Annotated in this window: 51 protein-coding genes, 3 tRNA genes and 1 pseudogene (2 of these 55 cut by a window edge); 30 read left to right on the forward strand and 25 right to left on the reverse strand. The window is 35.2% G+C overall.

What is annotated here, in order from left to right:
- Nucleotides 1–1,299: the 5' portion of a GH92 family glycosyl hydrolase gene (locus OXQ85_RS08790; protein WP_267403672.1), read on the reverse strand. It extends 990 nt beyond the left edge of the window; only the first 1,299 of its 2,289 coding nucleotides appear in the window; its start codon is at nt 1,297–1,299; its stop codon lies off the left edge, out of view.
- Nucleotides 1,300–1,621: 322 nt separating this feature from the next.
- On the opposite strand from OXQ85_RS08790, the gene lepA reads away from it, so the two are divergent.
- From lepA to OXQ85_RS08860, 14 genes and pseudogenes are all read left to right on the forward strand, one after another.
- Nucleotides 1,622–3,418 (forward strand): translation elongation factor 4, encoded by a 1,797-nt coding sequence (lepA, locus tag OXQ85_RS08795; protein WP_267403674.1) that lies wholly within the window; start codon nt 1,622–1,624, stop codon nt 3,416–3,418.
- 138 nt (nt 3,419–3,556) lie between these two features.
- Nucleotides 3,557–4,252 (forward strand): NUDIX domain-containing protein, encoded by a 696-nt coding sequence (locus tag OXQ85_RS08800; RefSeq protein ID WP_267403676.1) that lies wholly within the window; start codon nt 3,557–3,559, stop codon nt 4,250–4,252.
- Nucleotides 4,253–4,471: 219 nt separating this feature from the next.
- Entirely contained in the window at nt 4,472–5,014 is a 543-nt protein-coding gene (locus OXQ85_RS08805) for an NADAR family protein (protein WP_267403677.1), read from the forward strand.
- 124 nt (nt 5,015–5,138) lie between these two features.
- Nucleotides 5,139–5,474, forward strand: coding sequence for a hypothetical protein (locus OXQ85_RS08810; protein WP_267403680.1), 336 nt, complete (start codon nt 5,139–5,141; stop codon nt 5,472–5,474).
- 3 nt (nt 5,475–5,477) lie between these two features.
- The gene (locus OXQ85_RS08815; RefSeq protein WP_267403682.1) at nt 5,478–6,332 is read left to right on the forward strand and encodes a hypothetical protein; all 855 of its coding nucleotides are present in this window, start codon (nt 5,478–5,480) and stop codon (nt 6,330–6,332) included.
- Between the two features lie 2 nt (nt 6,333–6,334).
- Entirely contained in the window at nt 6,335–7,414 is a 1,080-nt protein-coding gene (locus tag OXQ85_RS08820; RefSeq protein ID WP_267403684.1) for an adenylosuccinate synthetase, read from the forward strand.
- A 196-nt stretch (nt 7,415–7,610) separates the two neighbouring features.
- Nucleotides 7,611–8,084 (forward strand): macro domain-containing protein, encoded by a 474-nt coding sequence (locus OXQ85_RS08825; protein ID WP_267403686.1) that lies wholly within the window; start codon nt 7,611–7,613, stop codon nt 8,082–8,084.
- Nucleotides 8,085–8,239: 155 nt separating this feature from the next.
- Nucleotides 8,240–8,653, forward strand: coding sequence for an ADP-ribosylation/crystallin J1 (locus OXQ85_RS08830; protein ID WP_267403688.1), 414 nt, complete (start codon nt 8,240–8,242; stop codon nt 8,651–8,653).
- 2 nt (nt 8,654–8,655) lie between these two features.
- Nucleotides 8,656–9,468: a TIGR02452 family protein gene (locus tag OXQ85_RS08835; RefSeq protein WP_267403690.1), complete on the forward strand. Its 813-nt coding sequence runs from the start codon at nt 8,656–8,658 to the stop codon at nt 9,466–9,468.
- Nucleotides 9,468–10,379 carry an ADP-ribosylglycohydrolase family protein gene (locus OXQ85_RS08840; RefSeq protein WP_267403691.1) on the forward strand — a complete coding sequence of 304 codons (912 nt, stop codon included), beginning with the start codon at nt 9,468–9,470 and terminating at the stop codon, nt 10,377–10,379. The genes OXQ85_RS08835 and OXQ85_RS08840 overlap by 1 nt, the downstream gene beginning before the upstream one ends.
- A gap of 116 nt (nt 10,380–10,495) precedes the next feature.
- The gene (locus OXQ85_RS08845) at nt 10,496–11,182 is read left to right on the forward strand and encodes an NAD-dependent deacylase (RefSeq protein ID WP_267403693.1); all 687 of its coding nucleotides are present in this window, start codon (nt 10,496–10,498) and stop codon (nt 11,180–11,182) included.
- The gene (locus OXQ85_RS08850; RefSeq protein WP_267403695.1) at nt 11,182–12,123 is read left to right on the forward strand and encodes an ADP-ribosylglycohydrolase family protein; all 942 of its coding nucleotides are present in this window, start codon (nt 11,182–11,184) and stop codon (nt 12,121–12,123) included. Before OXQ85_RS08845 ends, OXQ85_RS08850 begins: the two co-directional genes overlap by 1 nt.
- A gap of 14 nt (nt 12,124–12,137) precedes the next feature.
- Nucleotides 12,138–12,683, forward strand: a complete 546-nt coding sequence (locus tag OXQ85_RS08855; RefSeq protein WP_267403697.1) for an RNA 2'-phosphotransferase — start codon at nt 12,138–12,140, stop codon at nt 12,681–12,683.
- Nucleotides 12,684–13,439: pseudogene (locus OXQ85_RS08860) on the forward strand (metallophosphoesterase).
- Between the two features lie 290 nt (nt 13,440–13,729).
- Here OXQ85_RS08860 and OXQ85_RS08865 read toward each other — a convergent pair.
- From OXQ85_RS08865 to OXQ85_RS08875, 3 genes are all read right to left on the reverse strand, one after another.
- A tRNA-Leu gene (locus OXQ85_RS08865) sits at nt 13,730–13,811 on the reverse strand.
- Nucleotides 13,812–13,817: 6 nt separating this feature from the next.
- Nucleotides 13,818–13,893 (reverse strand) — tRNA-Gly (locus tag OXQ85_RS08870).
- Between the two features lie 6 nt (nt 13,894–13,899).
- Nucleotides 13,900–13,981 (reverse strand) — tRNA-Leu (locus OXQ85_RS08875).
- A gap of 189 nt (nt 13,982–14,170) precedes the next feature.
- Between OXQ85_RS08875 and OXQ85_RS08880 the strand changes: the two genes are divergently transcribed.
- The 4 genes from OXQ85_RS08880 to OXQ85_RS08895 are packed head-to-tail and all read left to right on the forward strand — an operon-like array spanning nt 14,171 to nt 17,052.
- A complete protein-coding gene (locus OXQ85_RS08880; RefSeq protein WP_267403698.1) occupies nt 14,171–14,548 on the forward strand; it encodes a DUF3127 domain-containing protein in 378 nt (125 codons plus the stop codon).
- A 60-nt stretch (nt 14,549–14,608) separates the two neighbouring features.
- A complete protein-coding gene (aat, locus tag OXQ85_RS08885) occupies nt 14,609–15,262 on the forward strand; it encodes a leucyl/phenylalanyl-tRNA--protein transferase (RefSeq protein ID WP_267403700.1) in 654 nt (217 codons plus the stop codon).
- Nucleotides 15,249–16,133, forward strand: a complete 885-nt coding sequence (locus OXQ85_RS08890) for a DMT family transporter (protein ID WP_267403702.1) — start codon at nt 15,249–15,251, stop codon at nt 16,131–16,133. Before aat ends, OXQ85_RS08890 begins: the two co-directional genes overlap by 14 nt.
- A 49-nt stretch (nt 16,134–16,182) precedes the next feature.
- Nucleotides 16,183–17,052, forward strand: a complete 870-nt coding sequence (locus tag OXQ85_RS08895; protein WP_267403704.1) for a hypothetical protein — start codon at nt 16,183–16,185, stop codon at nt 17,050–17,052.
- 45 nt (nt 17,053–17,097) lie between these two features.
- Here OXQ85_RS08895 and OXQ85_RS08900 read toward each other — a convergent pair whose 3' ends face one another.
- From OXQ85_RS08900 to OXQ85_RS08925, 6 genes are all read right to left on the reverse strand, one after another.
- The gene (locus tag OXQ85_RS08900; RefSeq protein WP_267403706.1) at nt 17,098–18,477 is read right to left on the reverse strand and encodes a tetratricopeptide repeat protein; all 1,380 of its coding nucleotides are present in this window, start codon (nt 18,475–18,477) and stop codon (nt 17,098–17,100) included.
- Nucleotides 18,478–18,602: 125 nt separating this feature from the next.
- Nucleotides 18,603–19,985, reverse strand: a complete 1,383-nt coding sequence (glmM, locus tag OXQ85_RS08905) for a phosphoglucosamine mutase (RefSeq protein ID WP_267403708.1) — start codon at nt 19,983–19,985, stop codon at nt 18,603–18,605.
- Nucleotides 19,986–20,225: 240 nt separating this feature from the next.
- A complete protein-coding gene (gene feoB / locus OXQ85_RS08910) occupies nt 20,226–22,259 on the reverse strand; it encodes a ferrous iron transport protein B (protein ID WP_267403710.1) in 2,034 nt (677 codons plus the stop codon).
- Nucleotides 22,259–22,513: a FeoA family protein gene (locus OXQ85_RS08915; RefSeq protein ID WP_267403712.1), complete on the reverse strand. Its 255-nt coding sequence runs from the start codon at nt 22,511–22,513 to the stop codon at nt 22,259–22,261. Before OXQ85_RS08915 ends, feoB begins: the two co-directional genes overlap by 1 nt.
- 140 nt (nt 22,514–22,653) lie before the next feature.
- A complete protein-coding gene (locus OXQ85_RS08920; protein ID WP_267403714.1) occupies nt 22,654–23,580 on the reverse strand; it encodes a GLPGLI family protein in 927 nt (308 codons plus the stop codon).
- Nucleotides 23,581–23,786: 206 nt separating this feature from the next.
- Nucleotides 23,787–26,564: a hypothetical protein gene (locus OXQ85_RS08925; protein ID WP_267403716.1), complete on the reverse strand. Its 2,778-nt coding sequence runs from the start codon at nt 26,562–26,564 to the stop codon at nt 23,787–23,789.
- A gap of 156 nt (nt 26,565–26,720) precedes the next feature.
- Here OXQ85_RS08925 and OXQ85_RS08930 point away from each other — a divergent pair, with 156 nt between their 5' ends.
- Entirely contained in the window at nt 26,721–26,966 is a 246-nt protein-coding gene (locus OXQ85_RS08930; protein ID WP_267403718.1) for a hypothetical protein, read from the forward strand.
- 181 nt (nt 26,967–27,147) lie between these two features.
- Entirely contained in the window at nt 27,148–28,032 is an 885-nt protein-coding gene (locus OXQ85_RS08935; protein WP_267403720.1) for a cupin-like domain-containing protein, read from the forward strand.
- 38 nt (nt 28,033–28,070) lie between these two features.
- On the opposite strand, the gene OXQ85_RS08940 is transcribed toward OXQ85_RS08935, so the two are convergent.
- Entirely contained in the window at nt 28,071–29,795 is a 1,725-nt protein-coding gene (locus tag OXQ85_RS08940) for a hypothetical protein (protein WP_267403722.1), read from the reverse strand.
- A gap of 185 nt (nt 29,796–29,980) precedes the next feature.
- Between OXQ85_RS08940 and OXQ85_RS08945 the strand changes: the two genes are divergently transcribed.
- From OXQ85_RS08945 to OXQ85_RS08990, 10 genes are all read left to right on the forward strand, one after another.
- Nucleotides 29,981–30,691 carry a response regulator transcription factor gene (locus OXQ85_RS08945; protein ID WP_267403723.1) on the forward strand — a complete coding sequence of 237 codons (711 nt, stop codon included), beginning with the start codon at nt 29,981–29,983 and terminating at the stop codon, nt 30,689–30,691.
- Nucleotides 30,692–30,694: 3 nt separating this feature from the next.
- Nucleotides 30,695–32,104 (forward strand): HAMP domain-containing sensor histidine kinase, encoded by a 1,410-nt coding sequence (locus OXQ85_RS08950; protein WP_267403724.1) that lies wholly within the window; start codon nt 30,695–30,697, stop codon nt 32,102–32,104.
- Nucleotides 32,105–32,310: 206 nt separating this feature from the next.
- Nucleotides 32,311–32,805 (forward strand): hypothetical protein, encoded by a 495-nt coding sequence (locus OXQ85_RS08955; protein WP_267403725.1) that lies wholly within the window; start codon nt 32,311–32,313, stop codon nt 32,803–32,805.
- Between the two features lie 30 nt (nt 32,806–32,835).
- Nucleotides 32,836–33,675, forward strand: a complete 840-nt coding sequence (locus OXQ85_RS08960; RefSeq protein ID WP_267403726.1) for a YoaK family protein — start codon at nt 32,836–32,838, stop codon at nt 33,673–33,675.
- Nucleotides 33,676–33,955: 280 nt separating this feature from the next.
- Nucleotides 33,956–35,743 (forward strand): DNA mismatch repair endonuclease MutL, encoded by a 1,788-nt coding sequence (mutL, locus tag OXQ85_RS08965; protein WP_267403728.1) that lies wholly within the window; start codon nt 33,956–33,958, stop codon nt 35,741–35,743.
- A gap of 4 nt (nt 35,744–35,747) precedes the next feature.
- Nucleotides 35,748–36,479: a rhomboid family intramembrane serine protease gene (locus tag OXQ85_RS08970; RefSeq protein ID WP_267403730.1), complete on the forward strand. Its 732-nt coding sequence runs from the start codon at nt 35,748–35,750 to the stop codon at nt 36,477–36,479.
- Between the two features lie 8 nt (nt 36,480–36,487).
- Nucleotides 36,488–37,486, forward strand: coding sequence for an endonuclease/exonuclease/phosphatase family protein (locus OXQ85_RS08975; RefSeq protein ID WP_267403732.1), 999 nt, complete (start codon nt 36,488–36,490; stop codon nt 37,484–37,486).
- A gap of 225 nt (nt 37,487–37,711) precedes the next feature.
- Nucleotides 37,712–38,545: an endonuclease/exonuclease/phosphatase family protein gene (locus tag OXQ85_RS08980; protein ID WP_267403734.1), complete on the forward strand. Its 834-nt coding sequence runs from the start codon at nt 37,712–37,714 to the stop codon at nt 38,543–38,545.
- Nucleotides 38,546–38,549: 4 nt separating this feature from the next.
- Nucleotides 38,550–38,912: a hypothetical protein gene (locus OXQ85_RS08985; protein WP_267403736.1), complete on the forward strand. Its 363-nt coding sequence runs from the start codon at nt 38,550–38,552 to the stop codon at nt 38,910–38,912.
- A 27-nt stretch (nt 38,913–38,939) separates the two neighbouring features.
- The gene (locus OXQ85_RS08990) at nt 38,940–39,350 is read left to right on the forward strand and encodes a hypothetical protein (RefSeq protein WP_267403738.1); all 411 of its coding nucleotides are present in this window, start codon (nt 38,940–38,942) and stop codon (nt 39,348–39,350) included.
- A gap of 34 nt (nt 39,351–39,384) precedes the next feature.
- On the opposite strand, the gene OXQ85_RS08995 is transcribed toward OXQ85_RS08990, so the two are convergent.
- The 14 genes from OXQ85_RS08995 to OXQ85_RS09060 form a co-directional block, all read right to left on the reverse strand.
- Nucleotides 39,385–40,902: a GH3 auxin-responsive promoter family protein gene (locus tag OXQ85_RS08995; RefSeq protein WP_267403740.1), complete on the reverse strand. Its 1,518-nt coding sequence runs from the start codon at nt 40,900–40,902 to the stop codon at nt 39,385–39,387.
- 102 nt (nt 40,903–41,004) lie between these two features.
- Nucleotides 41,005–41,415, reverse strand: a complete 411-nt coding sequence (locus OXQ85_RS09000; protein ID WP_267403742.1) for a BrxA/BrxB family bacilliredoxin — start codon at nt 41,413–41,415, stop codon at nt 41,005–41,007.
- Between the two features lie 486 nt (nt 41,416–41,901).
- Nucleotides 41,902–42,348, reverse strand: a complete 447-nt coding sequence (locus tag OXQ85_RS09005) for a GatB/YqeY domain-containing protein (protein WP_267403745.1) — start codon at nt 42,346–42,348, stop codon at nt 41,902–41,904.
- Between the two features lie 116 nt (nt 42,349–42,464).
- Nucleotides 42,465–44,354, reverse strand: coding sequence for a cell division protein FtsZ (gene ftsZ / locus OXQ85_RS09010; protein WP_267403747.1), 1,890 nt, complete (start codon nt 44,352–44,354; stop codon nt 42,465–42,467).
- A gap of 85 nt (nt 44,355–44,439) precedes the next feature.
- A complete protein-coding gene (gene ftsA / locus OXQ85_RS09015) occupies nt 44,440–45,828 on the reverse strand; it encodes a cell division protein FtsA (protein WP_267403749.1) in 1,389 nt (462 codons plus the stop codon).
- Between the two features lie 98 nt (nt 45,829–45,926).
- Nucleotides 45,927–46,892, reverse strand: a complete 966-nt coding sequence (locus OXQ85_RS09020; protein ID WP_267403751.1) for an FtsQ-type POTRA domain-containing protein — start codon at nt 46,890–46,892, stop codon at nt 45,927–45,929.
- 128 nt (nt 46,893–47,020) lie between these two features.
- Entirely contained in the window at nt 47,021–47,356 is a 336-nt protein-coding gene (locus OXQ85_RS09025; protein ID WP_267403753.1) for a GxxExxY protein, read from the reverse strand.
- Nucleotides 47,357–47,523: 167 nt separating this feature from the next.
- Nucleotides 47,524–48,885, reverse strand: coding sequence for a UDP-N-acetylmuramate--L-alanine ligase (gene murC, locus OXQ85_RS09030; RefSeq protein ID WP_267403755.1), 1,362 nt, complete (start codon nt 48,883–48,885; stop codon nt 47,524–47,526).
- 129 nt (nt 48,886–49,014) lie between these two features.
- Nucleotides 49,015–50,109 carry an undecaprenyldiphospho-muramoylpentapeptide beta-N-acetylglucosaminyltransferase gene (gene murG, locus OXQ85_RS09035; RefSeq protein ID WP_267403757.1) on the reverse strand — a complete coding sequence of 365 codons (1,095 nt, stop codon included), beginning with the start codon at nt 50,107–50,109 and terminating at the stop codon, nt 49,015–49,017.
- 91 nt (nt 50,110–50,200) lie between these two features.
- Nucleotides 50,201–51,439 (reverse strand): FtsW/RodA/SpoVE family cell cycle protein, encoded by a 1,239-nt coding sequence (locus tag OXQ85_RS09040; RefSeq protein ID WP_267403759.1) that lies wholly within the window; start codon nt 51,437–51,439, stop codon nt 50,201–50,203.
- A 22-nt stretch (nt 51,440–51,461) separates the two neighbouring features.
- Nucleotides 51,462–52,799 (reverse strand): UDP-N-acetylmuramoyl-L-alanine--D-glutamate ligase, encoded by a 1,338-nt coding sequence (gene murD / locus OXQ85_RS09045; protein WP_267403761.1) that lies wholly within the window; start codon nt 52,797–52,799, stop codon nt 51,462–51,464.
- Between the two features lie 72 nt (nt 52,800–52,871).
- A complete protein-coding gene (gene mraY / locus OXQ85_RS09050) occupies nt 52,872–54,113 on the reverse strand; it encodes a phospho-N-acetylmuramoyl-pentapeptide-transferase (RefSeq protein WP_267403763.1) in 1,242 nt (413 codons plus the stop codon).
- A gap of 83 nt (nt 54,114–54,196) precedes the next feature.
- On the reverse strand, nt 54,197–55,657 hold the full coding sequence (locus tag OXQ85_RS09055; protein ID WP_267403765.1) for a UDP-N-acetylmuramoyl-L-alanyl-D-glutamate--2,6-diaminopimelate ligase: 1,461 nt from the start codon (nt 55,655–55,657) through the stop codon (nt 54,197–54,199).
- 161 nt (nt 55,658–55,818) lie between these two features.
- A protein-coding gene (locus OXQ85_RS09060; protein ID WP_267403768.1) for a penicillin-binding transpeptidase domain-containing protein crosses the window boundary here: on the reverse strand, nt 55,819–57,671 show its 3' portion. 139 nt of this gene lie beyond the right edge of the window; 1,853 of the gene's 1,992 nt are visible here — the last part of the coding sequence; its start codon lies off the right edge, out of view; its stop codon occupies nt 55,819–55,821.

The raw sequence follows: 57,671 nt of genomic DNA on the forward strand, positions 1-57,671 counted from the left end.
TCCGTGAAGTAAAGCCTGATACAAAGTTTCGATATCATAACCTCGCAAACCTTTCATATAAGCATCTGCAACCACAGAAGCAGAATTATTTCCGATCATAATATCAGAATACGACGGACTCGACCATTCCGGAAGCCAACCGCCTTCTTTGTAATCGCTAATTAATCCTTTCTGCATTTCAACATTAATGCTAGGATAAACTAAGTTTAAGAAAGGGTAGAGGGCTCGGAAAGTGTCCCAGAAACCTGTTCCTGCAAAACGATATCCAGGCTCAGTTTTCCCTGAATAAGGACTGTAATGAACAACTTCTCCTGCTTTATTGATTTCATACATTTTATGCGGAAAACAAAGCATTCTGTATAAAGAAGAATAGAACGTTCTCATTTGATCGATCGTTCCTCCTGCAACTTCAACTCTTTTTAATTTTTCATTCCAGGCCAATTTTGCTTTTTTGAAAGTATCATCGAATGAATCTTTGCTGAGTTCTCTTTGCAAATTTAATTCTGCCTGTTCTAAACTAATGAATGAAGAAGCTACTCTTAAGTTGACTTTTTCGCCTTTTTTCGTAGCAAAACCAATTACAGCTCCGCAATGATCTCCTGTAATTTCTAAAGCATCTTTTACAAAATCTTGGTCTTTCCAAGTTGAATATTTCGTGAAAGGTTTATCTGCATAAATCACAAAATAGTTTTTGAAATTAGTCAGTTTTCCTCTCGAATATCGTGTTGAATAACCAATAATTTTATTTTGAGAAGGAATAATCGTAATGCTCGAACCTTTATCAAAAGCATCGATCACAAACCACGAATTTTCGGAATCAGGATAGGTTAAACGCATTTGAGCAGCTCTTTCTGTTGGAGTAAGTTCTGCCGTAACATTATGATCAGCCAAATAAACACTGTAATAATAAGGTTTTGAAACTTCTGATTTATGAGAAAACCAGCTTGCTCTTTCCTCTTCATTAAAGCGCATTTTCCCTGTCATCGGCATGATGGAAAACATTCCGTAATCATTCATCCACGGTGAAGGTTGATGGGTCTGTTTAATTCCTCGTATTTTATCGGCATCGTAAGTGTATTGCCATCCGTTTCCGTTTTTTCCGGTTTGTGGTGTCCACAGATTCATTCCGTGAGGAACAGCAACTGCCGGATAGGTATTTCCGTTAGAAAGAGAAGGTTTTGAAAGTGTTCCGATCAACGGATTTACAAATTCTTCAGGATTTTGAGGTGCATTTTCAATCCATTGTGATTGAAATGGTGCAAAAGAAATAATGAAAAGGAGTAAAAGAACTTTTTTCATGAGCTAAAATAAGTTTGGGCTAATTTAAAAACAAATATGACTAATAATTTTACAAATTACACAGATTTTGAAAATAAAGTTTTGAACCATTAAGATCATTTAAGTTATTAAGATTAATTAAGTGCAGCTGCTAAAAACGAAGCCATCTAAAATATCCTAAACTTCTTAACCAAAATCTTAATGGTTTAAATTAAATGAAAGGCTTTCTTATTCGTGTTTTTAGTGTGAAAAATTTGTGCTATTTGTGTTTAAATCAGATTTAAAATTAAGAATGAGGAATTATCCCGCATTTTGCTATCTTTGCAAATTACAAGGTTCTTAAATGAAAAACATACGAAATTTTTGCATAATCGCTCATATTGACCACGGTAAAAGTACTTTGGCGGATCGTCTTTTGGAGTATACCAATACGGTGACTCAAAGAGAATTACAGTCTCAGACACTGGATGATATGGATTTGGAGAAAGAACGTGGGATTACGATTAAGTCTCACGCGATCCAGATGGATTATGAATATAAAGGCGAAAAATTTATATTAAACTTAATTGATACACCAGGACACGTTGATTTCTCTTACGAAGTTTCCCGTTCAATTGCTGCTTGTGAAGGGGCACTTCTTATTGTTGATGCTGCGCAAAGCATTCAGGCACAAACAATTAGTAATTTGTATTTGGCGTTGGAAAATGATTTAACGATCATTCCGATTTTAAATAAAATTGACCTTCCTTCTGCAAATCCTGAAGAAGTAACTGACGAAATCATGAATTTGATTGGTTGTGAATATGAGGATGTCTTGAGAGTTTCAGGAAAAACAGGTGAAGGTGTTCACCATTTGTTAGAGCAAATTGTGGAAAGAATTCCTGCTCCGGTTGGAGATCCGGATGCACCGCTTCAGGCTTTGATTTTTGACTCAGTTTACAATCCTTTCAGAGGAATTGAGGCTTATTTTAAAGTGGTAAACGGAAGCATTACAAAAAACGAAAAAATTAAATTCTTCGCTACAGGTAAAGAATATGGAGCTGATGAGGTAGGTACTTTGAAGTTGAAGCAGGTTCCAAAGAAAACTGTAGGTTGTGGAGATGTAGGATATTTGGTTTCAGGGATTAAAGATGCCCGTGAAGTAAAAGTAGGTGATACCATCACTTCTTTTGATAAGCCTGCTGCAGGACCAATCGAAGGTTTTGAGGAAGTAAAGCCAATGGTATTCGCAGGTATTTATCCAATTGATTCTGAGGATTTTGAAGAGTTAAGATTCTCTCTTGAAAAATTAAGATTAAATGATGCTTCTTTAGTTTTCGAACCGGAAAGTTCTGCAGCTCTTGGTTTTGGTTTCCGTTGCGGATTCTTAGGAATGCTTCACATGGAAATCGTTCAGGAAAGATTGGATAGAGAGTTCAATATGAACGTCATCACGACGGTTCCAAACGTTTCTTATTTTGGTTATACCAAAAAAGAACCGGATGTTCCAATCCTGATCAACAACCCGTCTGAAATGATGGATCCTTCCACAATGGACAGAGTAGAAGAGCCTTATATTAAAGCTTCTATCATTACAAAATCTGATTTCGTTGGATCGGTAATGACGCTTTGTATCGAAAAAAGAGGAGAGATAGTTAACCAGAGTTACTTAACTTCAGAAAGAGTAGAGTTAATTTTTAATATGCCTTTGGCTGAGGTTGTTTTCGACTTCTATGACAGATTAAAATCTATTTCTAAAGGATATGCTTCTTTCGATTATCATCCAATCGGATTTAGAGCTTCTAAATTGGTAAAAATGGATATCCTGATCAACGGAGATATGGTGGATGCATTGTCTTCATTAATTCACGATTCTAACGCATATTACATAGGTAAAAGAATGTGTGAAAAACTTCGTGAACTAATCCCGAGACAGCAGTTTGATATTGCAGTTCAGGCAGCATTAGGAACGAAAGTTATTGCAAGAGAGACGATTAAAGCTTTAAGAAAAGACGTTACCGCAAAATGTTACGGAGGAGATATTTCCAGAAAGCGTAAACTTTTGGAAAAGCAGAAAGAAGGTAAGAAGAAAATGAAGCAGATTGGTAGAGTAGAAGTACCGCAGTCGGCATTTATGGCTGTTTTGAAGCTGAATGATTAATCATCTTTGATGATTTTAAAATATAAATCCGCAGATTTTTCTGCGGATTTTTTTATTTTCTCCAAAATGAAATTCAATAAATTTTCAGAATAAAAAATATTGTTATAGTTTTGTGTATTCACAACGCAAATTAATACAATGGAGTCTCCAAAAAAATTACAAGACATAAAAGTCGCTGTAGACGCAGTTATTTTCGGATATTTTGATAAAAAAGATCTTCAGCTTCTGTTGATTAAAAGAAATATTGAGCCTTTCAAAGGAGGATGGGCGCTTCCGGGTGGTTTGGTTTTGGATGATGAAAATTTGGATGATGCGGTAAAAAGAGAACTTCATGAAGAAGCAGGCATAAAACCTGATTTTTTAGAGCAATTATACAGTTTTGGAAATGTGGGTCGCGATCCGCGAAATAGGGTTGTTTCGATCGCTTATTTGGGCTTGGTGAATCCTTCTTATCATGAACTATTTGCCGATTCTGATGCCGAAGATGCGCAATGGTTTAGCATTAATAAGCTTCCAAAATTGGCTTTTGACCATCAAACGATTATTGATATGGCACTAAAAAGGCTGCGTACAAAACTTCAATTTCAGCCCATTGGTTTTAATCTTCTCAATGAAGAATTTCTTTTTTCAGATCTTGAAAATTTGTATAAAACAATCATCGGAAAAGAAATCGACCGCCGAAACTTCCGCAAAAAAATCATGAGCTACGGATTGTTAAATGATACCAATACCTTAAAAAAAGAAGGCAGCGGCAGACCCGGAAAATTGTTTACTTTCAATCAGGAAAAATATAAAGAATTGGAAGAACAAGGATTTTATTTCGAAATCAAATAATTTTTTTTGCTCCTGATTCACGTTTTTTAGTCTAAAAAAAAGCCAAACAATAGAAAATTTATTCATGCATTCGGGGCTATTCTTTAGCATAACTAATTATCTTTAAAATATTTTTACTATTGAAAATCAATTAATTAAATTTATTAGTGTAAAATTAACGCAAATAAATTTGGTTCATAAAATTATATTTCTTTACATTTGTGTAACAATAACGCAATCGTGAAATACACAGTAGAAAACATCATTGAAAGATTTCAAAAAAAAGAGAAACAAGAATTTCTATTCTTCTGGGGACATACAGTGAAAGATGAAATTACAAAGGCATGTTTTAGTCAATGGTTTCCTTTTGAGTTTAAAGAAGATGGAATGAGCTATAAAACTGCGGAACATTATATGATGGCTGGAAAAGCGAAATTATTTAATGATAATGAAATTTTAGAACGAATTTTAAAAGCAGAAACTCCAAATCAAGCAAAAAGTTTAGGAAGAAAAGTCAAAAACTTTGACCCGAAAATTTGGGATGAACATAAATATGAAATCGTAAAACAAGGAAATTTTCTGAAATTTTCTCAAAATGAAAAGTTTAAGCAATTTTTACTTTCAACAAATGATAAAATTTTGGTTGAAGCGAGCCCATACGATGCAATTTGGGGAATCGGAATGTTGGAAACCGATCCAAGAGCAGAAAACCCATTACAATGGGATGGTGAAAATTTATTGGGATTTGCTTTAATGGAAGTGAGGGATGAATTAAGAGGGTAAAAAACACAATAACCAAACACAAAATATTAATATAAAAAGCTGATTAAAATAATAATTCGAAAAGAATTAAGACAAAACCATGCAGTTTTTAATTAGCGTAAAAACAACACAAAAAAAATGAATTATGAAAGAAGACCTAAAACCCAGATTCATCGAGTCATTACAAAGAAATAATGACCAGATAAGAGATGACCGTGCCCGAATTATCGGAGAAGATGCAGAGCTGATCTACAGGCGAAGAGTAGAAGATATTGAACTAAAGATCAAAAGACTGGAAAGAGAACAGGAAGGCCTGATCGACATCAGTCCATTAGACAAAAACAGTTTGACATTCGCTGATTTTCAGCCGGAAGCATTCGTTCAGAAAGACATAGAATTATCATTAGCAATCAGAAATTTAAATATTCAATTGGAATTAACAAGAGCAAGATTTGAATATTTATTTGGAAAAAAAATTTAAGTTATGGGAGGTACAAGATACGACATGGACGCTCGTTTTGACAGAGCAAAGAAAGCAGGATATGCATCAAAATCTGCAAGTGAAATTTTCACGCAGAATGCAAAGAGAAAAGCACATGAATCGATGAATCCAAACGGTATTTCTTTCAGAGAATCAAGAGATTCTGCGGTTCATCCGAATTCAGTTCCGATTATTTTAGGACTAGACGTAACGGGAAGTATGGGACATATTCCTTATGATTTGATTCAGGAAGGTCTTCCGAAACTGATGGGCGGAATTATCCAGGGCGGTGTTCCGGATCTGGCACTTTTATTCTTGGGAATCGGAGATCATGAATGTGACGGTTATCCTTTACAGGTTGGTCAGTTTGAATCGGGAGATGAAGAGCTTGATATGTGGTTAACAAGAACTTATATCGAGTCTGGAGGTGGAGGAAATGCAGGAGAAAGTTATTTATTAGCTTGGTATTTTGCCGCTTTTCACACAAGAACAGATGCTTTTGAAAAAAGAAATCAAAAAGGATTATTGTTCACCGTGGGTGATGAACCTTGTCTTAAAACACTCCCAGCTTCTGCAATCAGAGAAATCATGGGAACGGGTCAACAAACTTTTAAACATACGGAACTGTTGGCCGAAGCTCAGAAGAAATATGAAGTTTTTCACATCAGCGTTCTGCATTCCGGACAGGCGGTGAATGCGGATAAAGGTTGGAAAGATCTGTTAGGACAAAACTGTTTATCTATCGAAGATTACAGAGATGTTCCGAAGGTGATTAAAGATGTGGTTTGTAGTAAATTTAAAGATAACTTTACGAAAACGACAGAGAATTTAGGATTAGATAATATTCAAATGTATTAAAAATGAAAACAGCACAAATAATTATAGGCTTAGGATTTGGTGACGAAGGCAAAGGCATCACAACCGATTTTCTGGCTCAGCAACATCCTGAGTCTGTAGTTATTCGGTTTTCAGGAGGTCAACAGGCGGCGCATACGGTGATGATTGATGATAAAAAACACATTCATTCCAGCTTTGCGAGTGGAGCGCTGCGTGGTTTGCCTTCGTATTTTACAGAACATTGCACAATTCATCCGACATTTTTATTCAATGAAAGGGAAGAATTAGTTCAGAAAAATGGAAATATTGAATTGACAATCCATCCTTTAGCAAAAGTAACGACACCTTTTGATGTTTTATACAACAGAAAGAATGCTAAAAACTTAGAGCACGGAACTTGCGGAAAAGGAGTCGGCGCAACAATGAAAAGAAATGAAAGTCCGTTTAAATTATTTGCCATCGATTTAATTGCTCCAAGAACAATGTTGATTGAAAAATTAAAAGGAATCGCCAATTATTACGGTTTTGAAGAAGGAGAAGAAATTGCAAATGCTTTGCAGGATTTTTTAGAAGTAATCGATAAAATTGATTGGAAAATAGAAGGTTATGATTATTTAAAATCATTTAATCATCTTATTTTTGAAGGTAGCCAAGGAGTTTTGTTGGACATGGATCATGGCGTTTTTCCGAATGTAACTTTTGCAAATACGACTTCAAAAAATGCTTATGAAATCTGTCAATTATTAAAAATTGAGGATATAGAAATGTTTTACGTGACAAGAAGTTATTCAACCCGTCACGGAAGCGGATGGATGAGCAATGAAAAATCATTAAATCTGAAAAATAATGAAGAAGAAACCTGTACTTTTAATGAATTTCAAAAGGATTTGCGTTTTGGAGATTTAAATTATGATTTATTAAATTATGCCTTGAAATTGGATGAAGCCTACGTTGTTGCCCAAAAGAAAAATCTGGTGGTGACTTGTTTGGACCAGTTGGATGAAGCATTTAAAACAGAAAATCTTAAGGTGAAATTTGATCAAATTTTTGGATCTTATTCTCCTTATTCAAAGGATTTTAAAAGAATTGATAAAACATTGTGATCTTTGTTAAGTGAAACGCCTTTGCGAACCTAAAAATATACATCAAGTTTTAAAAAGAAAATCTTTGCGGACTTTGCGTTAAAAAATAAAATTAAGAATAAAAAACAATCATAACATCAATAGGAATGGGCTTTAGCCCATTTTCATCATGAAAAAAATCCAACGGCTTTAGCCAAAATTTAAATAAATAATAACCATGAAAACTATAAAATATTTAAAAGGAGACGTAACAAATCCGCAGACAGAAGGAAATAAGATCATTACTCATATTTGCAACGATATTGGAGGTTGGGGAAAAGGTTTTGTGTTAGCAATTTCTAATCGATGGAAAAAGCCTGAAAAAGAATACAGAAAGTGGTTTCAAAACGGTGAAAGTTTTACACTTGGAGAAATCCAAATCGTTCAAGTCGAAAATGATCTTTGGGTTTGCAATATGATCGGTCAGCATAAAACTGTGACCAATTCAAAAGGAATTCCGCCGATTCGTTATGAAGCTGTTGAAAAGTGTCTTGAAAAATTGGCAGATGAAGCCTTAAAATTAAATGCAAGTATTCATATGCCGAGAATTGGTTGTGGTTTAGCAGGCGGAAAATGGGACGAAATCGAACCAATTATCGAAAAAACTTTGCTAAAAAATAATGTAGAGGTATATGTCTATGATTTTGAATAAATTAATCACTTGAAATTTGATATCATAAAAACTCTTTGAGAGCTTAGTTAAGTGAAACGCCTTTGCGAACTTAAAAATACACATCAAGTTTTAAAAAGAAAAGCTTAGTGGACTTTGCGTTAAAAAACAAATTAAAAACATAAAAAAGCACAACTATGAAAACAAAAACACTATACAGACCCGTCGGAGAAAAAGAAATGATTTTAATTATCGAAAATAATTTCAAAATATTTCCTCCAAGATTAGAATGGCAACCCATTTTCTATCCTGTTTTAGATGAAGATTACGCTTCCGAAATCGCAGAAAAATGGAACACAAGAGACGAGGCTGGAAATTATTTAGGTTTTGTAACGAAGTTTGAAGTGTTGGAAGAAGTTGTCAATCAATATCCTTCACAAAATGTCGGAGCAAGAAATCATAATGAACTTTGGGTTCCTTCAGAAGAATTAGAGACATTCAATCAGGCAATTGTTGGAAATATTGAAGTGACCAAAGTTTTCATGGGAAAAGATTTCAAAAAAGCGGCAAATGAAGCGATAGAAAATTTACTATTAAACATAAAAAACTAACGATGACCAATAAAGGAATGGCAAAAGATACATTGGATATCCTGGCCAAGAAATATTATATAAACGAACACAACGAAAAAATAAATATAGAAAACGAACTTGAATTTTCCAAAAAAGGAACAGTTCTGTTTTATCCTGAAGAACTTTCGGAAATCGCAAACAACGAACTTCCCAAAACCCATTTTGAAACGCAATTTGAAGTTTGGAGATGCAGTTCTTTAAAAGCGATTTTACAATTAGCCGAAGAAGAAAATCAGGAAAAAATCATGTGTCTGAATTTCGCATCAGCAAAAAATCCGGGCGGCGGTTTCATCAACGGAGCCGAAGCTCAGGAAGAAAGTCTGGCGAGAACTTCAGGATTGCATGAAAGCCTGCTTCAAGGTTGGGATTATTACAAAATTCATCGTGCAATGGAATCTTGTTTTTACACCGATATGATGATTTACAGTCCGAAAGTTCCGGTTTTCAGAAAGGATAAAGGCGAATTATTGCCGAAACCTGTTTTGTGTAATTTCATCACGTCTCCGGCGGTGAATGCAGGAGTTGTAAAACGTCAGGAACCGGAAAGAGCTCACGAAATTTTCGGAGCAATGGATGTAAGAACAGATAAAATGCTGGCTTTGGCTTTAAGTCATGGGAATGAAACATTAATTTTAGGAGCTTGGGGCTGCGGTGTTTTTAAAAATGATCCGAAAGAAATCGCGGAATTATTTAAAAAATACCTTCACGGAAAGTATAAAAATAAATTTAAAAAAGTGGTTTTCGCGATTCTCACGAAGAAGGAAGAGATGATAAAGCCATTTGAAGAAGTATAATGGAAACAAATAAACTCTTACTCGCTTCAAAATCACTGACAGGAATTTCCATAGGCGATGCTTTTGGAGAAAGTTTTTTCGGAGAAGAAAGTTTGATGAAAAGTTATATTCATCAGAGAACTATTCCAGAAAGTTCTTTGGATTTTACCGATGATACGATTATGGCAATTGCTATTTTCAAATCTTTGGAAAAATTTGAAGAGATTAATCAGGATTTTTTAGCAGAAGAGTTTACCAAAAATTACCATTTAGATATCAACAGAGGTTACGGACCTTCAATGCATCAATATTTTAGAGCAGTAAAAAGTGGAGACAATTGGAAAAAAATTTCATATTCAAAGTTTGAAGGACAAGGCTCGATGGGAAATGGCGGAGCGATGAGAGCTTCGGTGATTGGTGCTTATTTTTATGATGATTTTGATAAACTTAAATTGAACGCTGAACTTTCCTGTGGAGTAACTCATGCAAACAAAGAGGCGATTGAAGGAACGAAAGCAATTGCGTTGGCGGCGGCTTTTGCAGTTCAAGAAAAATTAGGCTTAATAAAATTTAATCAACAGGATTTTATTCAAAAAGTTCAGGATGAATTAGATGATTCCGATATGAAAAGTAAATTGAACAAAGCCTTATATTTAGATGGAAATCCAAGTATTGAATTATTAGTCAGAACTTTAGGGAATGGAACCAAAATGACCGCTCAGGATACCGTTCCGATTGTTATCTGGATGCTTTCAAGATACAGAAACAACTTTGAAGAATGTCTTTGGAATACCGTTTCAGCTTTGGGCGACAGAGATACAACTTGTGCAATGGCTGGAGGAGTAAGTATTTTATGTTGCGATGAAAACAGAATTCCAACTTGGGTTAAAAATGTTGAAAACTGGAAAAACAACAAATTTTATGAAAATTGAAGATTAATTTCATAATCTTTTACTGAGTGAAACGCCTTTGCGAACGAAAATACACGGTGTATTTTTTAAATAAAATCTTTGCGAGCTTTGCGTTTAAAAACTAAAACAAAAAACAAATGAAAAAACTAACCATATTAACTGGCGCCGGAATCAGTGCCGAAAGCGGAATAAAAACCTTCAGAGACGGAGATGGTCTTTGGGAAAATCATAGTATAACGGATGTTGCAAGTCCGGAAGGGTGGAGAAAAGACAGAGCTTTGGTTTTGGAATTTTACAATCAGAGACGTCGCCAGCTTCATGAAGTGGAACCGAATGATGCACACAAATTAATTGCTGATTTGGAGAAACATTTCGATGTTCAGATTATCACACAAAATATTGATGATTTGCACGAAAGAGCAGGTTCTACAAATATCATCCACATTCACGGAGAATTATTCAAGTCATGTTCTTGCAATAATAAAGGTTTGATTTACGAACAAAAAAGCGACATCAATATCGGAGATAAAGCCGAAGATGGGGCTCAATTGCGACCTTTCATTGTTTGGTTCGGAGAAGATGTTCCATTGATGTATAAAGCCTCAAAAAAAGCAAAAGAAGCAGATATTTTCTTGGTAATCGGAACATCTCTGCAGGTTTATCCTGCTGCAGGATTGATTCATGATATCAAAGACGATTGTCTTTTAATTGTCATCAACCCCAACGAAACAGGTTTCGGATACGGACAAAGAGCCGTTGTCATGAAAGAAACCGCAACCAAAGGAATGAAATTATTGTACGATAAATTGTTAAATCTTGCCTAATGGAAAACATTGTAAAAGCAGGAATTTTTGGAGTTTGTATTGGCGATGCTTTGGGTGTTCCGGTGGAATTTAAAAGTAGAGAAACGTTAAAAATGTTTCCTGTTACAGAAATGCAGGAATTCGGATCTTGGAACCAGCCGAAAGGAACTTGGAGCGACGATAGTTCATTAACGCTTTGTATTGCAGAGGAATTGACGAAAGGTTATGATTTAGAAAAAATCGGACAAAGTTTTGTTAAATGGAATAAGTATGGACATTGGACGGCTCACGGAAGGCTTTTCGATATTGGCGGAACAACACGACATTCTATCGCAAGATTGATTAAAGGTGAAAGTGCCAGATTTTCAGGAAATATTTTTGAAGAAGATAATGGAAATGGTTCTTTAATGAGAACGCTTCCCTTGGCATTTTATCTTAAAGATGAAGAAAATATTGAAAAATTATATCAAATAGTAAAAGAAGTTTCTTCAATTACTCACGGACATTTCCGTTCTGTTTTTGCCTGTTTTGTCTATGTGATTTTTGCGATTGAATTGATTAAAGGAAAAGATAAAAGAGAGGCTTTTCATCATATACAAAAGTTAGCTTTGGAATTTGCAGAAAATCAAAACTTTAACCCAAAGGAGATTCAGCTTTTTGATAAAGTTTTAAGGAATGATATTTCAACATATTCAGAAGATGAGATTAGAGGAAGCGGCTACGTTCTTCACAGTTTAGAAGCCTCATTATGGTGTTTTCTAAATTCTGAAAGTTATTCAGAAGCTGTTTTGAAAGCAGTCAATTTAGGAGAAGATACGGACACAACGGGAGCAATCACGGGTGGAATTGTAGGAATTTATTATGGTTTTGAAAATATTCCTGAGGAATGGGTTTCCGTGCTTGCTAGAAAAGAAGATATAGAAGAACTCTGTATTAAATTAGATAAAAAATTAATGAAATAAAAAAAACATAAACCATGAACGAACAACAAAAGAAAAAAATAAGCAAATTTATCAGCTTAGTTCTAAGACATAAACCCGAAATCATCAATTTAAATTTAGATGAAAACGGTTGGACAAGTGTTGATGAATTAATAACAAAATCAAAAAGAGAGTCTCATCAAGGTCTTACCTTTGAACAACTCGAAGAAATTGTGGAAACCAATGATAAAAAACGTTTTATTTTTAATGAAGATAAAACTAAAATTAGAGCAAACCAAGGGCATTCGATTGATATTGATTTGGCTTTGAAACCGCAACAACCGCCCGAATTTCTGTATCACGGAACGGCAGAAGCAAATATCGATTCTATTTTTGAAAATGGAATTGAAAAAAGAAACCGGCAACATGTTCATCTCAGTCAGGACAAAGAAACCGCAACAAAAGTCGGAATGCGCCACGGAAAACCGATTATTTTAATTATCAAAACAAAAGAAATGTTTGATAACGGAATAGACTTCTATCTTTCCGAAAATAATGTTTGGCTGACGGATTTTGTTGATGCAAAATATATTTCAAATTAAATGAAAAGAATATTAGCAATCGGTTATATTCACGGAGGATTCAAAGCGTTGAAACAGGTTTTGGAAAAAGCCAACGTAACTGAAAACGATAAATTAATTTTCCTCGGAGATTATGTTGATGGTTGGAGCGAATCTTCTCAAATCATTCAATTTTTAATGGAGCTTTCCGAAAAACAGGAATGTATTTTCATCAAAGGAAATCATGATGCTTGGATAGAAGACTGGCTTTCTTTTGGAACAGCTCCTGATGTGTGGCTTTTCAACGGTGGACAAAGTACAGTCGACAGTTACTCTAAGTATTCTCTGGAAGATTTGAAAACTCATCTTGAATTTTTTTAACGAATGAAAAATTACTACATCGACGAAGAAAACCGGTTGTTTATTCATGCCGGTTATTCGTCTATGCATGGTCCTGAAAAAGAAGTTTATTCCAGCAATTACCGTTGGGATAGAACCCTTTGGGAAACTGCTGTTGCGATGGATAAAAAGCTGTCTAAAAACTCCGAATTATACCCTAAAAGATTGCTTCTGTATAGTGAAATTTTCATTGGTCATACGCCAACTTTACATTTGGGAATTAAAGAGCCCATAAACAAAGCAAATATATGGAATTTGGATACCGGAGCAGCCTTCACGGGAGCTTTGACGATAATGGATGTTGAAACCAAAGAATTCTGGCAAAGCGATCCGCTTCCGACTTTATATCCTTATGAAAAAGGGAGAAATAACTATAATGTTAGAACTAAAAACCGATAAAGCCTTAAGCATAAACATCTGCGCAATCTGTACAATCCGCGAGAATAGAATAAAAATAGACATCAAGTTTGTCATGCTGATGAATGAAGAATCTTTCGTGAAAATAAATAGCATAGATTATTCATCCCGCTTATTTTCTTTCAGAATAGCAAATCTAAATATTTAAAACGGAAAATATGTGATTATAATGTTCAGAAGAGGGTAAAAATAGATTCCGAGGCTAAGAATATTAAGCAAAACTTTTGAGATAAAAACAAAAAACCCTCCGTAATAAATTACAGAGGGTCTTGTACCCCAGACGGGACTTGAACCCGTACATCCGAAGATACAGGATTTTAAGTCCTGCGTGTCTACCAATTCCACCACCAGGGCATGGAGTGGAGCGAAAAACGGGATTCGAACCCGCGACCCCAACCTTGGCAAGGTTGTGCTCTACCAGCTGAGCTATTTTCGCATACTGTGCGGATGAAGGGACTCGAACCCCCACGCCTCTCGGCACCAGATCCTAAGTCTGGCGTGGCTACCAATTACACCACATCCGCGTTGTTTATACTAAAACTTATTTTTTAAAGAACTTGTTTCGTTTTCTCGTTTTCAGTGGTGCAAAGATAGGATAAATTCTTTTATCTCCAAACTTTTCAGTAAAAAAAAATAAATTTTTTACATTTTTTTTTTCTCGTACCCTTTATTACGATTGATTTTCTTACTTTTACCACGTTAATAATTACGATATGGAATTACAAGGAACGGTAAAGAAAATATTTGACCCTCAAACATTTGCGAGTGGTTTCCAAAAGAGAGAAATGGTTATTTTAACTCAGGAACAGTATCCACAACCGATAAACATAGAATTTTTGTCTGATAAGATCAGTTTATTAGATAATTTGAAAGAAGGAGAAAATGTAAAGGTGGGAATCAACATCAGAGGAAGAGAGTGGGTTTCTCCTCAAGGTGAAACGAAATACTTCAACTCTATTACAGGATGGAGAGTAGAAAAAGTATTTGATAACGCTTCTGAGCCTACTCAGGCGGCACCTTCTCAATCTGCATCTTCTGTTTCCAACGAAAATCCTTTCGCGGGAGATGATGATGACGATTTGCCTTTCTAATTAAAAGAATACAATCAATACAAATCCTACTTTTTATGAAGTGGGATTTTTTTTCTAGCAATGGTTCGATTAGACGAAAACGAAATTTCATTTCCCGATCCGGAACTGTACGACGGGCACGAAGGGGTAATTGCCTTTGGTGGAGATTTGTCCATCGAAAGGCTTTGGTTTGCCTATCAGTTGGGGATTTTTCCGTGGTATAATCCTGACGAGGAAATTCTTTGGTGGTGCCCCGATCCAAGATTTATTCTGGTTCCGAGTGAATTGAAAATCTCAAAATCAATGAAGAAGATTTTGGATCGAAATGTTTTCAATTTTACAGAAAATCAGAACTTTCGGGAAGTTATTCGAAATTGTCAGGAAATCAACCGAAGAGGGCAAACGGGAACCTGGCTTTCTGATGAATTGATGGAATCTTTTATTCAGCTTCATGAATATGGTTTAGCAAAAAGCATAGAAGTCTGGCAAAACGGAGAACTGGTTGGTGGATTTTACGGTTTGCAGGTGGGCGATGTTTTTTGTGGTGAAAGTATGTTTGCCAAGGTAAGCAATGCTTCCAAGGCAGGTTTTATTCATTTTGTTGAAAGTAATAAAAATAACCTTTCACTCATTGATTGTCAGTCTCATACAGAGCATCTGGAAAGTCTCGGTGCGAAAATGATTTCCAAAAGAGAATTTTTAAAAATTTTACACAAAAACAATGAACGCAGATAAAGAAAAATGGATTCTTTTGGTTGTGCTGAGCATTATCTGGGGATCTTCTTTCATTTTAATTAAAAAATCTTTAGAACACTTCAATCCTTATCAGGTAGGTGCATTGCGCGTTTTAATCGCGGGAATCATCTTGATGCCTGTAGCGATTTCAAAATATAAACTATTTCCTAAGAAACATTTAAAATGGTTAATATTAGCTGCTTTTACGGGAAACTTTATTCCAATGTTTTTATTTCCGATTGCTGAAACTCAGGTGAGCAGCAGTATTGCAGGAATTATCAACTCAATGATGCCGATTTTCGTGATTATTGTCGGTTCTTTGATCTGGAAGTTTGAAACGACAAAACAACAGATTATCGGGACTTTAATAAGCTTTACAGGCGTTTGTTTATTGGCTTTTGGAGGTGGTGACGGAGAAGGCGGTTCGTTTAAATTACTTCCGATCTTATTATTACTTTTAGCTACTTTTTGTTACGCATTAAGCACAACAACGGTAAAATCTAAATTAATGGAAGTTTCTTCAACGGTTTTATCTGCTTTTGTCTTTTCTTTCGTTTTATTTTTACCATCAGTGATTGCGTTGGCATTTTCAGGATTTTTTTCAACTTTTAGTTTGGATGAAAATAATTTAACAGGATTATTATTCGTGAGTTTACTCTCCATTTTCGGAACCGGTTTGGCGATGATGATGAATTATCGATTGTTAAAAGTATCAACACCACTTTTTGCTTCAACGGTCACTTTGGTAATGCCGATTGTGGCTATTATTTGGGGCTTTTTGGATGGTGACAGATTAACAACAATGCAGTTCTTTGGTGCGGGAATTATCATCGCTGGATTAATATTTTTAAGAAGTAAGCAAAAAAAATAACAGTATGTTGTAAATTAATTTATATTTGTGCTCTTAAAATTAATAAGACATGAAAAAAATTATTTTATTAGGCTCAATGGCCTTTCTTACGCTTTCTTGCGGCCAAGACGATGATGACAACACCGTTACAAACAACACAGATCCTACACAACAAACGGCTATTCTTCCGGTAAAAATGACTATTGATGGAGAATCTATGAAAATCAATTATGACGGAACAAAAATCACTACCTTAGTAAGTACAAGTAACTCTAGTGATAAAGTCGTTTTTGAATACAATGGAGATTTTATTACATCCATTAAATTTTACGAAGGAAACGTACTGCAAACAGCTCAGGAATATACTTACTCTAATAATCTTTTAGCAACAGCAGTAAATAAAGAATATACAAGCAATGGTATAACAATACAAGCTTCTGTTACCAATGAATTTACACATACAAGTGCCAACTCAATTAAGGTAAAAAGAACCATATTTGGAGGTTCGCCACAGCCTGTAATGAATACAATCTATAATTACAGTAACGGAAATATGACCAGCTCTTCAGGAAGCGGAACATTAACTGTAGGCGCAACAACTACAACTTATAATGAGTCATCAACATACACTTATAATGATAAAAACTATCCTTTTAAAAATGTAAAAGGCTTTGATAAGTTGATTCACACGGATGAAAAAACGGATGGTATGTCTGCTATATTTTCTAATATAAAAAATAATATCAGCTCTTACAAATCAACAACTACTGCGACGTCTGCTGCCAGTAATATGACAAGTTTCTCAGCATATAAATATACTTCTGTGACTTACAATACAGAAGGTTATCCGGTTACTGAAACCAAAGCGTATACAGATGCTAATGGGAATGTGAGTACATCTTCTCCATTAGAACTTCATTCTTACGAATACAATCACTAAAAATAAAAAATCCTGCATCGATGCAGGATTTCTTTTTATATAAGATTAATTCTTCTTTTTTACTTTAGCTTTTACCTTTTTCACTTCATCTTTAATGAACGGATACTTTTTCTGCATATCCGATACCAACGAAGGATCTAATTCTAAAGCTTTCTGAAGCGATTCGACACCTTTTTCCTGATCTTTAAGGTTCAGATAGCAATTACTTAGCTGATAAAACAATTCTGCTCTATGATGTACTTTTACGGCTTTATTTAAAATTGTAATCGCTTCTTCATATTCACCCAAAAGCATTAAAACTTCCGAATAAGCATACCAATTGTAAAATCTTGTAGGTTCTGCTTCTACCAAAATTTTCAGGCAAGAAAGGCTTTCTTCAAACTTTCCTGAATCGATGAACAAAAACGCCAGTCTTTTTTGATAATCTAAATTACTCCCATTCAACGAAGTAGCTTCTTTCGCAAAATGTAAAGCTTCTGTCATGCCGCCCATTTCCTCGTAAAGATAAGATTGCTCCATCATCGCAAGATAAAACTGAGGATCTTCTCTCAGCGATTTCTGGAAGTAATTTAACGCTACAATGGGTTGTTTTAAAGCCTTATAACAAAGTCCTACTTTATAAAATGTAAACGCTTTGGTATATTCTAATTCCAGCATTTCTTCATAAACTTCGATAGCTTTTTTATACTGGCCTAAAGCTTCATAACAAGCTGCTTTATTAGCATATACTCCAACAGAACTAGAATTGATCGCCAATAAATAGTCGTAACCTTTTATCGCTTCTTCGTAGTTTTTTCTGTTGAAATAAAACTGTCCATACTCAAACCAAGCGACTTCTGAATAGGCAAATTCATCTAAATATTCATTAAGAAAGGCAATCGCCTCCTCGCTCTTATTCAGTTCCGAAAAACAAATCATCGCGTTTTCCAAAGAGTATTCGTCTGTTGGATCTTCTTTCAATGCTTTTCTGTAATGTTTAAGCGCGTTAAAAGGATCTCCAAGATTCACATATTCATCCGCGATAAAATTGTGAAGGAAGTTTTCTTCTTCTTTCAATTCCAACGCTTTTTTACAAATTTCAATAGATTTTCTCGGATTTCCTAAATTCGAATAATACTTTGCGTAGCACACCAAAAAGTCGGTGCTTTCCATAGAAGAACCTTTCAGCTCATCGATAAGGTCTTTCGCTGTATTATACTCTTCCCATTCTAGGAGAATTTCAAGTTTTTTGATCTTGATATCTAAAGAATTGGGATGAAGCTTTAAACCGTAAGTTACCGCTGTATCGGCATAATTAAAGTCTCCAAGCTCCAGATAATAAACAATAATGTCTTCTAACTCTTCTGTATCAAAGTAGAATTCATCATTATTTTCCATCATTTCTTCGAACTTTTTTACAAGTTCATTTCCAAAATATTCTTCCAATATAAACCAGTTTTAAGATTTAAGACTTGAGAGATGAGATATACAAATACTCTGTTCTGAAAATCTTAGTACTATAAATTTAATAATTATTCTTTTTCGAATGATGAATTAGCTGTTAAATTTTTCTAAATCAAACTATTGATTTTAGCTATCATATCATCACCCAATTGGTCGGCCTCTTCCTGAGATTTAGCCTCTGTATAGATTCTGATAATCGGTTCTGTATTAGACTTTCTAAGGTGAACCCAATTATTTTCAAAATCTATTTTTACACCATCTACCGTAGAAACCTCTTCATTTTGATATTCTTTTTCCATTTTGGTTAAAATATCATCCACATTTATTTCCGGAGTCAGCTCAATTTTCTTTTTACCCATAAAATAGCTCGGATATCCAGCTCTCAGCTCAGAAACTGTTTTATTTTCCTTTGCTAAATGTGTTAAAAATAAAGCAACACCCACTAAAGAATCTCTTCCGTAATGTAGCTCAGGGTAAATAATTCCTCCGTTTCCTTCACCACCAATTACCGCATTTTTCTCCTTCATCAAAGTAACTACGTTTACTTCTCCCACAGCACTTGCAAAATATTCTGAGTTGTGAGTTTTAGCAACATCTCTCAAAGCACGGCTTGAAGAAAGATTTGAAATTGCCACTCCATTTTTATGTTTCAATAAATAATCTGCAACGGCAACCAAAGTATATTCTTCCCCGAACATTTCACCTTTTTCATCAATTAAAGCTAATCTGTCGACATCCGGATCTACAACAATTCCGAAGTCTGCTCCTTCTTTTTTCACCAATTCACAGATGTCTCCCAAATGTTCCTTTAACGGCTCAGGATTGTGTGGGAAATGACCTGTCGGCTCGCAATACAATTTTACTGTTTCACAACCAAGTTTATCTAACAGCATTGGGATTGCGATACCTCCCGTAGAATTTACAGCATCTAAAACCACTTTAAAGTTTTTAGATTTAATAGCTTCAACATCTACCATCGGCAAGTCTAGAATTTGCTGAATATGAATATCAAAAGCATCATCTCTGGTTTCATATTTTCCTAAATCATCAACTTCTGCATAATTGAAGTCCTCGCTTTCAGCCAAAGCCAAAACTTCTGCTCCATTTTCACCACTGATGAATTCTCCTTTATCATTCAATAATTTCAGAGCGTTCCATTGTTTGGGATTATGGGAAGCGGTAAGGATAATTCCACCGTCTGCTTTTAGTTCCGGAACCATAATTTCAACGGTCGGAGTCGTAGAAAGTCCTAAATCAACCACGTTAATCCCAAGACCCTGTAACGTTGCTGTCACCAAAGAAGAAACCATTTGCCCAGAAATTCTGGCGTCTCTCCCGATAATCAACGTTAAATCTTTTTTATTTTTATTATTCTGAAGCCAAGTTCCGAATGCCGAGGCAAACTTTACCACGTCCAGCGGGGTTAAGTTATCATTTACTTTACCGCCAATGGTTCCTCGGATTCCTGAAATACTTTTTATTAATGACATTCTGAGTGTTTTATAAGTTTAATCTAATTTATTTGGTGTTTTAAAACTAGGCAAAATTAGATATTATTTCTTATACCTCATCAGAAAGTTATGAACAACCGCAATCCTTATCGCAGTTTGATCTTTTTGAACTAAACTTTTTCGGTGCAAAATTCTTTCTGAGTACTTTAAATAAAGAGTAACAGGCAAATGCAACGATTATTAGAACAATTACGTATTGTAAAATTAATGAAGAGTCCATTATTTTAATATCTGATATGCTATCATCGACACAAAGTATGCCAAACCTGTCATCATCGCTACCTGTAAGCCAGTCCATTTCCAGCTTTTGGTTTCTCTGTAGACTACTGCAAGTGTAGAAATACACTGCATTGCAAATGCGTAAAACAAGAGTACCGAAACACCGGTTGCAAAACTGAAGACTTTCTCACCATTCGGTTTTACGTCTCTTCTCATTTTATCGATCACTTTCACTTCAGGAGCATCATCATCTAAGCTGTAAAGCGTTGACATTGTTCCTACAAACACTTCTCTTGCCACGAAACTCGTCAGGATTCCAACGCCCATTTTCCAGTCATAACCCAATGGTTCAATAATTGGCTCAATTCCTTTTCCCATTTTAGCCAAATAAGAATGATCTAGCTCAACATTGGTTGCCACCAACTGGTCTGGTTGTTGTTTTGGTCCGAAATAGCTCAGGAACCAAATGATAATGCTTACAACGAAAATAATCTTTCCAGCTCCGGTAATAAAGTCCCAAACTTTCCCCAAAACCATTTTAAAATCGTATAAGAACAATGGTTTTTTATAAGTAGGTAAATCCATCACAAGATAGGTTTTTCCTTTATTTTTTATAAAACCTTTAAGAATAGCAGAAGAAAGTAAAGCTACGGCAAAACCAAGCAAATACATTCCCATCAAAACAATGGCTTTATACTGAATTCCGAAGAATGTTTTATCTGAAATAATTAATCCAATAATAATACTGTAAACGGGAAGCCTCGCCGAACACGTCATAAAAGGTGTCACTAAGATGGTCAGCAATCTTTCCTTTAAATTTTCAATATTTCTTGTTGAAATGACCGCCGGAATTGCACAGGCTGTACCTGAAACCAATGGAACGATACTTTTTCCGTTCAATCCAAAAGGTCTAAGAAGCCTATCCATAAGGAAAACAACTCTTGCCATGTAACCTGAATCTTCCAATAAATAAAGGAAATATAACAAGATCCCGATTTGAGGAGCAAAAATTACAATTCCTCCGATACCCGGAATAATTCCGTTGGAAATCAAAGAATTGATTGGCCCTTCCGGCAAATGTTCTGAGGTAAAAGCCCCCAGTTCTCCAAAAAGCCAGTCGATTCCATCCATAGGATATGCTGCGAGGAAGAAAACGCTTTGGAAAATAATCAACAAAATCAAAAGGAAAACGATATATCCCCAAAATTTGTGAACCAAAACCTTATCAAGCTTTTCGGTTAATAATTCCTTGAACTGCGGTTTTTTAGTGATTACGTTGGATAAGATTTTATCAACATTTTGGTATCTTCTTACGGTTTCCTGAACCTGTAGTCTTTTCGGAACTAAACTTTTAGAATCCGGCTCGTTCATTGAACCTGTAATAGATTCTATTCTGCCTAAATCTGTTCCTAAAGAAAGGCTCATCCAGGCTTTATATTCATTATCAAACCCTTTGTGAGAAGCTAATTTCTGAATAAAATCTTTATGCTCTGCTGGTGTTTCAAATGAAACTTTATTTGTTTTTAAGAATTTGTTGTTTAAAACGGCTTCTTTTATTTCATCAATTCCAATTTGCTCTTTCGCATTGGTCTGAATAATTTTTATGCCTAATGCCTCTGAGAATTGCTGAATATCAATAGTAATTCCTCTTCTTTCCGCCTGATCGATCTGGTTCACCACCAAAATCATCGGAACTCCCAAATCCTGAATCTGCTGGAATAAAAGAAGACCTCTTTTTAAGCTTAGTGCTTCAAGAATATAAATAACTCCGGCGTAATCTTTTTGATTATCAATTAAATATTTAGAAAAGATAGCTTCGTCTTCTGAACTTGGATACAAGCTGTAAGAACCCGGCAAATCGATAATCTCAACTTCCTCGTTCTTATACGTATAATTCCCGGAATGGCTTGCTACGGTAACTCCGGCGTAGTTTCCGGTTTTCTGTTTTTTGTTGCTGAGTGCATTAAAAACCGTTGATTTTCCTACGTTTGGATTTCCTACTAAAAGTATCTGTTTTTTTTGAGTGTCCTGCATTAATTCAATTCTTCAACAATGATATAATCTCCTTCTTCCTCACGAAGAGCAATACGGCTTTTTTCATCTCCAAACTCTACATACATGGGTCCGCTGAACGGCGCCTGATACAAAATCCTGAACAAAGTTTCGGGAAGAAGCCCCATTTCAATGATCTTGTTGGGCATTTTCAGACTGTCATTATCATACCCTACAATTTTTCCCATTTTGTTTTTGGGAAATCCGCTCAACTTATGTAAATCCTTCTCTTTCAAAGCCAAATTATTTGTGCCTGCAAATATACGTTATTTAAATTTAATCTAAATAACGGATTTCTATGAAAGAAATCAACCCAAACACATCGCTGTATCTGGGTTGATTTTACAAAATATAATTTAGTTGATATGAAGCTTTTTTATTTCGCCTGTCCTACTTTTTCTACATTCCCTACTTTTATTTTCTCGTAAGGAGGTTCAATAGGGTTGTCATTGGCGTTGAAGAAATCTTTGTATGCTTTTTCCTGTTTTTTCATCATGTCTCCGATGGTTCCATCCATTCCCGGAATAGATTTTGAAAGCATATCCTGAGTCATCATTGGTCTTATCGTTGCAAATGGATCTTTCTTGAAATCGCTGTAAGTTTTTTCAAACTTCTCTCTAGATAATTCATTCACTTTACCTCCTTTTAAGTTCATGAAATTTTCAACGTAAGAGAATTCAGTGTAATCATTAATTTTCTTGTTTCCCTGTAAAACCCAAGAATAGTCTTTTTTATCGTCTTCAATTTTCACGATCAAGCCTGGAAGTCCGGAAAATTTATAAGGCCCATCCTGAAACGGAATATCTGAAGAGAACCAAGCCGTCCATTTTCTTCCTCCAAATTCAGTTGTTGCTTTTTGAGCATTGTATTCGCCTATTTTTTGCTTGTCGCTAAGGATATTCCATTTTAATTTTAAATCTTCATTGTAACCGATATTACTTGGCGTAAATCCGCTTGTGATTTTATCTACATACTGAATCTTCATTGTTGGATAAAACTTATAGATTCTGGCTGAAATCTTCGGTGACTTTATCGACTTTGAAAGATCTTTCATCATTCCAGATTTTTTCATCGCTTCAAATTCAATTTTCATGATTGAATCTTGAGCAATTATCGTATAATCCTGATAAATAGATCTGTTTTTATCGGTAATATCTAAAATCGTGATTACTTTATCAAGTTTTGCCGAATCTTTCTTTGGTTTAAATGTTAATTCATAAAAGAAACGATTGGCGGTTTCCTTTTCCTGTGCGTTTGCAAAAATTACAATGGCTAATAAGAATACTGAAAAAAGTTTTTTCATTTTGAAAGGTTTACTAATTAGTTCACTATCCTCAACTTTTGTTACAGATTTTGTGCCTTTTTATTTTGAATTGATTTTAATGAAATTAAAATCTATTGATTTTCAATTAAATAAAAATAAGACAATGATAAACATCAGTTTGTAACATCATCTTTTAATAGATTATGAAACAAAAAACCAACCTCCGTGAGATTGGTTTTTGTGATTTATTTAAAGTTGAATTTTACGGTGAACATGACTTGGCTTGGTCGAAGCTGAATCTTCGTGTAAGAAGAACTGTTCGTTGACTGGTTGATATTATAAGTTTCAAAGAACTTTCTATTAGCGATATTTAACCATTTCAATTCAAAATCAATTTTCTTTTTAGACCATGAAAACTGATAAGAAACATCATAAAATGCATTTTTATACTTATTAATTCCGTCACTTGTATTCACCTGATCCCAGTTGAAACCAATGGTATGATTTTCTATTGGATAAAAATACAGCGCCAAATTATGATTAAACCCAGAGTTTACTCCTAATCTGCTTTGAGTCGTACTTAAACCAACATTATCCTGTTTATTTCTTGATAAATTAAGCGTATAATCTAAACTTGCCCAGCTAAAATATGTATTGTTGAACTTAAACCCGTAAGTCTGAGTATTATTTTTACTTAAATATTGAGTATCATCTAAGAATGCATCAGATTTTGACAATGTATTTCCGTAGCTCACAGAAGCATTGGTTTTAAATTTCGGAAAATATTTACCTACTTCTACATTAAATCTGTTGCTTTTTGCGTGGTTTTCTCTTTCAATATATTTAATTAAAGTAGATCCCGTATTTACATCTAAAATTGGAGAAGAAAGCAAATTTCTTTTATTATCACTTAATGAATAATTTACATTAAAAAATAAATTATTTAGCGGGTTTCTATATTCAATTCTTGATCCTACACTTTTAGAAGTTGTCTGCGGAATCGGATTATTAGGATCCATCACATTAAATCCTCTTGGGCTTAACAGCATATATCCTGCATACGCTGTCTGAACATCTCCAAAATTATTGCTGATATTTCCGTTTACGCTTGCTTTCCAGAAAGAGGCAAATGTATACTGCACAAATGCGTTGGGAGTAAATGTAGTTTTATTTAATGATTTTGAAACTCCTCTCAGATCGTCTTCAGCCTTAATACTGTTGAAATTAGCCGGAAAATTAGCAAAAACACTCCATGATTCAGATTTATAATTTACCCCAACTGAAGCTGAAGGTACAATTTCAGTAAATTTCAGATTGTTTTCATAAATACCATCATTAAAATTAGGCGGAACGTCCCCAGGAATGGCAGGATTTGTAATAGCTGCTCCATCAAAATTTGTATTGAGTTTATCTGTTGAAAAATCAAATCCTACTTGTGGTGTGAATGTCCATCCTTTTGTAGAAAAGCTAACATTCGCTGAATGTGATGTGTCTAATGTTTTCAATCTAAATTGTTGCATTGCCGACGTTCCCGGTGCAAAATTTACAATCCCGTATTTATCTTTTTCATTCGGATCTGTGGGGTCTGTTTTTGGAAGTTTGTAAGGTAACTGTAAATAGTTTGCCGGGCTAACAACCAATGTCTGCTGATCATCCTGATAATTGATATATGATTTGAAGTTTACCATCTTTTCTCCCCAAGGGATAATCGTACTCAATGAATTTTGAAATGACGATGTAGGAGACTCTACCGATTGATTTCCTGATCTTCCTGCTCTGTCTGCAAAAGCTCTGTCCGCATTCCAAAACTGGCTGAAACTTGTGGTATTTTTAAAGAAACCTTTCTTCGCATTTTTAGTAAAGATCAATTCACCTTTTAATTTATCTGTATAAAAGTTATTTCTTGTGCTCATTACCACTGTAGATTGCTGTGGTCTTTCGCTCGTTGGGAAATAAGTTGTTTCGTTATAATCTTCTCTTTCTACCGCATTATTGGTATAATTAGCACTTGCCTTCAGCTCCCATTCTTTCTTTTTATCAATATTTGTAAGATAGTTGGCAGATAAATAATGAACATTATTCATTAGATATCTTTTAACGGGCAAATTGGGTGTACTTGCTGTTTCTACATTCAGCCAATCGTTCTGAGAAGCATTAATTCTTCTTCCTTCCCAGCTGCTTCCAAATGCCAGAATATTACCTTCATTTTCCACCTGCTCGCCCATGTTGTTGGTTTTATAATTAACCACCCATTGACTTTTCTGTCCGAAAAACATAGGTGTTAACTTCACATTCCAAAGCCAGGGATCACCGAAGCCTGTTCCTACTTCACCACGACCAGTCATGGTTACTGAATTTTTAAGCTTAATATTAATAGCTGCCTGATCAGAAGGGACTTTACCCGAAAGAATCTTTACCGGCTGGTGGTTTTCAAGAACTTCAACTTTCTGTACAGCATCTTTCGGAAGTGAGTTATTGATTGTTCCATAACCGCCTTCCATTAAGTCTTTTCCGTTAACGTAAAATTTATTGATGGCATTTCCCTGATAAAGAATACTTCCGTCGGTATTTACTTCAATTCCGGGGATTTTCTTCATTACATCAGCCAATGTTCTGTCGTTTTTGCTGTCGAATGCTTTCAAATCGTAGGCAATGGTGTCACCTCGTGAGGTAATCATCTTTGTTTTCAGCTGAACTTCTTTAATTTCGGTAGCTTCAGATTGAAGTTTAAAACTCAAACTCTGATCGCTATTGCTGATTTGCTTTGTTAATGGTTTTTGGTTGAATGCTTTTACCTTCAAATCTACATTGGGTTCTGCCGTGGTAAAAGTAACTTTGTATTCCCCTTTTGAGTTGGTAATTCCGTAGGCAAGAATGGCGTCTTTTCCTGGTTCTTCTATGGTCACACTCGCGCTGGGAATTGCTACTCCGTCTTCATCTGTAATTTTCCCCGAAACTGTTTTTTGTGCAAAAGACAATACTGAGAAAAATATCATCAAAAACAAAGAAATCTTCTTTTTCATAATTATTATTTGCGTAATTAGTTAGCTGTTTTGAATTTTTGTTACACTTTTAGTAAAGATCTAAGATAATCTAAAAAGTTAAATTGAAAATTATCACTACAAACATAGTGATAAAATTATTCAATACATCGTTTTATTTAGAAATTTTTAGATTTTATGGGAGATAAAATTTTGAATATTGTTTACAAATCGAATGAAAAGACAAATTTCCTAGCCGTGATTGCAGCGGCATCCTTTTGTGAAGCAACGCGGAACAAAAGATATAGCGGAAAGCGCAAAAAAGCTCCTGATGAAAAATATTTCATAGGAAAAGGCTATTTTGAAAATAATTTAATGAATAAAAGAAAACAAATGTATTGTCTAAATCTATCTAAAATAAATTGCATTTATCTGATAATTTAAAAAATTGCACTTTCTTTATGAAAATAAATGGGATTGCAGAAAAATTCTATTTAATAAGATTCTTTATTATTTTTATTTAGTCTAAATATTTAAAATAATGATTTGAATCATAGATTAAAAAAAACTTAAACGCTACAACGTAACTATTTATTTAATAATTTTGTAATATAAAATTTATAAGATGGGAATTAATTTAAAGCCTATAGATATTGTAGATGATATTACTCAAGAAGAATTCATAGAAAAATATCTAAAGCCCAGGAAGCCCGTTGTCATCAAAAACATGGCAAAAAAGTGGCCTGCTTACCAGAAATGGACAATGGAGTATATGAAAGAAGTAGTTGGAGATGTGGAAGTTCCGTTATACGACAGTTCCAAGGCTGATCCCGCTGCTCCCATCAATGCTTCCGCTGCTAAAATGATGTTTAAAGATTATATCGATCTTATCCAGAGAGAGCCTACCGATCTTAGAATTTTCTTTTTTGATCCTATAAAACATGCTAAAAAATTATTAGACGATTATATCTCTCCAAAAGATCTAATGGGCGGATTTTTAGATAAATATCCTTCCATGTTTTTTGGTGGAAAAGGTTCGGTAACCTTCCTTCACTACGATATCGATATGGCGCATATTTTCCATACCCACTTCAACGGAAGAAAGCATGTGCTTCTTTTTGATTACAAATGGAGAGAAAGATTATACCAGATTCCTTATGCAACCTATGCTTTGGAGGATTATGATATCGAAAATCCGGATTTCACAAAATTCCCTGCCTTAGATGGTGTAGAGGGTATTGAATGTTATCTTGAACATGGTGATACGCTGTTTATGCCGACAGGCTGGTGGCACTGGATGAAATATCTGGACGGAAGTTTCTCTATTTCTTTGAGAGCTTGGGATAAATCTTGGGCAGTAAAAGCGCATTCTTTGTGGAATCTTACTTTCCAACGTAAGTTTGATGATATCATGAAGAAGAATTTCAAGAAGAAATATATGGACTGGAAAGAGAAAAAAGCAATCGAAAGAGCAGAACTCGCTTTAAAAAGAGGGTTGCCGAAAAGATAAAATGAAAAGACGTTTCAATTAGAAACGTCTTTTTTGTTTTATAAAACTCTATAAATTGGATATTGTCTGAAAGTTTTTTCCTCGAAATAAGGAGAGTTTTTATAAACCCAATCCAGCTGAGCCGTTCCATCGTCGGCGAATTTTTTGTTGGATGCTTTTTTGGCTTCGAATCTTTGTTTTAAATCTTTATCTTTTTTCAGTAATTCTGCCGCCGTATCTTCAAAAATATAAGCTGAATAATATTCTTTCTGGGCTAAAATTCCATCAAAGAAATTCCAGTTGAAGAAAGAATCCAATGCTTCCGGTTCTAAGGTTTCAATAATATATTTTACGCCATCTTGATTTGTTGGAACTAAGTAATCTCCGGCAGAAAATGATATGTTTTTATTTAAATTGTCGACTGTTGTTTCAAAATGCAGATAATGACCTTCGTATGGATTTTTTACGGTTTTAAAATCATTAATTTTATAAGATTCAACAGCAATTGTACTGTCTTTCTGAATCGGTTTCATTTGGATCTGATTTCTTTTAAATTCTTCAATTACCCGATATTGCGATTGCGGGATCACATAATATTTCGGAATCGTAATATAACCTGTCGGAACAGCAGTTGTGAACAGCTTTATATTTTTTGTGAAAGGCTTGTTTCGGTCGTAATATAATCTTGGTTTTCCTGAAATTTCGCTTGGCTTGTATTTCCCTTCATACCCTTTAAAATCCATCGTAGAGTATTTCGTAGAATCGATTTTCCAGCGAATTCCATACTGTTTTCCGGCTTGATATTGTTTTAAATTTTCAATTCGAAGCTGTTTGATCTTTTTGTAATCTTTGTCTAAATTCTGAAGATTGACGAGCATATATTTGTACGTTGCATCGACTCTTTTGTCATAAGGTTTCAACATATGCGTTTCAGGAACCGTTCCCAAAGAATTGAACAAAGTCGTGTAACCCGTAGAATATCTCGGAGAATCCTCAAACGAAGCAAAACCAACTTCCGGAACATCTCCATGAATATTGACATAAGGCGTACTTTCGTAACCTAGTTTCTTCAGATCTTCAAGATTTTTAGCTTGATAATTATTGTAAAAATATTCACCCAAAACATTTCCCAACCTTTCTTTAAAAGTAGAAATATAAGTGAAAGTATACTGATAATCTGCTCCGTTACTCACGTGATTATCAATGAAAACATCAGGTTTCAGCCATTGGTAAATCTCCTGAAAGCTCTTCGCATTTTTTGTATCTGCTTTAATGAAATCTCGATTCAAATCATAATTTCTAGCATTTCCCCTGAATCCATACTTTTCAGGACCGTTCTGATTAGCTCTGGAAAATGATCCACGATTCAGCATGCCGCTTACATTATAAGCAGAAATCGCCGCGATTATGAAATTCTGAGGTGTTTTGATTTTTTTTGTTGCTAAATCTCGCATCAACATCATCGTTGCATCGATTCCGTCCGGTTCACCGGGATGAATGCCGTTGTTAACGAAGAGAATTGCCTTTTCTTTTCTTAATTGATTTAAATCTTTCTCAGGAAACGGATTGTAAATAACTACATAAATCGATTTTCCGTTGTCGTCTTCTCCTTTTTTCAGATATTGAATCGTATTAAAATTTTTAGCTAAATCTTGATAATACGCATTCATCTCGTCATAAGTAACGGTCTGATTTCCATTTCCTTTTTCGAAAGGTGTCTGAAATTGAGTTTGAGCGAAAGCTAAGATTGAAGCAAAAGAAAATAAGAGATATTTCAGTTTCATTGAAGTGATATTTCAGGATTTAAAATTACTGTGTTTTTGTAGAACGACGAAATGATTTTTTACTGTAAAAGAAGAGTAAAATGAATACGTAAAAGATATCTTTAAAACGACGATAGCAAATAAGAAATGAAATAGGGGTTTCAGCCAAAATAAAATTTTCTATTTTTGTCTAATTCCTTATTTCAATGAAAAAAATTATCCTTATCGAAGACGAAACGAGTGTGGTGTCCTTTATTAAAAAGGGACTTCAGGAAAACGGATACGAAATTTCTGTGGCTTTTGATGGGCGCACGGGCGTTCAGCTGGTGCAGTCGAATGATTTCGATTTGGTGATTTTGGATATTATGTTGCCTGAAATGAATGGTTTGGATGCCTGCAAGGAAATCAGAAAAACAAATAAGCATGTTCCGATTCTCTTTTTGACGGCTTTGGGAACTTCCGAAAATATTGTTCTCGGACTGGAGAGTGGTGGCGATGACTATTTAGTTAAACCCTTTAAATTCATTGAGTTAGTGGCTCGTGTAAAGTCTTTGTTGAGACGAAGTAATAATAATGGAAGCATTCCCGAAATTATTGAACCAGAGGTTGATAACGAGCATGTTTTTCAGTTTTCAGATTTAATTTTAAATGATTATACTAAAAAAGTGACGCGCTCTGGGGAAGAAATTTCATTAACTTCAACAGAGTACAAATTACTTTTATATTTCTTAAACAATCCTGAAAAGGTAATTTCCAGAGCTGAAATTCTGGATGCCGTTTGGGGAGTTAATTATGAATTAGGGACCAATGTGGTGGATGTTTATGTAAATTATTTACGAAAAAAATTAGACAATCAGGATGATAATAAACTGATACATACCGTGATAGGAATGGGATATGTCTTGAAAAAACCTTAAGAAATGTTTAATAAAGTCGTTACAAATCAAACCAAAACGATGGTGCTTTTAATGTTGGTGTTTACCGCCATCATATTGCTGTTCAGTGGATTGGTTTATTTTTCGATTGTCAACTTTTCGCATCAAAGGTTTTATGAATTATTAAAAATTCGTACCACGACAATTGTTCAGATTGAAAAAAGTAAAGACGATCTTGATATTCCAGAAAATTATATTCTCAATAGCCTAAATGATGAAGAGCTTCCCATGGAACGCGATTATGTTTTTGCGGTTCCGACGGATTCTAATTATAAAAAAATTTCCCACGAAGTTCACATTCCGGATTATTTTTTCAAGAGTATTGTTAAAAAAGGGGAGGCCAATTATAATGATAAAGAGTTTTACTATATCGGGCAAACCTTCAAACATGATAACAAAGATTATATTGCGATAGCTTCTGCCAAAAACCATTATGTGGTTTATTATTTAGGCTTTTTGAAGCGAACTTTGATCACCTGTATCGTGCTTTCGCTTTTCTTTAGTATGATTTTCTCTTTTTATCTGTCTAAAACCTTATTTAGACCTATTTTAAAAATTACAGGTAAGGTAAAGGAAATCAGTTCTGAAAATCTTCACTTACGTCTTGAGCCTCAGCCCGATAATAAAGAACTGAACGAGTTGGTGGATACATTTAATGGGATGCTGAACCGTATTGAGACTTCTTTTGAAACCCAAAATCATTTGATTGGAAATGTTTCCCATGAGTTGAGAACGCCTTTAACTTCCATTATGGGCGAGGCAGATGTGGCGCTTTCTATCAGCAGAACCAATGAAGAATACAAGGAAACGCTGGGAATTATTTTAGATGAAGCTGAAAAATTAGATAAAAAAATCAAAGCTTTATTAATGATCGCTCAAACCGGATTCGACGGCAAGATTCAGAAAATGGATAAGGTGAGAATGGATCAGCTTCTTTGGGATGTGATTGAAACATTGCGAAGAATTGATTCCCGAAACAATATCTATTTGGACATCAGTATGTTGCCGGATAACCCTAAAAAATTAAAAGTTCAGGGGAATGAACAACTATTGCATCTTGCAGCGGCAAATATCATCAGTAACGGTTGTAAGTATTCTAATTTTCAACAGGTTAAAGTTTCCTTGGGTGCGACTGATAATGATGTTTATCTTATCGTAAAAGACAACGGAATCGGGATTCCGAGAGAGGAAATGAATAAAATTTATGATCCTTTTTTCCGTGCCTCCAATACCAAAAACTATGAAGGTTACGGGATCGGACTTCCTCTGGCTCGAAACATCGTAAGAATGCACCGTGGAGAATTAATTGTAAGTTCTCATGAAAACGAAGGAACAACCGTACAGCTTCGTTTTCCGAATTTTTATAGTGTGCAAACCGAAGAGAAATTAGATTAAGTACAAAAATCTACGAGAGAGTGTTCTCTGCTTACATTCCTACGAAATGAAGGTTGATTGATCATTCCTATTAACCATTCTTAACAATTTTCTAATCTCATTTTAATCTCTTTAATGACATTTTAATTCCGTTCCAAAGGGCTTCTAATTTGGTCGTTCTAGTTTTGTATTATCAAAATAAGATAACGAAACTAAATCTTAATAATATGACCAAAACGATTTTAATTGCCACAGATTACTCTCTTGAGTCTTTGAATATTTTGAAGAAGTTGCTTAAAGAGAAAGATGCTTCGGAAGACCAAAATCAATATAATATTCTTTTGGTTTCAGGATACGATATGGGAGATTCTATCAGAGATCTTCTGTTCAAGACAAAAAGTACAATTTTCAGTAAGATAAAATCTAGAGAATTCAGTGATGCTTACGGAATAATAAAGAACAAATATCCACATTTGATCAATAGGATTGTGTGCGATATTTTCACGGGAAGTTTTCAGAGAACATTCAACAATTTTGTGAAAGCAGAAAATATTGAGGAGGCATATTACTCTCCATCAATTAAAAGTAAAGGAAATGGGAAGTTTGACATAGTTCCTTATATCAAAAAATGCAAAGAATTAGAATCTCACGAAATTACCGTTGAGATGCCACAGAGACTTCCTGAAAAAGGAAGATTGGCAGAGATCTTTGTAGAGGCTTAAAATATTATCAATTATTTTAAAATTTAAAAAATGTTAAGGAATTATAGTAACAGCAGGACTTTGGGAGACAACATCAGGTTGGGAACGCTGACTGCCTTCACGGCGGGTACTATAAATATAGCATCTCTATTGATATTTCTCTCTTTTACCTCAAACGTAACGGGGCATTACGCCATTTTAGCAGCGGAAATCAGCAAAGGCAACTGGGCGCAGGTTGGGGTTGTAGGATTATGGATCTTTCTTTTCTTCTTCGGAGGTTTTGTATCGAATTTTATTGTTATTAATTTCAATAAAAGAAGTAAATATTTCGCTCATGCAATGCCGTTGATCTTAGAGATCATCTGTCTATTGTTTGTCGGAATTTACGGACAGTTTTATTATCAGAAAACACTGGAAGAAACAGAATATTTGGTGTCGTTAATGTTATTCGCAACTGGCTTGCAGAATGGTTTAACGGCGAGTATATCCAATTTTTCGGTAAAAACAACCCACCTTACGGGTACAACGACCGATTTGGGGATTTTGGTTTCCATGTTTACCCAGAAAAAATTCAGAAAGAATGGTGAATTGGTTTCCAGAGCAAAATTGCTTTCGAGTATCATGTTTGCCTATGTTTTGGGAGCGGTTTTCTCAGGGTTAACGTATTATTATCTTGAGTTCAGAGTATTTTATGTCATCAGTTTGTGTTTGTTGGTGGTTATCGGATATGATGCTTATAAAATTCATATAAGACATTTCAATACACAATACAGATACAGTAAAATCTATAAAAAACCAAACCTATTGGCTTATCTGTATGATAAGATACACGGAATTCCTGAAATTAAGGAAAAACGTGAGAAAAAGAGAAAACTTGTATTTGAAGAGTAATGGAATAATAACCATGAATGAATTCAACGAAATACATTTTTAGAACAGACAATGTTAAATAAGAGATATAAATATCAGTATTAATTTTGTGTAAACTAGCTGTGAAACACCCCTGATCTGTAACGGAAAAGGGGTGTTATTTTTAATTGATAATATAAAGCAAATCCAGGAGCAATGTGGAAAAAGGGGTGAAAATGTTAATAATTAAATTTTAATTCACGGTTTTATTATTTTTATTCTTATTTCGAATGACTATTTTTGTAAGTTGATTAACCAATTTATGTCAGATATTATTCAGCTTTTACCGGATCATGTAGCCAACCAAATAGCGGCAGGAGAGGTGGTGCAGAGGCCTGCATCCATTGTGAAAGAACTTTTGGAAAATTCGATAGATGCAGAGGCTACCAAAATAGAACTGATTATCCGCGATGCTGGAAAAAATCTGATTCAGGTAGTAGACGACGGAAAAGGAATGTCTGAAACCGATGCGAGAATGGCATTCGAAAGACATGCGACATCTAAGATTCGTGGTACTGAAGATATTTTTAAGATCGCTACAAAAGGTTTCCGTGGCGAAGCACTGGCTTCTATAGCGGCAGTTTCTCAGGTTGAATTGAAGACCAAGCAGAAAAATGCAGAAGTAGGAACTAATATTTATATTGAAGGTGGAGTTTTCCAGTTTCAGGATCCTGTGCAAACGGCAGAAGGTTGTAATTTTTTGGTTAAAAACCTGTTTTACAACGTTCCGGCAAGAAGAAAATTCCTTAAAAATAATAATGTTGAATTTAGACATGTGATTGATGAATTTCAGCGTGTTGCTTTAGCGCATGAAAATCTTGAATTTTCACTTTTTCATGATGATGAAGCGGTTTTCAGATTAAGAAGAGGAAGCCAGATGCAGCGTATCGTAGATATTTTCGGAAGAAAACTACAGCCGTTGTTGATTCCTATTAAAGAAGATATTATCTGGTGCAAACTTCACGGCTTTGTAGCCAAACCGGAAGGAGCAAAGAAAACACGAGGCGAACAGTTTCTTTTCGTCAACGGAAGATATTTTAAAAGTCCGTACTTCAATAAAGCGGTTCAGGAAGCATTTGAAGGACTTCTTTTACCAGGATATGTACCTTCTTTTTTCTTGTTTTTAAATCTTGATCCTGAAAAAATTGATGTTAATATTCATCCACAAAAAACAGAGGTTAAGTTTGAAGATGAGCATCTTATTTTCGCCTTGCTTCGTTCAACCATCAAAAGATCATTGGGAATTTATAATGTGGCGCCAAGTCTTGATTTTGAAAGAGATCCTGAACTAGACAGCATGATGAACTCTTCGCCGAGCAAAAGTAATGGCGGTGGCGGAATGCTTAAAATGCCTGAAATTATTGTAGATAAAGATTACAATCCTTTTTTGGAAGAAAGAGAAGTTGCACAGGCCGAAATTCAGAATCTTACGGAGATGTATCATCAAAATATCAACATCACGGCAGAACCTTCTAAGATTAATTTGTTTGAAGAAGAGGATTTTGATGAAGATCTCATGAGACTTCCGAATGGTTATTGGCTTTTCAACCAGGGAGATCGTACGCTAATGCTCGACTTAGGAAGAATGCATAGGTTGGTGGTTGCTGAAAATAGCAAAAGCACGAAAAAAACGAACAATCATAGTCATTCATTGTTATTTTCTTTGGAGTACCACATGAATGAAATTGAACATGTAAAGTATAAATCTTTCAAAAAATATCTTCCTGGCCTGGGATTTGAAACCACAACGGCTCATGGAAATGTATTGAGAATAGATGCAGTTCCGGAAGGAATGAAAGAAACACAGGTGATTAAATTCTTGGAAAATTTGTTTGAAATTTTAGAATACAAAACGGAGGAGGAATTTATGCAACACTATCAAAATCAGTGGGGTAAAATGAATTCTAAATCTAGATTTGATTTCATTTATAAAGCTGATGCCGAGCAGTTAATTAAAGACTTCACCGCATTAGGCTTCCCGGAATTTTTACCCACAGGAAAAAGATGCTTCTATGAAGTTCCTTTCAATGATTTTAAAAATAAATTTTAAGTAAATGTTTAACAATATACCGCCGATTACAAGAAATATTATCATCATCAATGCTGTCGTATTTGTTGTGGCTAATTTTATCTTTAAAGATCAACTTATAGAATCTTTGGCAGGGTTTTATCCGTTTTCGCCTTATTTTAAATCATGGCAGGTGATTACGCATATGTTTATGCATGGAAGTATTATGCATATTTTATTTAATATGCTGACTTTATTTAGTTTTGGACCTATTCTAGAAAATGCACTTGGTGAAAAAAGGTATCTTATTTTGTATTTTTTAAGTGGTTTAGGTGCTTTTGCATTATTTAATCTTTGGAATTTTGTTGAGGTTCAGCAAATTACCTCAAGTTTAAATGAATTAGGATTTAATACAAATGCTTATTTAGCTGGAGCTCAGGTCAACTTTTCCGGATCATCGGAAGCTATTTTAAAGCAACAGGAACTGGTGGAAAACTTGAAAAATATTGTTGCAACACCAATGGTGGGTGCTTCAGGAGCAATTTTCGGTGTTGTAGCAGCTTTTGCGACATTGTATCCAGATGCTAAAATTGCGATGATGTTTATCCCTGTTCCGATGAAGGTAAAGTATTTAATGCCTATACTTATCGTTATTTCTATTTATTTAGGGGTTTCAGGAAATGTAGGAGGTATTGCCCATCTGGCTCACGTAGGGGGGGCTTTGGTCGGTTTTATCTTAGCATGGAGTTGGAGAAAACATTTATATCGATTTAATTAAAAAACACAGTGAAAATTGTTCGATTAATATTTTTGGTGCTGCACTTAGGAATACTATTTCTATTGCTTTGTACATTGCTGAATGCCTATGTTCCACCCAAAGTATTTCCCTGGTTCAATTTACTTTCATTAGGTTTTCCGGTTTTAATTATCACGTATTTTTTATTAATATTTTTCTGGATCTTTTCTTGGAAAAAAAGAGCGTTTGTTTTTCTGTTTTGCAGTTTAGCCTTCATTAATCCTATAAAAAGATGGATTAATTATTCTGCTGAGAGTAAAAACGCAGCGGATTTAAAGATTATTTCTTTTAATACTAAAGGAGCAGAATTCGGGCAAAAAAATATTGAAGATTATATTAATTCAAAAAATGCTGATGTTGTATTATTACAAGAAGATGGTGATAAAGATTTTAAGTTTGGAGAATTAAAAAAATCCAACTTAGAGAGAATGTATATTGTTTCTCTGTTTACAAAGCATAAAATTGTTGCTCATAAGATTTTAATAATGGGAAATTATAATGATTTCAATGCCTATGCTGATCAAAATGACATTGAAATTAAAGGAAAAACCTATCGTTTTATCAATCTTTATTTGCAACCATTTAAGTTTGAAAAGAAAATGGTAAAGCTTGATGGTAATAGCGATGAAGACAAACAGAAAATCAAGAATGTTGTTAAAAGATTGATTCCCACCTTTAAATTGCATCAGGAACAGGTAGAAATCATCAGAAAAGCGATTGGAGAATCGCCATATCCTGTTTTTGTAGCGGGAGATTTCAACTCGGTTCCTAATTCTTATGAATATTATCATTTGTCGGAAGGATTAAAAGATGCTTTTGTGGAAGTCGGGCGTGGTAGCGCTACCAGTTTTCATGATTATAAGTTCCCTTTAAGGATCGATTATATTTTTACATCACCATCTATAAAACCAATTAATTATCAGGTAGATCGCTCAGTGCGCCTGTCAGACCACTTTCCGGTTATTTCCACTTTTTCGTTGGAAAAATAAAAATCATAAAATTCGTTAAATCGACCTTATTGGTAGGGTTTTTGCTAAAAATTGTTCGGAGTTAGTAAAGTTTGTTTTATGAAGCCGAGCCGGATTGTACTTTTTTTTCACTTTGCCGTTATCTTTTTACTGTTGTGCAATTTTGCAAACGCCTGGATACCACCCAACTACTTTGGAAATCTTAATCTTCTTTCCCTTAGTTTTCCATATCTTATATTAATACATGTGTTTTTAACTTTAGTTTGGATTATACGACGGAAAAAATTTGCTTTATTTTTTGTTTTAACAACTTTTATATTTTACAATCCGATTCGAAGATGGATCAATTTTTCTCCTCAAACCACAGATACGAATAAAACCAAGAATGATATTAAAGTTTTAACATTCAATGTAAAATACGGTAGTGTGGGAGGATGGCAAACGGTAAAGAAATATATAACAGACCAAAACGCGGATATTATTTTAGTTCAGGAAAAAGATACAAATACAGCTATTAAAGAAAATCTGGTAAAATATCCTACGGTAATTCTCAAAACAAAACATAAAATTCTAAGGCAGGCAGAGCTCATTAACGACAGATCCAGAGGAAATTCTTTTTATGCTGATATTGATATCAACGGAAAGATCATTCGGGTGGTAAATGTTTATTTAGAGCCTTTCAGATTAAACAAATCGATGCTTGAATTCAACGGAGTATCTAGTGAAACCAACAAATTAGGTTTAATCTTTTCTCACTTAATTCCCACATTTAAAGCCCACGAAGATCAAATCAAAAAAATAAGAAGGGCAGTCGATAGTTCGCCATATCCGGTAATTTTAGCGGGAGATTTCAACTCGGTTCCCAATTCTTATGAATATTATAATTTAGGTAAAAACCTCGAAGATGCTTTTGTAAAAGCGGGTAACGGGATCTCAACCAGTTTTCATGAATACAAATTTCCTTTGCGTATAGATTATATTTTTACTTCAAGTTCTATTGTCCCTGTAAGCTATAAAGTAGATCATTCTGTGAAATTATCAGATCACTATCCGGTAATTGCAGAATTTCTATTAAATTAGTTCCATGAAAAATTTCCTATTCGGAGTATTGGCTTTGTCTTTATTTTTGGCGGCATGTTCAAAGAAAGAACCTGCTGATCTTTACCCTTTAGACAGTGTAAAGGCTTCGTATGATACGATTGCGAAAGATTCTTTTTCTAATGGAGCGACTTCTGTAGATATTGTGAGACAGATCAGGATGTCTTCACAAAAGTATCAAGACTCCATTAAGTTAGCGTTAAAAACTCAGGCTGAGGAAAAGCGAATTCAGGCTGAATTGGAAAAAGAAAACAAGAAAAAATCAGACGAAGAGAAAAAGAAGGCAGACGAGGAGAAGAAAAAACAAAAAACTGCTGAAACTTCGCCGAATACGGAAACTGCAAATTAAAAAGAACATTTTAAAAATATAAAAAGTATGAAAAAACAAATTTTAGCAGCGGTTATTATTTCGCTTGCAGTAGTATCTTGTAAAAAATCTGTGACTAAAACGGAAAGTGTAGAAAATCCTGACGGATCTGTAACCACTACCACGACTACCGAAACCAGCAATACAGATTTGGTGGATACAGCTAAGATTGATGCCGCTAAAGAAAATGTAAAAAACAAAGTAGACGAAGCCGGAAACAAGATCGATGATGCCGCTCAGAAAGCGAAAGACAAAATCGATGCTACGGCAGACAAGACCAAACAAGATCTTCACAAAGCCGGACAGGATATTAAATCTGAAGCCGATAAAGTAGGAAAAGATGCTAAAGAAGCAGCTAAAAAAGGTGCTTCCAAAGTTGAAGATGCCGCTAAAAAATTAAAAGAAGATTTAAGCAAATAGAAAAATGAAACCGCAGCGAAAACTGCGGTTTTTGTTATTTATAATTAAGATCCAATAAAGGTTCTATATATTCTCTGTCGTTGCTTAGTCTGGGAACCTTATTTTGCCCTCCAAGCTTACCTTTCGATTCTAACCATGAATAAAATAAATTAGGCTTTGCAATGTGCACAATTGGACGTTTTAAGGTCATGTTATTATAACGCTTCGCTTCGTAATCAGAATTGATTGATTTTAAATGCTGATCAAAAATATCAATAAAGCTTTCAATATCATTTGGTTTTTTGCAGAATTCAAAAATCCATTCGTGGGCGCCGCCTTCATTTTCTTTCATAAACACAGGGGCTCCGGTGAAATCGGTAACTGAGGCTTCTGTTTCATTACACGCTTTAGAAAGGGCAGATTCTACATTGGTAATCATTAATTCTTCCCCAAATGCATTGATGTAATGTTTCGTTCTTCCTGTAATTTTTATTCTAAAAGGATTTACCGAAGTAAAAATAACCGTGTCACCAATCAAATATCTCCACAATCCGCCATTGGTCGTTATTACCATCGCGTAATTTTTGCCCACTTCCACATCTTCTAAGCTCACTACTTTCGGATTTGAATAGTGGAACTGATCCATCGGAATAAATTCGTAAAAAATACCGTAATCAAGCATCAAAAGCATTTCATCACTATTCGGTCTGTCCTGAATTCCGAAAAAGCCTTCAGAAGCATTATAAATTTCGTAGTAATTAATGTTTTTCCCGATGATTTGCTTGAATTGCTCTTTGTAAGGTTTAAAACTTATTCCGCCATGAAAGAAAACTTCAAGGTTTGGCCACAATTCTGAAACACTTTCAACATCAGTCTCTTTTAAAACCCTCTGAAGCAAAACCATCATCCAGCTCGGAACGCCTAAAATACTTCCCACATCTTCATTTTTCACTTCAGAAGTAATGGCATTTAGTTTACTTTCCCATTCGCCCATCAAAGAAACCTTTTTACTTGGCGTGGTGGTAATTTCTACCCAAAAAGGAAGATTATCAATCAAAATAGCCGAAAGATCTCCAAATTTGGTGTTAAAATCTGCATACAGTTCAGAACTTCCGCCTAAACGTAAATTTTTATAATTGAATAATTGATTTTCCGGATGATTATTGGCGTAAATGGAAACCATGTCTTTTCCTGCCTTCATGTGGCAATATTCCAAACTTTCAGCAGAAATTGGGATGAATTTGCTCTTCGCATTGGTTGTTCCGGAAGACTTTGCAAAATGTTTGATGTATCCCGGCCAAGTGACATCCTTTTGCCCTTGTCTTGCCTTTTCAATATAAGGTTCAAAATCTTCGTACGTCACAACAGGAACTTTATTTTTAAAATCCTGATAGCTGGAAATGGTGTTGAAACCATACTTTCTGCCATACTCAGTATCCTCAGCATGAAACAGTTGTGAAAATAAAATACCTTTCTGTGTTTCAATGGGATGATCCATAAAATTCTGTATCTGATCTATCCTTTGTCGGATAAACCAGTTGACCACAGTATTGAAAAGTGCCTTCGTTGCCATTTCCAAATATAATAATATTTGCCTTTTTAGAGAATATTTTATTCGTTAAAAAAAAACCGCTACAATAATTGTAACGGTTCTGTATTTGAAATTATTTTGTTCTTAGCAATACTCGTCGTAAGCAGCCTGAAGGTTTGCAGCGATTGCTCCTGCAGGGTTACCTTCGATGTGGTGTCTTTCAAGCATGTGAACCAATTCTCCGTCTTTGAAAAGAGCCACACATGGTGAGCTTGGAGGGAATGGTGCTAAATGTTTTCTAGCCTCTACAACAGCTTCAGTATCGAAACCAGCAAAAACAGTCGTTAAATGGTCAGGTTTTTTATCTCCTGTTAAAGAATATACAACTCCCGGTCTTGCAGCTCCTGCAGCACATCCGCATACAGAGTTGATCACTAGAAGGGTAGTTCCCGATTGTTTTAATGCTTCTTCTACCTGAGTTGGTGTTGTCAAGTCTTCGAAACCTTTATCTGTAAGTTCAGCCTTCATAGGCAGTACTAAATCTTGTGGATACATATTTTTGTTTTTTTGATCTATGCAAATTTAAGCAATTAATTACGTTTCTTCAATACATAAAAACTATCAAAGCTTTTTGTAAAGAAAATGAAATGATTATTAATTATATATAAATATTCTAAAAATTGTGAATTAAAATTATGAATAAAAAGTTTTTTTTACTAAATTTGAAATGATTCTGAAAACGAAGAACCATGAAAAAAAATGAATCAATGTAATTTCCCTCACTTTTAATGGAAGAATTGTGCTTCCAGTTTTATTCAAAGTTGTCTTTACCCGTCGTTTTACTCTATAAAATGGTTAAGATGAGCAATATAAAAAACGATTTTGAATTCACACAATACAAGAAGCCCTAAACATAATGTTCAGGGCTTCTTTAATCAAATCGATATGCAAAGGTTGAATATCCTTTTTTAAAGGTTGATGGTTTTTGATTGTTAGTTTGATGGTCTTAATGCCTATCAATAGACAACAATCAACCAACAACTAAGAAAGTAGCTTTTTCGCCATCTCGGAGATGCTTTTTCCGTCAGATTTTCCGGCTAATGCTTTTGATGCTGCTCCCATTACTTTTCCTAAATCTTTAGCAGATTCAGCGCCAGTTTCAGCGATAATGTTTTTAATTTCTGCTTCCAGCTCTTCCGCAGAAAGCTGTTTTGGCAAATATTGCTCAATAACTTTCATCTGAGCTTCTTCTACTTCTGCAAGGTCATTTCTTCCCTGCGCGGTAAACTGATCGTAAGAATCTTTACGTTGTTTTACCATTCTCTGAAGAATAGCAATTTCCTGTTCTGCTGTTACTTCTGCACCTCGGGCTTCCGTTTGCAGCAATAATATTTGAGATTTTACAGCACGAAGAGAGTCTAAAGCCACTCTGTCTTTGGCTCTCATTGCTGTTTTTATAGCTTCGTTTATTGTATTTTCTAAACTCATGGTTTTTAAATTTAACAATGTATCAATGTAACAGTTTATCAATCGAGATGCTTCGACAAGCTCAGCATGACACAGATATTGTTACATTGGTACATTTTTACATTGTTATATTGATATTAATCAACGTCTTTATTTAAAAATCTATTCTCTCTGATCTGCATATTTCCGTTGTTATCAGACAGGTACGTGTTGATATTCTGGTCGGATGCATTGTTGCCATCAATAGAAATATTTTTTCTCTTGAAGGCCGGAACAGATTCGAATTCACTTGTGCTGTCAAAATTCTGATAACGAGAGTTGAATTCTTTTAATTTATTTCTTCTTTCGATCACTCTTTCCTGATCTACTGTTTTATTCACAAAGGTGAATTCTTCTTCCGTTTTCTGAGTTTCTGTTTCAGGTTTTGTTTCTGCTACAGGCTCTTCTTTCAAATGCTGGAAGAAATGTTCAACTTTTTGAAGAGGTTCTTCGGTTAATTGATTTACCTCGCCAGCTGTCGCAAATTCTGCTTTTGGTTGCCCGAAATCAGATTTAGGCTCATTCCTTGTCGGCTCATTTACAAAGAAGCTGAATTCCACTGGTTTTTCTTCAGAATAAGAATTTTTGAATGAATTCGATTGTGGCTCTTCTTTTTTATTATCAAAATCAAACTTAAAAGATTCAATTTCAAGATCATTGGGATCATCCATATCATCTTCCGAAGTGAAAAGACTGTATGATCTATCTTCGGCCTCTTCATTTCTCCATTCCTGAGAAGGTGCATCTGCAGTATTCGCCTCTGAGTCGAAAAATTTAATTTCTTTTTTCACTTCTTCTTGCTCAATGGTCATCTTTTTTTCCGAAGATGATGTGTTGAAATAAGCATCCTCTTCGTCATCTAATCTGAAAAGATTTTTTCCTCCGAAATCATGCACAGGATCTGCTGCTCTTTCTTCTCTTGTTTTGAAAGGCGAAGTTTTTGGAGTATCAAAACTGTCATTTAAACTGATCTTTATTTTCTCAGTCGGCCCTGAAAATTTTTTATTATCATTAGAAAAACCTGTTGCAATGACAAGAACGCTTACAGAATCTCCTAATTCTTCGTCAGCACCCACCCCGAAAATAATATCGGCTGTGTTTCCAGCTTCCTTTTGGATATGATCCATAATGATACCGATTTCATCCATGGTTACTTCTTCAGCACCACTTCTGATCAACAATAGAACATTTTTCGCGCCCGTAATTTTGTTGTCATTCAATAGAGGTGAGTCTAATGCCTTTCTTACCGCTTCTTCCGCTTTATTTTCGCCGGAAGCAATACCTGTAGACATCAATGCTGTACCGGAATTCTGAAGCACAGATTTAGCATCTCTAAAGTCAATATTGACATCAAAGTAACCTGTAATAACTTCTGCCATTCCTTTAGCAGCGTTCGTTAGTACTTCATCGGCTTTTGAGAATCCCTGTTTGAATCCTAAATTTCCGAATTGTTGTCTAAGTTTATCATTATTGATTACAATAAGTGAATCAACATTGTTTCTTAATTTATCAAGACCGTTTTCCGCCTGTTCCAATCTTCTTTTACCTTCAAAACTAAAAGGAACGGTAACAATACCCACGGTAAGGATTCCCATGTCTTTTGCCACCTTAGCGATTACAGGAGCAGCACCGGTACCTGTACCACCACCCATTCCGGCAGTGATGAATACCATTTTGGTATTCTGTCCCATTGCAGCTTTGATGTCTTCGATGCTTTCGATAGCAGATTTTTCACCTACTTCCGGATCGGCACCTGCACCAAGACCTTCTGTGATGGTAGTTCCCAACTGTACTTTGTTGGCAACCGGGTTATTATCTAGAGTTTGAGCGTCTGTATTACAAATCACGAAATCTACCCCGTGAATCCCTTTTTCGTACATGTGTTTCAGTGCGTTGTTTCCACCGCCCCCAACACCGATAACTTTGATGATCGATGAATTTCCCTTTGGCAAATCAAATGAAAACCCTTGTGTACCTATATTTTCCATAACTGTTTTTTTAATAATTGATAATCGATTTCATGATAATTGATAACAAGACATTTTATCGATTACCATTCATCATTTATATTTTTTACTCTACTTCTTCAAAGAATTTTTTAACTTTCTCCATAAGCGACTGACCAAATGTCAACTTTGCCGCCCTCTTGCTTTCCTGTGGCTGGGGAACAACTTCCTGTTCCTGAATGGGTGCAATTTGCTGAACTACAGGCTGTGCTGTTTCAACAGGTGCTTTTGCTGTTTCCTGCTTTGGTTTTTCGGGAACAATTTCTTCTTCCGCCAAAGCATTCTGCTTTTTGTCGCGAATTTTTAAACTTTCCATCAATAATCCAATGGAAGTAGCAAATTCCGGACCTTTAAGATACTGATTTTTATCGTTCGCAATGTATTCATTTGCAAAACCAATTCTGCTGTCAAAGCCTGTTGTATAGTTCGCCAGTTGACGAAGATGCTTCAGATTAGAACCACCACCCGTCAAAACAATTCCTGCAATCAGTTTTTTCTTTTGCTCAAACGCACCGTAAGCTTTTAATTCGGTATTTACCATTTCAAGGATTTCTTCTACTCTCGCATTAATGATCTGTGCTAAAGTTTTTAACGAAATCTCCTTATCAGGTCTCCCATGAAGCCCCGGAATGGTAACGTACGTACTGTCTTTTTCAAGCTCAGGAACTGCAGAACCGAATTTTACCTTCAGTTGTTCTGCATGTTTTTCGATGATGGAACAGCCTTCTTTAATGTCTTCCGTGATAATTCCGCCTCCGTAAGGGATCACACACGTATGACGAATAATATTATCTTTGAATATAGCAATATCCGTAGTACCGCCACCAATGTCTACGATGGCCACTCCGGCTTCTTTTTCTTCTTTTGTAAGTACAGCTTCAGATGATGCTAAAGGTTCCAGGGTAAGAGCTTCCATTTCCAGACCTGCTTCACGAACGCATCTTGCGATGTTTCGGATGCTTCCCATTTGCCCTACAACAACGTGGAAATTAGCTTCCAAACGTTTCCCGTGCATTCCTACAGGCTCCTGAATTTCACCTTCCGAATCTACCTTATATTCCTGAGGAAGAACGTGGATGATTTCTTCACCAGGAAGCATGACCAGCTTTTTTACCTGATCTTTTAACGCTTCAATGTCGTCATCGGTAATGAACTTATCCGGATGTTCACGCATAATATAATCAGAGTGCTGTAGAGAACGAATGTGTTTTCCTGCAATTCCCACCGTAACTTTGCGGATAGGAACGCCAGCACTTGACTGTGCTTCAGACACAGCTGCTTTGATTGAATTAATGGTTTGCGAAATATTATTCACAATCCCTTTATGAACCCCAAGACTTTTGGCCTTACCAACACCGAGAACTTCTATTTTCCCGTGTGCATTCCTCCTTCCGACAATGGCGACAATCTTCGTTGTCCCAATGTCCAGACCTACTGAATACTCTTGATTTTCCATTTTTTATATCGATTTGATTTTTTTATTCATTTTTATATCGACTAAAATAGGATTGCATCCTATTCTGCCTTAAATCGTCCCTTCGGGACTCTTTCTGATTATTCGATCTTTACTTTTGCTTTAGTCTTCGGCTTTGTGGCCGTGGGTTTCTTCTCGGTTTTCTGGGTTTCCTTGGGTTTGGGCTTAGTTTTTGGTTTTATACTTTCCTTCGGTTTTGCCGAAGTAGAGCTTGGTTTTTTAGTTTCTTTTTTGGTCTCGGTTGTTTTCTTTACAGCGGTTGGAGTAGGAACTTTTGCCAGTTCTTTATTTCCAGCCTTTAAAATACTGTCATTTTCTTTAAAATAAGGATTTAAAGTGGTTACAATCTGATTTTGATATTTCACCGAAACCATATTGTATTTTTGAGGATCCTGATACACTAGGTATTTCTCCACAAATGTTTTGAAACCTCTTACTTTAAAATCAATATTATCTAAATCACCGATTTCTACTTTATAATTTCCTTCGCTTGTAAGAAGGTTATAATCATCTTTATCTTTTGAAATTCCGATGAAATATTTTTTGCTGAAATCGTCTTTATCAATTTTTTCAACCAATTCGGCCAATTTCGGATATTCATCTTTTTTCACATTTCCTGTTACGAGCATGCAAGGATGAGAATAGGTTTTCGAGATCGGAAATTCAACTCCTTTTTCATCTACATAGAAATCTTTTCCATGATAATTTAATCTGAAAACAGGAACTCTCTGCTTAATATCTAAATTCAGTTTTCCATTTAAATTTAAATAAACATTGGCACTATCAACAGCCGGAAGAGCATTTATTTTCTTTTCCAACGCTGGAATATCAATATCTCCAACTTTTCCCGACGGATTTTCTTTTTTTACAATCTCGCGAATGTCTTTTTCATCCACAAAATAAACGGGTGTTTTCTCATTCATTTTTACAGAAATTTTATTGTCCGTAATCGCCTGACCATTGAATTTCTTCAAAGAGAAACTCAACAGAAACCCAAGGATGATTACTGTGATGACAATTTTTAATATTCTGTATTTATTTTTCATTTTGTTTTTTAAGCTTTTTAACGCTATGGTCTTAAGGTTTTTCTTTAAATTCTTATGTCTTATTTTTTTGTTCGCAAGGGCGTTTCACTCAGCAAATGATAACTGAAAATATTTTTACAATTTTCGTTTTATAATTTGTTTACTGCTCTTTTTACTCCGTCTTTAAATAAGGTGGAATGAAAATTTAAAATCATTCCTAATTTCATTTCTGTGACTCTTAAATAGTTAAGAAGCTGAAAGAAATGATATTTATTAATTTCCGGAACTGCTTTTATTTCTATAATCACTTTATTTTCAATTAATAAATCAACTCTAAATGCTTTATCAACAATCAAACCCTCATAATTAATGCTGATGTCTTTTTGATTCTCAATGCTAAGCCCACTGTTTTTCAATTCGTGAATTAAGCATTGTTCATAAACATTTTCATAGAGCCCGATTCCAAGTTTACGATGCACCTTCATTCCTGCATCAAAAACTATTTTTGATATTCATTTTCTGTCATTTGTGTGTTTTTAATTACTCTTAAAATGATATTTTCCGCTATCATTTGCTGAGTGAAATGCCCTTGCGAACGAAATTTAATAGGTTTTTGAAAAAATTTCTTTGCGCTTGTCGCGTTAAATTTATTTTAATTAATTTTTCCAATCCACTCACAAATAGGATCATACAGCGTATCTATATTTCCAGCGCCTACCGTAAGAATGATATCAAAATCTTTTTCTTTTATTTTATGGAAAGCTTCACTTAATGTCGAAACTTCCTTTTTATCTAAATTAATCTTTTCCAACAACCAATTCGAAGTAATTCCTTCAAAATTTTCCTGAAGTTCTCTTGCCGGATAAATATCAAGCAAAATCAACTCATCTGCGTTGCTTAAACTTTCAGCAAATCCCTCTGCAAAATCTCTCGTTCTGCTGAAAAGATGAGGTTGGAAAATCACCAATAATTTCTTTTCAGGGTAAAACGTTCGGATGGAACTCATTACCGCATTGATTTCCGTTGGATGATGCGCGTAATCGTCAATATAAATTTTACCGTTTTCGTATCTGTGCTTCGTATATCTTCTTTTAATTCCTTTAAAATTGGCAATTGCTTTTTTTAAGGTATCGAAATCAACGCCTAAATTATTTAAGATTGCCAACGCAACCGTCGCATTTTCAACGTTATGAATTCCGGGAACATCCCAAACAAAATCTTTAATGGTTTCTGTTGGAGTATGGAAATCAAAATAATTTTGATCGCCTTCCATTCTTAGGTTATCTGCGTAATAATCAGCGACTTCATTTACTGCGTACGTGATATGAGGTCTTCCGATTTCAATTCCTTTTCTTACGAAAAGCTGTTTGTCGTTCGGAACTAAAGCTGCAAATTGTCTGAAACCTTCTTCAATGGTATTTTTATCACCATAGATATCCAAATGATCTGCATCTGTGGAAGTTACCACTGCCCAATCTGGAGAAAGATTCAGGAAGCTTCTATCATATTCATCAGCTTCAACAACAGAATATTGAGAACCGTTATAAAGAAAATTCGATTTAAAATTCTCAGAAATTCCACCTAAAAAACATGAGAAAGGCAAACCAGCTTCTTTGCACAAGTGCGAAACTAGAGTAGAAGTCGTTGTCTTTCCATGAGTTCCGGCCACGGCGATACAATCTGTATTTTCTGTAATTAAACCTAGAACCTTTGCTCTTTTTAAAACCTCAAATTGATTGTCATTAAAATAATCTAAAATTCCTAAAATCTTGATGGCGGGAGTATAAATTACCAATGTATCTTCCGTCTGAAGCGAAGTGATTCTTTCATCAATAACATCTTCAAAAACAATATCAATTCCCTCATTCATCAAAGCCGTCGTCAATTTGGTGTTGGTTTTATCGTAGCCCAAAACTTTTTTGCCCGAAGCATGGAAATACCGCGCCAAAGCACTCATCCCAATACCTCCGATTCCAACGAAGTAAAAATTTTGATATGTTTCTAAATTGTTCATTTTATATTTTAATCTTAATGCTTCTAGTATAAGCTTTATTTTTGTTTCCTTCGACAAGCTCAGGGTGACATTGCTAATACTATTCGCTTATCTTTTTTTGTCAGGCTGAGCCTGTCGAAGCCTTTTTAATTACTTTATCACTTTAAAAATCTCATCCACAATCTCTTTTGCAGCATTCGGCTTAGCAAAATACTTCAGATTTTCAGACATTTCTTTTCTTATACTTTCATTTTCGCAAATCTCTGAAAGAGTATTCCAGAATTTTTCCTGCATTTCAGAGTCTTTTACCATTTTAGCTGCATTTTTTTCAACCAGATTTATGGCATTTTTAGTTTGATGATCTTCCGCTGCAAAAGGGAAAGGAACCAATAAAACCGGCTTCTGTGCTACTGCCAGCTCTGAAATGGCAATCGCACCCGCTCTCGAAACAATCACATCTGCTGCAGAATAGGCTGTTTCCATGTCTTTGATGAATTCTTTTAACTGGATGGAAGCTGGAAGCTGGAGGCTGGAAGACAATTCGTTGTAGTCCAACTTTCCGGTTTGCCAGATCAATTGATAACCTTTTTCTTTAAGGCTTTCCAAGTTGTCTTTCCAACCGTTGTTTAATGTTCTTGAACCTAAAGATCCGCCGACAGATAAAATAGTCAGTTTGTCTTTGTCTAAGCCCATTTTTTCTTTTGCCTGAGTTGTTTCCTGCATTCCTGAAACAATGTTTTCACGAATCGGATTACCCAGGAATTTTATTTTTTCAGCCGGAAAACCTTCCACCTTCGGATAGGCTGTAAATACGGCTTTTGCTTTTTTACTTAAAATTTTATTCGTTACGCCTGCATGTGCATTCTGCTCTTGAATAAAAATTGGAATTCCTAATTTGCTGGCTTCATATAAAGCTGGTCCGCTTGCAAAACCACCTGTTCCTACGGCAAAATCCGGAACGAAACTTTTAATGATCTTTTTAGATTTAGATAAACTTTTTAAAATCTTAAAAGGCAAACCTAAATTCGACAGCATATTTCCTCTGTCGATTCCGGCGATATCAATTCCTTCGATATTGTAGCCAGCCTGCGGAACCTTTTCCATTTCCATTTTGCCATTGGCTCCGATGAACAAAAACTCTGCATCAGGAAATCTTTTCTTGATTTCGTCTGCAATAGCGATGGCAGGGAAGATATGACCTCCTGTTCCTCCACCGGATAATAATACTTTTAGTTTTTTGTTCATTTTTATATCAATTTATAATTGATTCTATTCTATTTGATAGGATTTTCATCCTATCCTGATTTAAGTCGTCCCTTTGGGACTCCATTTTATTTTAAGCAATGTCGTTTATTTCGGCAATGCTTTGTTTTTTGCCCATTCCTTCTTCATCATAAATCTGAATCCTAGAGCTGATATTTAAGATAATTCCTAACTGCAAATATGTTACCAGCATTGAGGTACCTCCGTAACTTATCAATGGCAGCGGTTGCCCTGTAACAGGGATTAAATTGACTGCAACTGCAATATTTACAGAGAGTTGTATGAAAATCATCACACCGAGACTGAGAACGAGCAACGAGCCGAAAAAAGCGGGCATCTTGCTGGCTATCATTACGATACGAATCATCATGATTAAATATAAACTGATCAGAAAAACAGCACCGATTACGCCATATTCTTCTACAATTACCGCGAAAATAAAGTCGGAGGCAGACTGTGGAAGCATTTGCTTTAAAGCACTTTTCCCTGGTCCCATCCCCGTAATTCCACCGTGAACAATGGCTGCTTTCGCCTGCATTACCTGATAATTTTTAGCCTTTACACTTTCATCATCTACATCGGCTGTTTTTGCTTTGCTTGATGTAAATGTTTCGATACGACTCATCCATGTGTGAACACGGTTTCCGCCGATCATATTGGTATTTAAAGCAATCAATAAAAAGAAAACAATCGCCAGGAATGATGCAGAAATGAATCCTGCAATATATTTCCAGTGTAATTGGCCTATAACCAAAACAACTACGGAAACCATTAAGATCATTAATGCCGTAGAACCGTTATCTTTTGCAACCAAAACGAAAACCAATAAAATAGGTCCGAAAATGTACATAATGTTCTCAATCGGAAGCCGTTCTCGTGTTATTTTCTTCGTTAAATATCTACAGAGATAAATAATCAACATTAAAAATGCGAACGACGACGGCTGAAATGAGATCGGCGTTCCCGGAATTTTCAACCATCGGGAAGCACTCGCTCCGTCAATGGTTTGTCCGGTAAACATGGTGACTACCAGTAAGACGATCATTAAGCCGAGCAAAATACTGCTGAGCTTTCCGATGTATTCATATTTCACCATTCCTACCACTCTCATGATTCCCAAACCTAAGACTACGAAGAACATATGTTTGATCACGTGACCTGTTGTGGTCCCGTTATTCACGATATATTCCAGATTCGAACTTGCAGAATAAACAGGGAAAATAGAGAAAATGGAGATCACAAGAATGACCATCCAAAGTACTTTATCGCCCTTCAGGAATTCAAATCTGTTTTCTGTATCTTGTTCGTTCATATGTTCTGCTATTGGCTTTTGGCTAATTGCTATTGGCTTTTAAAACCTGCTCTTTAAACTGTCGACCTCTGTCTTCATAGCTTTTGAAAAGATCAAAACTTGCGCAACAAGGAGAAAGTAAAACCGTATCTCCTTTTTTGGACAAAGATTTTGCAATTTCAACTGCTTTTTCCATGCTTGAGGTGTCGTAAATAAACTCTTTTTTGTCTTTAAAGAAATTAATAATCTTTTCATTATCAATTCCTAAGCATACAATAGCTTTTACTTTTTTCTTGACTAAATCTTCAATTTCGGTATAGTCATTTCCTTTATCTAAACCTCCAACAATCCAAACAGTCGGAGTTTTCATACTTTCTAATGCGTAATAGGTTGCATTCACGTTCGTTGCTTTGCTATCGTTGATGTATTTTACGCCATCAACTTCAGAAACAAATTCCAGTCTGTGTTCAACCGCCTGAAAAGTCATTAATGAATTTCTGATACTTTTATTATTGATTTTCAGGATCTTACCGGCGATTGAAGCTGCTAAGCTGTTCGCAATATTATGATTTCCAATTAATGATAGCTCATCAATTTTCATGGAGAAATCATCCTGAAGTTTAACTTCTATTTTATCTTCATTAATAAAACCTCCTTCCGCTAAATGCTCTTTTGTTGAAAAAGGAATCATTTTCGCTTTAATTTCTAATTTTTCCAGCAGATTTTTACTCATTTCATCATCTTTATTGTAGATGAAGAAATTATCATTCTCCTGATTTTCAGTAATTCTGAATTTAGCTAAAGCATATTCTTCATAATTGTAATTGTATTGATCCAAATGATCCTGAGACAAATTCAACAATAAAGAAATATATGGTCTAAAATTCTGAATATCATCTAATTGGAAAGAACTTACCTCCAATACGTAATACTCATGGTTTTCATCAGCTACTTGTTTTGCAAAGCTGTAACCTATGTTTCCGCCCAAACCTACATTTAATCCATCATTTTTCAGGATATAATAGATTAAAGATGTAGTTGTTGTTTTCCCATTACTTCCTGTAATTGCAATGATTTTAGCATCGGTAAACTCCGAAGCAAATTCAATTTCAGAAGAAAGCCTGATGCCTTTCTCATGAATTTTTTTAATCATTTCCGCTTTTTTCGGAATTCCCGGACTTTTTACGATCCAGTCTGCATTCAAAATTCTTTCTTCATCGTGGTTCTCTTCCTCAAACTCAATTCCGTTTTCAAGAAGAAACTGCTTATAATTATCCTTAATAGCTCCTTTGTCTGAAAGAAAAACTTCCATACCTTTCTTTTTAGCCAAATAAGCAGCACCACAACCGCTTTCTCCTCCTCCTAGAACAACTATTTTCATACTTTTTACTTTATGCCATAGGCTCTAAACTTTAAGCCAAATGCTTACCGCTTATTGCTTACTGCAGTTTTTTTATCTCATCTTCAGTGTTATCAGACAAACAATTGCCAGAATTACTCCGATAATTATCATTCTGTTTACGATTTTACTTTCGTGGAAACCGTCTTTCTGATAATGATGGTGTAATGGTGACATTTTGAATAGTCTATTATTTTGGGCATATTCCAACCCGTGTTTTCTTTTTCTATATTTAAAAACAACTACCTGAAGCATTACAGATAGATTTTCAATTAAAAAGATTCCGCATAACACGGGAATCAAGAGTTCTTTTCTTAAAATAACCGCTAAAACGGCAATAACGCCACCTAGCATTAAACTTCCTGTATCTCCCATAAAAACCTGTGCTGGATAGGTATTGTACCAGAAAAATCCGATCACGGCACCTACCATGGCAACTGCGAAAATGGTGGTTTCTCCCATATTGGGCAGGAACATAATATTTAGATAATCTGCAAAAATGATGTTTCCGGACACATAGGCGAATAAGGCCAAAACAAGAAGGATAACAACACTTGTTCCTGCGGCGAGACCATCAATCCCATCTGTAATATTGGCTCCGTTTGATACGGCTGTTACGATGAAAATAACAATCGGGATAAAAACAATCCAAGCCCATTCGTGAGCATCTTTGTCGTTCATCCAGAATAAAATTCCGCTATAATCGAATTCGTTATTTTTTGTAAATGGAACGGTAGACACAGTGATTTTTTCTGTTGGCATAAAATTCTGTTCAACATTATTTCTGTTCACTACTTTGGCATCTGCATATTTTCTTTTAACCGTAATGTCAGGATGGAAATACATTGTAACTCCGATAATTAACCCTAATCCGACTTGCCCGATAATTTTAAATTTACCACTTAAACCATCTTTGTTTTTCTTGATTTTCTTTAAGTAATCATCCAGGAAACCAATAGCACCCATCCAAAGCATGGAAACCAATAAAAGAACGATGTAAACATTTGTAATTCTGGTAAATAGCAATACCGGAATGATTGTAGCCAAAATAATGATAAGACCTCCCATTGTAGGAGTTCCTTCTTTTTGTTTTTGACCGTCTAGACCAAGATCACGAACCAATTCGCCCATCTGTTTTGTTCTCAGATAGTTGATGATTCTTTTACCATATACAAGAGCAATGATCAAAGAAAATAAAACCGCCATTCCTGCGCGGAAAGAAATGTATTTCAACATTCCCAATCCGGGAACGTGGATTCCGTGGGCGGTTAAATATTCGTATAGATAGTATAACATTCTTTTATTTTTTATAAATGATAAATAATTATTGATAAATGATAAAAATCAATTAAGATGGATCAATTATCGATTATAAATTTTTACTTACTCATTAATTTCCAAAGCTCATTAATTGTCTCTTTGTCATCAAAATGATGTTTCACACCATTAATCTCCTGATATGTTTCGTGACCTTTTCCGGCTACTAGAACGATATCTTTTGGTTCTGCAAACTTTATCGCCATTTTAATGGCTTCTTTTCTGTCGGGAATTGAAGTGTATTTGCTGAAGTTCTGAGGTTCAACACCCGCTTCAATTTCCTTTATGATTACTGCCGGATCTTCTGTTCTTGGGTTGTCTGAAGTGATGATTGCCAACGTCGATTTTTTCGTAGCAATATTTCCCATTTCAGGTCTTTTGGAGTGATCTCTGTCGCCTCCGCATCCGAAAACCGTGATTAACCTTTCGTTTTTTGTTCTGATATCATTAATGCTGTCCAAGATGTTTTCTAAAGCATCCGGAGTGTGCGCATAATCTACAATGAAGAAAATTCCGCCGTCTGATTTGAAAGTTTCAAATCTTCCGGAAACTCTTTTTAACTGACTGATCGCCTGCAAAATTTCATCCTGTTCAAAACCAAGTTCAGAAGCAATTCCAAAAACCAATAGTAAATTGTACACATTGAATTTTCCAGTCAATGTCGTCCAGAATTCTTTTCCGTTGAAGTTCAGCAACATTCCGTTGAAATCAACTTCCAAAGATTTTCCGTGGTAATCTGCCATTGTTTTCAATGCATAAGACCTTTTTGTTGCTTTTGTATTTTGAAGCATGACATTTCCGTTTTTATCATCCACATTCGTGATAGCAACGGCAGTATCTTCCAATTGATCAAAAAATCTTTTCTTCGTTTTTAAATACTCATCAAAAGTTTTATGATAGTCTAAATGATCGTGCGTTAAATTTGTGAAACCAGCTACTTTAAAATGAAGCCCTTCGATTCTGTGTTGGGCAATCCCGTGAGAACTCACTTCCATGAAAGCAAATTCGCAACCTTCCTCAACCGCCTGAGCTAAGATTTTATTAATGGTAATAATATCCGGAGTCGTATGCGTTGCCGGAATTACCTGATCTCCAATTCTGATCTCAACCGTAGAAAGTAAAGCAGAATCGTAACCTAAATTTTTAAATACATCAAAAAGCAGGGTGGAAACAGAAGTTTTTCCGTTGGTTCCTGTAACTCCGATTAATTTTAATTTTTCAGAAGGATTTCCGAAAAAATTAGAAGCTAAATGTCCTAAAGTTTTAGATGAATCTTTTACTTTAACGTAAGTCACATTTTCATCCAGATTTTCAGGAAATTCTTCGCAAACAATTGTTGTTGCTCCTTTTTCAACCGAAGATGCAATAAATGAATGTCCATCCACAACCGTTCCTCTCATTGCGATGTACAAAGAGTTTTCCGTAACCTTTCTACTGTCGAAAACCAATTCGGAAACCTCACGAGTGTCGTCACCGTGAATTTCCAACACTGGAATTCTTTTTAATAATTCATTTAACTGCATTTCTTTGATGCTTTATATTTTTAATTCTTTCCTTCTTATTTTAGAAGTCCATAAGTTTCACTTACGGCTATTGATATTGAACCCTTCGGGTTCGTTATTGCATTTTGTTGAATAGGATTTTCATCCTATTCTGTTTTAAATCGTCCTTTCAGGACTCTTTTTTAATTCTGCAGAGACAAATAAATTCTCTGATTTTTACTAATCGTTGTGCCTTCCAACGGGAACTGTTCTGTAATTCTTCCCACTCCTTTGAAGTCTACACGATATCCTAAATTTTCCAATTGTGGGATTACATTTTTACCGATTAATCCGACTACACTTGGCATTTGTTTATTGTTAACTGCTATTTTTACATTAGGTTCCACCATTTTGCTAAGGTTTACCTTTTTGTCGACAAGCATTTCTTTTTCAATGTTTTGTGGCGTTTTTAAGAACGTTTTTCCTGCAATTTCTTTAAAGACAGGCGCGGAAACGGTTCCTCCGTAAAATCCTTTAGAAGTATTCGGCTCGCTGATCATGACGTAACAGGTATATTTCGGATTATCAGCCGGATAGAAGCCTGCGAACGATGCGCGATACTTCATCGGACCAGGTAGCCAATATTCAAATCTTGCTGTTCCGGTTTTCCCTGCCATTTTTAAATTTGGTGTGAAAATACTTCGTCCGGTTCCTTTTTCCACGGCTTTTGTTAAAGCATTGGTCATCATTTTAATTGCCTTTTCAGATGCCATTCTGTTAACCATCACTTCCGGTTTAGCCTGATACATTACTTTGCCATCTTTCATGATTTTATCGATGAATAAAGGCTTCAGCATTTTACCATTATTAGCAACTCCGTTATAGAAAGTTGCTAATTGTAATAAATTGATGTTTGAGGAATATCCGTAAGCAATTGACGCTAATGTGGCAGCATTCCATCTTTTATTTTGTGGAGTTACGATCTTCGGTTTGGTAATTCCTGGAAGCTCGATCTCCATTTTATCAAATAATTTCCAGCGCTTCAGATGATCTAGAAAAATCTGAGGTTTTTCGGCGTAATATTTTGTAATCAGTTTGGCGGTTCCTACGTTGCTGGATTTTGCCAAAACATCACTGATGTCATATGTTCCTCCGCCGTGGCCGTCTGAAATTCTTTGTTTTGCATAGACCCAAACGCCGTTTCCTACATTTACGGTTGTATTTTCATCAATAAAGCCGTCATCCATCGCGGCTAACAACGAAATCGTTTTAAAAGTAGAACCAGGTTCAATATTATCTTTTAAAGCGTAATTATAAGAATCGACATAATTTCCGTCTTCATCTCTTCTTAAATTAACCAAAGCGCGAACTTTCCCGGTTTCAACTTCCATCACCACCACGGTGCCGTGTTTTGCTTCGAAATTAATCAGCTGCTTCTGCAAAGCGGAGTGCGCAATGTCCTGAATTCTAAGATCTAAAGTAGTGTAAACATCTTCGCCATCCACAGGTTCCTGAACTTTCCAGAAATCAATCGGCTTCCATTGAGAAGAGTTGATTCTTTGCTCTAATCTTTTCCCATCGGTTCCTCTTAAATATTTAGAAAAAGCACCTTCAAGACCTGCGGTATGTTCGCCATCATCCATTCCGATGGTTCCGGCTCCGATTTCGGAAGTTGCCAGTTCTCGTTTGTAGTTTCTGTCAACGATAAAACCACCTTTATTTTTACCTTTATTAAAAATCGGGAAATTTCTGATTCTGTCGTACTGATCAAAATCCAGCCCTTTCACCAAGGTATAATATTGATTTTTCTTTTTTCTTTGCTCGTCGAATTTTTTTCTGAATTCAATTTTAGATTTTCCGAACATTTTGCTTAAAGAATCCGTTAAAGCGCCAACATTATTCGTATAAATCGTGTCTTTCATTGTTTTGAAATCCAGATAGATATCATAACGCATTACTGTTGTTGCTAAAATAGAACCGTCTGAAGCAAATAAATTACCACGTGCTGCTTTTAAAGTTGCTTCGCGGTAATTTTTATTAATGTAATCGTCTTTAA

This window comes from Chryseobacterium sp. GM_Chr_2, from assembly GCF_026540445.1.
Taxonomy (GTDB): Bacteria; Bacteroidota; Bacteroidia; order Flavobacteriales; family Weeksellaceae; genus Chryseobacterium.

Bases quoted from the DNA above. Each gene is read 5' to 3' on its own strand.
- lepA (WP_267403674.1), top strand. From the start codon at position 1,622: ATGAAAAACATACGAAATTTTTGCATAATCGCTCATATTGACCACGGT.
- OXQ85_RS08800 (WP_267403676.1), top strand. From the start codon at position 3,557: ATGGAGTCTCCAAAAAAATTACAAGACATAAAAGTCGCTGTAGACGCA.
- OXQ85_RS08810 (WP_267403680.1), top strand. From the start codon at position 5,139: ATGAAAGAAGACCTAAAACCCAGATTCATCGAGTCATTACAAAGAAAT.
- OXQ85_RS08815 (WP_267403682.1), top strand. From the start codon at position 5,478: ATGGGAGGTACAAGATACGACATGGACGCTCGTTTTGACAGAGCAAAG.
- OXQ85_RS08820 (WP_267403684.1), top strand. From the start codon at position 6,335: ATGAAAACAGCACAAATAATTATAGGCTTAGGATTTGGTGACGAAGGC.
- OXQ85_RS08825 (WP_267403686.1), top strand. From the start codon at position 7,611: ATGAAAACTATAAAATATTTAAAAGGAGACGTAACAAATCCGCAGACA.
- OXQ85_RS08830 (WP_267403688.1), top strand. From the start codon at position 8,240: ATGAAAACAAAAACACTATACAGACCCGTCGGAGAAAAAGAAATGATT.
- OXQ85_RS08835 (WP_267403690.1), top strand. From the start codon at position 8,656: ATGACCAATAAAGGAATGGCAAAAGATACATTGGATATCCTGGCCAAG.
- OXQ85_RS08840 (WP_267403691.1), top strand. From the start codon at position 9,468: ATGGAAACAAATAAACTCTTACTCGCTTCAAAATCACTGACAGGAATT.
- OXQ85_RS08845 (WP_267403693.1), top strand. From the start codon at position 10,496: ATGAAAAAACTAACCATATTAACTGGCGCCGGAATCAGTGCCGAAAGC.
- OXQ85_RS08850 (WP_267403695.1), top strand. From the start codon at position 11,182: ATGGAAAACATTGTAAAAGCAGGAATTTTTGGAGTTTGTATTGGCGAT.
- OXQ85_RS08855 (WP_267403697.1), top strand. From the start codon at position 12,138: ATGAACGAACAACAAAAGAAAAAAATAAGCAAATTTATCAGCTTAGTT.
- OXQ85_RS08880 (WP_267403698.1), top strand. From the start codon at position 14,171: ATGGAATTACAAGGAACGGTAAAGAAAATATTTGACCCTCAAACATTT.
- aat (WP_267403700.1), top strand. From the start codon at position 14,609: ATGGTTCGATTAGACGAAAACGAAATTTCATTTCCCGATCCGGAACTG.
- OXQ85_RS08890 (WP_267403702.1), top strand. From the start codon at position 15,249: ATGAACGCAGATAAAGAAAAATGGATTCTTTTGGTTGTGCTGAGCATT.
- OXQ85_RS08895 (WP_267403704.1), top strand. From the start codon at position 16,183: ATGAAAAAAATTATTTTATTAGGCTCAATGGCCTTTCTTACGCTTTCT.
- glmM (WP_267403708.1), bottom strand. From the start codon at position 19,985: ATGTCATTAATAAAAAGTATTTCAGGAATCCGAGGAACCATTGGCGGT.
- feoB (WP_267403710.1), bottom strand. From the start codon at position 22,259: ATGCAGGACACTCAAAAAAAACAGATACTTTTAGTAGGAAATCCAAAC.
- OXQ85_RS08920 (WP_267403714.1), bottom strand. From the start codon at position 23,580: ATGAAAAAACTTTTTTCAGTATTCTTATTAGCCATTGTAATTTTTGCA.
- OXQ85_RS08925 (WP_267403716.1), bottom strand. From the start codon at position 26,564: ATGAAAAAGAAGATTTCTTTGTTTTTGATGATATTTTTCTCAGTATTG.
- OXQ85_RS08930 (WP_267403718.1), top strand. From the start codon at position 26,721: ATGGGAGATAAAATTTTGAATATTGTTTACAAATCGAATGAAAAGACA.
- OXQ85_RS08935 (WP_267403720.1), top strand. From the start codon at position 27,148: ATGGGAATTAATTTAAAGCCTATAGATATTGTAGATGATATTACTCAA.
- OXQ85_RS08940 (WP_267403722.1), bottom strand. From the start codon at position 29,795: ATGAAACTGAAATATCTCTTATTTTCTTTTGCTTCAATCTTAGCTTTC.
- OXQ85_RS08945 (WP_267403723.1), top strand. From the start codon at position 29,981: ATGAAAAAAATTATCCTTATCGAAGACGAAACGAGTGTGGTGTCCTTT.
- OXQ85_RS08950 (WP_267403724.1), top strand. From the start codon at position 30,695: ATGTTTAATAAAGTCGTTACAAATCAAACCAAAACGATGGTGCTTTTA.
- OXQ85_RS08955 (WP_267403725.1), top strand. From the start codon at position 32,311: ATGACCAAAACGATTTTAATTGCCACAGATTACTCTCTTGAGTCTTTG.
- OXQ85_RS08960 (WP_267403726.1), top strand. From the start codon at position 32,836: ATGTTAAGGAATTATAGTAACAGCAGGACTTTGGGAGACAACATCAGG.
- mutL (WP_267403728.1), top strand. From the start codon at position 33,956: ATGTCAGATATTATTCAGCTTTTACCGGATCATGTAGCCAACCAAATA.
- OXQ85_RS08970 (WP_267403730.1), top strand. From the start codon at position 35,748: ATGTTTAACAATATACCGCCGATTACAAGAAATATTATCATCATCAAT.
- OXQ85_RS08985 (WP_267403736.1), top strand. From the start codon at position 38,550: ATGAAAAATTTCCTATTCGGAGTATTGGCTTTGTCTTTATTTTTGGCG.
- OXQ85_RS08990 (WP_267403738.1), top strand. From the start codon at position 38,940: ATGAAAAAACAAATTTTAGCAGCGGTTATTATTTCGCTTGCAGTAGTA.
- OXQ85_RS08995 (WP_267403740.1), bottom strand. From the start codon at position 40,902: ATGGCAACGAAGGCACTTTTCAATACTGTGGTCAACTGGTTTATCCGA.
- OXQ85_RS09000 (WP_267403742.1), bottom strand. From the start codon at position 41,415: ATGTATCCACAAGATTTAGTACTGCCTATGAAGGCTGAACTTACAGAT.
- OXQ85_RS09005 (WP_267403745.1), bottom strand. From the start codon at position 42,348: ATGAGTTTAGAAAATACAATAAACGAAGCTATAAAAACAGCAATGAGA.
- ftsZ (WP_267403747.1), bottom strand. From the start codon at position 44,354: ATGGAAAATATAGGTACACAAGGGTTTTCATTTGATTTGCCAAAGGGA.
- ftsA (WP_267403749.1), bottom strand. From the start codon at position 45,828: ATGGAAAATCAAGAGTATTCAGTAGGTCTGGACATTGGGACAACGAAG.
- OXQ85_RS09020 (WP_267403751.1), bottom strand. From the start codon at position 46,892: ATGAAAAATAAATACAGAATATTAAAAATTGTCATCACAGTAATCATC.
- OXQ85_RS09025 (WP_267403753.1), bottom strand. From the start codon at position 47,356: ATGAAGGTGCATCGTAAACTTGGAATCGGGCTCTATGAAAATGTTTAT.
- murC (WP_267403755.1), bottom strand. From the start codon at position 48,885: ATGAACAATTTAGAAACATATCAAAATTTTTACTTCGTTGGAATCGGA.
- murG (WP_267403757.1), bottom strand. From the start codon at position 50,109: ATGAACAAAAAACTAAAAGTATTATTATCCGGTGGAGGAACAGGAGGT.
- OXQ85_RS09040 (WP_267403759.1), bottom strand. From the start codon at position 51,439: ATGAACGAACAAGATACAGAAAACAGATTTGAATTCCTGAAGGGCGAT.
- murD (WP_267403761.1), bottom strand. From the start codon at position 52,799: ATGAAAATAGTTGTTCTAGGAGGAGGAGAAAGCGGTTGTGGTGCTGCT.
- mraY (WP_267403763.1), bottom strand. From the start codon at position 54,113: ATGTTATACTATCTATACGAATATTTAACCGCCCACGGAATCCACGTT.
- OXQ85_RS09055 (WP_267403765.1), bottom strand. From the start codon at position 55,657: ATGCAGTTAAATGAATTATTAAAAAGAATTCCAGTGTTGGAAATTCAC.